Here is a 57,671-nt window from a genome sequence, read left to right on the forward strand (position 1 = left end):
AGCCAGCGCGCTACCTGGTGGGCGGTTTCCGCGGGGACGTCGAGACTGGCACGATAGGTGATCACGTGGGGTCCTGGTTCAGGTCGGGCTTCTTTGGCGAGAACCGACTTACAGCGTCAGGACCCCACGCCAATCACACGACACACCCTGTTCACCACACCGTTGCTCTAGACAACGACATGGCTCAGCCGGCCAGCCCCCGGTGAGAAAACCTCACTGAAGGTCCCGTTCATCGTCACAGCATGAGTTGCGGTCATCACGGCCAATTCACCAAATAGACGGAAGGTGCCTTGATACGTTCCCAGCAAAGCATCCCGGTCGCTCCCAGCCTCGCGAGACCTGATCATCGAAATCGCATTCGCAGCTTAATGAAGAATCAAAGGATGCCGACTGAGCCCAAAGACCAGCTATGCGACTGGAACCATCACGCCGAGCACCATATGCCGTCTTCCGTCAACCGGAATGGATGAGCCGTACCGCGACCTGCACGCGGTCACGATCAGGCTCCTCGCCGAAGCAACGAGCCAAGCCTTCCCTGACCAACTCCTCAATCTCCTCCCGCGACAGACGACTCAGGTCGCCGTTCACGCGATCAGCGATCACAAGCATCTCCCTGACGACATCCCCATACTCGTCAGGATTGTCCGGGTCCACCACAGCGAGGGGATCCGCCTTCTCAAGACTTCTAGTCAGAAGTGAATATGCGACTGGAAATCGACGCTGCATCAATTTTCGAGCAAACAGGATCTCGGCTCTGCTCTCAACCATCCAGAAAGGTTCCCGGTGGGTCATATCACTCATTTCGCATTCAGGATTGTCTTCAGTACAGCGTTGCCATTGGGCTTGATCTGGTACGTCGCGTACGTGTTCCGGACGAACGGCACCAACACCCGGTCCTCACTTGTATCAGGGATTGTCCCCTTCGGGAAGCCATTGGTTTCAATGGAGCGACCGAGTGCCTTCAGTGCGTCGCGCGCCTGGTCTGGGCGCTGGTACCCCGCACGCTCGATCGCCCGCTTCACAGCATGCGGCATGTTCGTATTGACCACCTTCGTCGGGACATCCCCCACACCGGGAAGATCTATCCCGCCACCGGGAAGCCGGATCCCTCCGCGCTCGTCATTCTTGGCCCGTTGATAGGTGGACTTGGCGGTGCCGACTACCTTGTTCGCGGCGGCTTTGCCCTTGCCCGTCGGCTGCTCGGTCGGTGGGCACTTGTACTGGCCACGGAGCTTCGCTGGCAGGTGGGGCTTGATATTGGTTGCGATCCATTTACCGATCCCGGTGTTCTGGAGCGCCTTGCCGCCGGCCTTTCCAAGCCCGCCGAGGGCGAGGGTGGTGCCGGCGCCCCAGGCGAAGTCTTTGCCGGCGTCGCTCCAGCTGTAGTCGTCGCCCCAGATGAGGGAGTTCAGGTAGCCGCCGCCGGCGTTGCCGAGGCCGGCGCAGGCAGACATTGCTGCCAGACCGCCACCGGCGCACAGGCCGGCGGCCCCTCCCGAGAGTCCACCCTGGATCGCGCCCTTGCCGGCGCCTTCCCAGGTTGCGCCCCAGTCGCCGCCGCTGTCCTTGTAGGCGCTGACGCCACCGGAAATTCCCCCGATGATGGCGCCGCCCACGGCTCCGACGGCGCCGCAGACCCAGCAGGCTCCGGAGGGGTCCGTGAAGTTGAGGGGGTTGTTGTAGCCGTAGGAGTAGGTTTGGATGTAGCCGTCGCGCGGCGAGGCTGCGACTGGGTCAGGGCCGGTGAAGCGGCCTTGGGTTGCGTCGTAGTCGCGGAGGCGGACGTCGTAGAGGTTTGTTTTGGTGTCTTGGTACTGGTTGTGGAAGCGCAGGGGGTTGGCCGTCATGGCACCGGTGGGCGCCGTGACCGGGGTGCCGAAGGGGTCCCAGGTGGCCGTGCCGGTGAGGGTGGTGCCGGTACTGGTGGTGTCGGTGATGGAGCCCTGGTAGTCGCCGAGGAGCCAGGTTGGGGCGGTGCCGACGGTGTCGATGAATGCGCCGCCGAGGCCACTGACAGGGTCGTTGGCCCATTGGTGAGTGGTCGCCCCGGCGCCATTGGCTTCTGCGATGCGGATGGGGAGGGATCCGGCGGTGTCCCAGGTCCACTTGGATTGCAGTACGCCGTCGGCGGTGGAGGTTAGGCGGTTGCCGGCTTCGTCGTAGGTGTAGTCGAGGACTGTGCCGGTGGTGGTGGTCGCCTGGGCGAGGTTGCCGTCGAGGCGGTAGGTGAAGGACTCCGTGCCGGCCGGCGAGCCGCGGTTCTTGATGTAGCCGTTGGCGTCGTAGGTGCTGGTGGTGACGCTGGTGCCGGTGGTCTCGGTCTGGATGCGGTCGTCGGCGTCGACGACTGTTGTGGTGACCAGGTCGGCCTGGCCTGGGGTGACCTTGGTGGTTGTCTCGCGGTTGCCGCTGGCGTCGTAGGTGTACTTCGAACCGGGCGCGCCATCACAGGTGACGGTTACTGACGACGGCGTACAGAAGCTCGTCAGCTGTCCAGCGGTGTCATAGCCGTAGAGGCTGCGTTTGACCGTGGTTCCGCGAGTCGTGTCGATGGTCGTGGGTCGGCCTGCGGTGTCGTAGGCGACGGTTTGGGACATTAGGGCGGTGCCTGAGCGGCCGTGTTCGATCTTGGTTAGTTGGCCGGCGTCGTCGTAGGTGCGGTCGGTGACCAGGCCGCCCGCGTCGGTCTTCTTCAGTTGGCCGGCGCTGTCGTAGCTGTAGGTCGTCGCGATCGGCGAGGCGATCGATCCGCCGCTGAGAGTCGAACCGGCGATCAGACCGTCAGTGTCATAGGTGAAGGCCTGCGATCGGCCGTCCGGATAGGTTCGCTTCGAGAGCCGGCCCTGCGCGTCGTGTCCGTATGAGAAGGCGGTGGGCCCGCGGGTGAGGCCGGTGAGTCGTCCGGCCTTGTCATAGCTGTATGCCGTTGACGCCGCGCCCGCCGTCACGGTGCGAGGGCGTCCGGCGGCGTCGTACGTCGAGAGCACATCTGGGGTGCTGTCGGAGTAGTCGACCTTGGTCGTGCGGCCGAGGTTGTCGTAGGTGTAGTTCACCGACCCGGCTGGCAGCGTCGTGGAGGCGACCGCGCCCGACAGCGTGTACGACATCCGGGTCTCGCGTCCGGTCGGTGTGAGGTTGGTGGCGAGGCGACCGGCAGCGTCATACGTGTTGACGTAGGCGCCGTTCCGAGGCGTTGTCGTCTTGGTCAGGTTGCCGGTGTTGTCGTAGTCATAGGCGGTTACGGCGCCGGTGGGTGTCTTGACCGACTTCAGCCGGCCCAGCGAGTCATAGGTGTAGTCGACCTTGCCGCCGGCCGGATCGGTGACCGATGAGACTTGTCCGGCCGGGTCGTAGGCGGTGAGGACGGCACGCCCTAACGGATCGATCTTCTTGGTCTGCCAGCCGTTGGCGTCGTACTCGTAGCTGGTGATCTTGCCCAGCGGATCCGTGGTCGAGACGACCTGACCGTCACCGTCGTATGCCGTGACGGTCGCGCGGCCTGACTGGCTCTGCACCCGGGTTTGCTGGCCGGCCTTGTCGAAGGTGAAGGTGGTTGTGATGCCGGCTTTCGTGGTCGTCACGACCCGGCCGAGCTTGTCGTAGGTCTGGGATGCCTTGATCCCAGTCGGATCGGTCGTCTCCAGGACCTGACCCAGTACGTCGTACGTCGTGCTGGTCGAGGTCATGTCCGGATTGGTGACCTTGACCGGCCGGCCTTGGTCGTCGTACGTCGTTACGGTGGCGAGCTTCTTCGCAAGATTCGAAGGGTCCGACACGAGCGTGTGCGTCAATTGGCCGTCGGCGTCATAGGTGAACCGAGCCGTGTACTTCTCCCGAGTCGCCGCATCAGCGCCCTCGACGTTGCCTTCAGGCCCTGTCGTGGAGGCCAACGAGCCGGTGACTGGGTCGTACGTGTTGGTCGTCTTCGCCCCACCAGGAGCAGTGGTGCTGACGAGTCGCCCAGCGGTGTCGTACTCGCTGCTGGTAACCCGCTCTTCGGCGTCGGTGGTCTTCGTGACCTGGCCGGAGGCGTTGTACTCGTACTTCGTGATGCCCCCGCCCGGATCCGTCACCGTGAGCAGGTTGCCCAGCGCGTCATACGTGTTCGTCGTCACCCGGTCGAGCTGGTCGGTATGGGTGAGGATGTTGCCGAAGGCGTCGTACGTCCAGTGCTCTGTGTTCTGCTCGATGACCCCAGGGGTCGCGCCCGCGACGTTGCCGAGCGGGTTGGTCTGCGACACCCGTCGGTGCTTGGCGTCGAAGGTCGACGTCAGCACCGCGCCTTCGGGACTGACCACCTTGATCGGGTCGCCCTTGGCGTTGTAGGTGAAGGTGGTCACCTTGCCGAGCTGATCGGTGCTAGTGGCAACTTGCCCGAGCGCCGTGTAGGTCTGCGATGTGGTCGACAAGTCCGTGAACGTTGTCTTCAGCAACTGACCGTTCGCGTCGTACTCGTACGTCGTTTCGTTGCCAACAGCATCCTTGTATGACGTGACGCGGTTGCCGGCGTCGTAGGTCCACTGCTCGAAGGCGCCGGCCGCGTCGGTCGTCCCAGTGGGCAGGTACTGCTTCAAAAGGTTGCCGCGGGCGTCGTACTCGCTGCGCGTCAGCTCCTGTCCGGGACTCGTGGACGCCGTGACGTGGTTGTTCGACCCGTAGTACAGGTCCTCCGAGCGTCCATCGCCGCCAACGTGGGAGACCAGGACGTTGCCCTGATAGATGTCCTGCGTCTTCACACCGGCCGGGTCGGTGATCGTCGCGGTCTCGGTCGCAGCATCCCAGCTGAAGGTCCAAGTGCCACCGGCCTCGTCGATCTGGGAGATCGCACGCTTGGTCGCCGGGTCGTACGTCGTCCGCGCACTGACCGCACCGCTCGGATCGGTGATTCCGTTCAGCAAACCAAGATTCACGTCATACGTGTAAGTCGTGGTCTTACCGTCGATGCCCTTGACCGAGGTCAGCTGCCCGGCGGTATATCCGTACTCCGCGACGTCACCCGTGGACGCCGTGATCTTGCTGATCAGCGCGCCGTTCCAGGTGATGGTGAACGTCTGCGTGAGGTCGTCCGTGACGGTTGCGAGCTTCCCGTCGGAGTACGCGAGTGAGACCCCACGCCCCTGCGGATCACGGTCCGAAACAAGCTGCCCGGCCGCGTTGAACGTCATCGTGTCGCCGGCGATGTTGGTCAGCACCCACCCGCCACCCGACTTGTCGGTGAGCGTCGCGGTGACCCCTGGATCAGGCGACACATACGCCGTCCCGGATTTCGTGTACTTCGTGACGCCGCCGGTCCCGTTGCGGATGTCGATCGAGTTGTCCGCGTTCTTGGTGAGCGCAACGTCGTACCCGAAGGTCCAGCCCTTGCCGAATGAGCCGACATGATCGTCCAGGCTGTTATAAGTCCTGGTCGAAGTCAGCGAGCGCCCTGGCCCGGCAACGGCCAGATCGGTGAAGTACTCCGTCAGCGAGCCGGTGGCAGTGTTGACCGGGTCGGCCGCAAGCCGCGTATTGACCATGCCGCGGCCGTCCCAGCACGAGCAGCCCCAGGTACGACGAAGCGGTTGCGGATTCGGCCCGCCGTACCCGCTTTGCGAGATGCTCTTCAGGAAGATCGAGCGCGTCCCGTCGCTCTTGGATGCATCAACACCGTTGCCACCGGTGTAGTCGCGCTCCTCCATGTGCGCCCAGTCGCTGATCGCCGTACCGTCCGCGGTCAGGTGCTTGAACTCACCGCCATCCGATCCGAACCGGTAGAGCTTCGAGCGGTCGGAGTACAGCTGGTAGTCGGTGAACTGTTGCGTCTCGTCGCCGAGTTGCTTGCGCAGGTGGTTGTTGTGGAAGACGTTGTTCTCTCCCGATGAGCCGGACCACTTGACGGCCTTCTTGCCGGCCGCCCACCAGATCGGGTACCAGTCCGAGTCGTCAGGATCAGAGCCGCCTTCGCCGCCACAGTTGGTCTGGCAGTTGGCCGACTTGTGCTCGTAGGGGACGGTGACCTCGTTCAGCTCGAAGAGGTTGTTCCGCTCGAAACCGCCGTGCAGGTTGAGATCGGAGTCGAAGCTGTTGGCGATCGCGACGTTGCCGCTGGACGACCATTGGAAGGTGAAGTGGCGCAGGTCGCGAGTGGTGTTGCCGGCGTACACGGAGTCCCAGACGCGTGACCCGCGGAAGTAGCCGTTACCGCCCTTGCCCTTGTTCCACGAGCCTTCGAGTTTGTTGTCGATCACCGAGATGTTGGCCGCTGCCTCAGTGACGATCGGGTGCGACCCGGTCATTTCCGAGTGCACGTTGCGGATCCAGGAGTTGTTGACCCACTTGAGCACGATGCCGTGCATGGCCGCAGCCGGGTCCATGTTGCCGTAGTTGTGCTTGGCCGACTCCTTGTCCAGACCGGGCATCACCTGGGTGAAGGCGAGGTCCTCGATCCCGACGCCGGTGACCAGGTCGACGATCGGCGACACCTTGGACGGGAAGACCGTGCCGTTGAGCGGGTCCGATCCGTCCGAGGTGGAGTTGACCGGCAGGTCGTACTCGAGCGGCTTGTCCAGCGTGATGGTCGCGGCCAGCGGGTCGCCCGACGCCACCATGAACATCTGCTGGCGCATGTGCAGGTTCTCCAGCGGGAACTCCGTCGGCGTCGCCTGCATGCTGTCGTAGAACTTCTGGGAGTTGGCGGCCATCACGTTGACCATGCCGCCGACCTTGAGGTTGTCGAACGACGAACCCGGGGCAAGCTGGATGACCTTGTCGCCCTTGCGTGCGCTGTAGTTCGAGTCGCCCGCCTTGCCGGCCAGCAGCAGGCCGTTGGTCCAGTGCACGTTGACCGTGCCCTCGAACAGGTCCTTGCGGTTGGGCGCCGCGGCGGCAAACTGCTCGGCGTACTTCGGAGCGACCGCACGCGACTGGACCCGGATCATGCCGCGGCCCGGCCAGATCCAGCCGCCGCCCGCCTCGCCCGACGTCATCGCGTCGAGATCCCAGCGGGTTCCGTCCTTGGTGATCTTGTCGTAGCGGGTGTTGGCGTCAGGAGCGAAGACGAGCTGTGTACCGCCGGTACCGGACCCTGCGCCCCGAAGCAGCATGTAGTCGGCGTCGAGGTGCAGTTCCTTGCTCAGGTTGATCTTGCCGGCGGGCAGCATCACCTTCGCCATCGAGTCGACCCGGCTGGTCGGCGAGCATTCCGTGCGGATGTGGTCGATGACCGACTGCAGGGCGGCGGTGTCGTCCTGGTTGTCGTTCGGGATGACGTCGTACGTCGACTGGACGGTTGCCGCTGTCAGGTTGCAGGCGGCGTCGCTGCGGTAGTTGGACGGTGCCGGGAGCGGAGTACCGCCACCGAATCCGGCCTTGCTCCAGTCGTAGACGCCGGCGATCGGCGTACGCCGGTTGTCAGACGTCGCCCAAAGATTCTTGATCGCCGGGCCGGGCTCCTCGTTGACAGGCGGGGCGACGCGGAACTCCGGCATCGTGCCGACCGTGAAGACCGCCGTGACGTCCTTGGTCGCACCAGTGCTGGTGTTGACCACCCAGCGTGCCTTCAGCTTGTGCTGACCATTGGCCGTCGTCACGGTGAACTGGTGCGGCGGCGCGGTGCTCTTGCCGATGTAGCTGTCGTCCAGCAGCCACGTGATGTCGCCAGTCACGCCGACCGGGTTCGACAACACAGCAGTGAAGGGCGAGGTGACATTGCCCGCATGCAACGGCGTACCGGCTGAGGACAGGAACGGTCCATCCTGGACGGTCGCTGTCGCGATGAGCTGCTTGGCCTGCTGAGTGGCCGGATCGATCCAGGTCGCCTTGATCTGGTGCGATCCAGCGCTCGTGGTGATGTTCGCCTGGAACGGCGACGATGTGTCCTTGATCACCTGGACGCCGTCGAGGAAGAACGTCACGCCACCGGAGATCGAGGTCGGTACGCCAGCCAGCTCTGCGCGGAACGGCGAGTTGACGGTGGCGCCTTGCAGCGGCTCGCTGCCGGACATGAGCGTCGGCTCGGCGGGCGCAGTACCGACCGTGAAATTGGCGAACGTCTCCGCCGTCGCACCCGTGGTGGTGTCGATGACCCAGCGCGCCTTCAACTTGTGCGGGCCGGCCGTGTAGGTCTTGGAGAACGAGTGCGGCGGCGTCGGCGTCTTGGCCGCGAACTTGTCGTCCACCAGCCACGTCACCTCACCGGTCGCAGCCGGTGCGTCGGTGAGATCGGCCTTGAACGTCGTCGGCTGGGTCGAGCCCGCCAACGCGACACCACCCACGGTGAGTGTCGGCGTACCGGCAGCAGACGCCGCCGGTGGAACCTTGACCAGCCCAGCTGCCAGAACCACTACCGCCAACAAGCCCACCAGCAAACGGGCAGGCAGGAACACACGCGATCGACCGAACACAGAGATCCCCCTCAGAGACAAACCCTCAAGCTGCACCCCCGAGGTGCACCACCCCGTGTAGCCGATGGCGCACTCAACGTCCACGACCCCGCGCTCCTTGTCAAGGCAAAATCCGCTCCGCGAGGCAGATTGCAGGAACCTGCAATTCCCCTGGTGAACAAGGCACGTCAAGGAGGTGACCTAACCGTTGCCCCCTTGACCTCCACTCCGCACGTGGCTTACTGCTCGGGGCGGCAAGTTCGTCCGAGGCGCACGAGGCTCCCCCCCACCCCACCCCCACCACCAGGTGATCATTCGCCCCCTTTTCACCCCCCGGGAGTGCTGAGCCCCGAGGGGCCTTCCCGGACCTCCAGGCCATCAAAGGCAGCGATCCCCAGGGCCGGCTGTGCGGGAACCAGGCCATGGTGGGCGCCCATTGATGGCCTGGGAGTCCGGGCAGCCCCGGCCGCGGGGGTGGTGATCACGCGGCCAAGCCCTGGGTAAGGGTGAAAAGGCGGCGAATGATCACCTGGTGGTGGTGGGACAGCCGGGGCTCCCGGTGGCGCACCGGACCGCGGGGTTAGGGGAGCCTTAGTAGTGACGTAAGGTCTGCGGGACTGCTCGTGATGGATTAGGAGAGACTTGTGCGGCGTTCCTGGGTTGGTTCGTTGGTGGTTGTGGCGGCTTTGGTGCTGGCCGGCTGTGGGGGCGGGACCGAGGACGCGGGGTCCGCCGGCGACGGGGCGAGCGACGGGTTCCCGCGGACGATCGAGCATGCGATGGGCAAGACCGAGGTGAAGACGAAGCCGAAGCGGGTGGTTGCGCTCGACACCAGCTTCGTGGATGCCACCTTGGCGCTGGACACGCCGGTCGTCGGGTACACCGACTACCGGACCATCAGCGGCAAGCTGCCCGACTACCTCGGCGACGACCGGACGACGTTCGGGAGTGAGGCGCAGAGCGTCGGCACGCTGGCCGAGCCAAATCTGGAGAAGATCGCGGCGCTGAAGCCCGATCTGATCGTCTCAGCGAAGGTGCGGCACGAGAAGCTGTACGAGCAGCTCAGCAAGATCGCGCCGACGATCATGTCGCAGACGACCGGGCCGACCTGGAAGGACAACCTCCGGCTCGAGGCGAAGGCACTGGGGCAGGAAGCCCTGGCGGACAAGGAGATCTCGGCGTACGAGGCGGCTGCCAAGACCGTCGGTACGGCGATCAACACGAAGGCCGAGAACCCGAAGATCTCGATCGTCCGGTTCATCGACGGCCCGACCCGGCTGTACCAGAACGCGAGCTACTCCGGCATCGTACTGAAGGACGCCGGGCTGGCCCGGCCGAAGTCGCAGGACGTGAACGGGTTCGCGCTGGAGATCAGCGCCGAGCGGATCAAGGACGCCGACGGCGACGCGATCTTCGTCTCCACCTTCAACGACGACAAGGGCGTGAGCAAGAAGACCGCCGGCCAGTTCAAGGCGAACCCGCTCTGGAAGCCGCTGGAACCGCGCGTGCACGAGGTCGACGACCTGACCTGGATGACTGCCGTCGGCCTGCAGGGCGCCTGGGTAATCCTCGACGACCTCGCCAAGACCTTCGGCGTCCCGGCCCCGGTCAAGAGCTAGCCGGTACTCCGCCCGCCGCCGCCCGTACTCCGGACCGCCGCCGACCCGCGCGTGGTCGGCCGGCGGCGGTCGCTGGTCGGCGCGGTGGTTGCCGGCGCGGTGGCTCTGGCGCGGGTGGTTGCCGGCGCGGTGGTTGTCGGCGGCGGTGGGTAAGGTCGGTGGCATGGCGGTGCTGGAGCGGTGGCATGTGGGGCCGTGGACCACTCACGGGACCTTGCCGGGCGAGCCCTTCGAGCCGGGCCAGAAACGGACACCGGACGAGCTGAATTTCGATGTGGTCGGATTGGCGCGGATCCTCGGCCGCCGACTGTCGGGCAGGGAGGAACTCCAGGTCCGGCTCTGGCAGAACGAGCTCAGGCCCACCCACACGAGGATGTGCGGCGTCCACACCCTGAAGGATCCCGCCAACGCCAAGCTCCTCGCGGAGACGGCGCAGGAAGCCCTTGCCTGGCTGAAAGAACGCGTCCCCGACGGGTACGAGTTCATACTGACCGATGCCGTCTACCTCAGGCCGCTCACAGATCTGGATGCCGGAGTCGTCACCGTCGACGCCGTGCTCCAGATCGCGACTGAGCGCGGCGACGCGTTGCCGGCCGACAGACTGGCCGCCTCACACGTACACCAGTCGTCGACCGGCGAGTGGTTCGCCGGAGACGCGATCTGCAACTGGTCCGGCCCCTACCGCACCGCCGAGGAAGCAGCCGACGCGATCCGCGCCGCACGCGTCGAACTGACCAGCCAGCTCACCGAAGCAGGTCACGGCGACCTAGCAGCCACCGCGACCCGCTGGCCCGAAGTACTTACGCTACGACCTTGAAGCCGTGCTGCAGGCCGAGCTTCTTCAGCGACTCCATCCCCGGGACGCCGTCCGCATCAGCACCGGAGAAGCCCAGCTTGCGCTGCCACTGCGCGTAGGCCTTGATCGTCACCGTGCCGTACGAGCCGTCCTTGGCAAAGGTCGACGACAGCAGCCCTTCGGCCATCAGCGCGGCCTCCACGATCCGGACCGCAGCTGGGTGCGAGATCGCACCATCAGGTCCCGGCGGGTCCTTGCGGGCAGCGGCGACGACGGCCGCCAGCGACACCACGGGCATCGCCATCACCCGGCCGGGTCTCGGGGCGGGCGCCGCCTTGTAGTCCGGACGGCCGAAACCGCGGATCATCGTGGCGCCACCGGCCCAGCGCCGGCTGTGCCGGAACACTCCTACGCCCTGCCTGCCGCCGTCCAAATTGGTGTTGCCTTCGATGGTTTTGACGAAGTCGCCCACGACCCTTTCGACGAAGAACACGTGCGCGATCCGGCCCAGCTCCTTGTCGAAGAGGAAGCCGACATCGCCGGCCCGCGGGCTGTTGTGCAACCTGCCGGCGTTCTTGAAGCCGTTCTGCATCGACGGGGTGAACGCGCTGTTCGTCCCCGGCACCAGCGGCACCTTGTTGACCTTCCAGCCGGCGACCAGGAACGTGGCACACCAGGCAAGGCCGTCCGTGTGCCCCGCCTTGGCGGCGTACGGGTTCTTGTTGGACCCGAGCGGCTTCTCCATCGTCCGTACCTGCGCCGCGGCCCAGGTGAGCAGCTCCCGCACCGTGCCGCTCATGAGTCGGACTCCAGCGTCGCACCATCCACCAGGTCTTCGTCGTACTGCGGCAGCCTGGTCTGCACGACCTGGTCCTGCGCGCCGTCCTCCGGTAGCGGGTAGTTCCCCGTCTCCACCGGAGTTTCCTTGTCAGCCATCTCGCTTCCCCCTCGGTTCCGCAGGCTGGTCCGATTCGGACCGGCCCTCACCAACAGAGTCCGCAGGAGGCTTCAGACAGGCTTCAGAAAGCCTTAAAGCGTCCAGCTGGCAACGAAATAGCCGACACCGTACGGCGCTGCGTGGTACGCGAGATGTCCCCGCAACCCAGCGGTAGCGGTGGCGCCGGCGAGCACCTGCCAAGGCGCTCGCCCGGCTGCGTGTAGTTCCGTGGCGATGTCCGGGTCCAGGGCAGCAAGAGTGTCGGTGTCCGCCAGATCCAGGGCAGCGGCGACAGTACTGTCGAAGAGCTCAGCGCGTGGGTGCAGATGCACCGGTGAGTGCTCGCTGCGCCGGGGCGACCCGTCACCCATCACCAGCAACGCCACCCGGTCGTTGCCGTGAGCAATCTCTTGGCCGAGTGCGAGGCAGGCAGCCGGCGTTTCGTCAACGGCTACGGTGATCGAGACGCGCGGGAGCCCGGCCGCTTTGCTCTGCTCGACGAGCCATGCGCCGACCGTGAGCGACAACGGCAGCACGAAGTCGCCGGAGCCCACGCGGACGTCGCGCGCGCCGTACGGGCCGAAGCTGCCACCCGCCGAGGCGTCGTACCGGGTGCCGGTGACAGGACCTGAGCCGACGATCACCAACGCGTCGGCCTCGGCCAACCGGTCGATCGCAGCGAGGCAGGCGGCCCGGAGATCGTCGAGCTCGGCCGCGGCACCGCCCGCGACCTCGGGGACGAGGAGTGGCGGATGCGGGCAGACCGCGGCGGCGACAACCGGCATCAGGCAACCCGCACGGAATGCAGGGCTACGCCGTCGGGGGCGGCCCGGAGGTAGCGCAGGAAGAGGTCGCCGTCGTCGGCGAGCAGCACCGACCGCAGCTCGAACCGTCGAGCGATGGTCGACGGCAGCCCGGCGGTGATCCGACCGGCGCCAGGGCCGGCCAGCAGCGGCGCTAGGGACAAGTCCATCTCGTCGACCAGATCAGCCTCGGTCAGCGCGCCGAGCAGATGCGGCCCGCCTTCCGACAGGATCTGCGGCAGCCCTCGCTCAGCCAGCGCGGCGATCGCCTTGGCGAGATCGACCTCGGCCTCACCACAGCTCAGTACGTCGGCAACCTCGCCGAGGGCCTCGCGGCGGTCGGGCGGCGCGGCGTCATGGGTGATCACCAGCGGCCGCACCGGCGCGTTGGCGAATACCGGGTTGACCGGGTTCAGGTCGAGCCGAGCCGACACGATCGCCAGCGTTGGGTTCTCCGGCAAGCCGCGAGCCTGCCGCCATTCCCGCCGCGCCGCGCCGACCTTCAGCGGGTTGTACCCCTCGGCGCGAACGGTCCCGGCGCCGACCAGGACGACGTCGGACAGCATCCGCAGCTTGCCGAAGATCTCCTGATCCGCCTTGCTGGACAGGGATTTCGACTGGCCGTCGATCTCCACGGCACCGTCGATGCTGGTGACGAAGTTGCTGCGCAGATGCGCCTTCGACCGGTCCTCGACCTGATAGGCCTCGATCACCTCGGCGTCGGTGAGCTGGGACAGCTGACGGATCACGCCAGGCTCCTCCTGGTTCCAGCCGGCAGGGCGACGCCCCGCAGTACGGCGATCAGGTCGAGTGCCTGCCGGGCGGCCGGCACGTCATGGACCCGGAACACGCGAGCACCGAGCCAGGCGGAAACGCTCAGCGCGGCGATGGTCCCGGTACCACGCTGACCCGGTGGGAGGTCGAGTGTCTCCCCGATGAAGTCCTTGTTGGAGACGGCGACCAGGACGGGCCAGCCGGTCGCGGCCAGCTCGTCGAGGCGCCGGGTCAGTTCGAGCGATTGCAGCGTGTTCTTGCCGAAGTCGTGGGTCGGGTCGATCACGATCGCGTCGCGGCTGACGCCCTCCGCGACCGCACGCTCGGCAAGGCCTGTGGTTGTCCGGATCACGTCCGCCACGACATCGTCGTACGCCATCCGGTGCGGGTCGGTCCGTGGGGTGAGGCCGCCGACATGGCTGCAGACGAGTCCGGCGCCGACCTCGGCGGCCGCGGCGGGCATCTGCGGGTCGGAACCGGCCCAGGTGTCGTTGATGAGGTTCGCCCCGGCCGCACCGACCCGGCGCGCGACGCCGCTGCGGTAGGTGTCGACGCTGATCACGAGGTCGGGGTGCCGGTCGCGGATGCCGGCCACGAAGTCCACCGTGCGACGAAGCTCCTCCTCCTCGCTGACGGGTTCGCCGTACCCGGCCTTGACGCCGCCGATGTCGACCAGATCCGCACCGTCGGCGACGGCCCGGTCGATCGCCTCGTACGCCGCGTCGGTGGCGTAGGTCGCGCCCCGATCGAAGAAGGAGTCGGGGGTCCGGTTGACGATCGCCATCACCGCGAACTCCCCCGGAGCAAACGCCCGCCGCCCCAGCCGCAGTACCCCGTCATCCGCCACGCCCCGACTCTATCCACCATCGACCCGCGTCTGTGTCCCGACCGACAGGACATAGTCGGCTCAGCGACGGCTGCCGGGAGTAGCCCAGGCGGGCGGCGGCCTATACGTAGACGTCTATGTCCTGTCGGTCGGGACACAGACCGTGCGCGATGAGCCACATATCCTATAGGATCTACGCGACAGATCGGATCACTGCCAGAAACGGGTCTCCGCATGCCGCGCTTCTCCGAGGTCGAGACGTACGACGTCCGCTTCCCCACGTCGCTGGACCTGGACGGCTCCGACGCGATGAACGCCGACCCGGACTACTCCGCGGCGTACCTGATCCTGCGCACCGACGCCGGTGACGGGCTCGAGGGGCATGGGTTCGCCTTCACCATCGGCCGGGGCAACGACGTCCAGACGGCCGCGATCGAGGCGCTGCGCGACCACGTGGTCGGGCTCGACGTGGACGCGACGCTGAACGACCTCGGCGGGTTCTGGAAGTCGCTCGTGCACGACTCGCAACTGCGCTGGCTCGGCCCGGAGAAGGGCGTCATGCACATGGCGATCGGCGCCGTCGTGAACGCCGTCTGGGACCTGGCCGCCAAGCGCGCCGGCGTACCGCTGTGGAAGCTGTTGTCCGATCTCTCCCCGGAGCAGATCGTCGACCTGGTCGACTTCCGGTACCTCACCGACGCGCTCACCCGCGACGAGGCGCTGGAGATCCTGTACGCCGCTCAACCGGGCCGGGCTGAGCGCGAAAAGCTGCTGCGCGAGCAGGGCTACCCGGCGTACACGACGACGCCTGGCTGGCTCGGGTACGACGACGCCAAGCTGGTCCGGCTGTGCCACGAGGCCGTCGCCGAGGGGTTCACCCAGATCAAGCTCAAGGTCGGCGCGAACCTCGACGACGACATCCGCCGGATGCGGCTCGCGCGCGAGGCGGTCGGCCCGGACATCCGGATCGCGATCGACGCGAACCAGCGCTGGGACGTCGCCGACGCGATCGCCTGGATCGAGGCGCTGAAACCGTTCGACGTTTGGTGGGTCGAGGAGCCGACGAGTCCCGACGACATCCTCGGGCACGCGGCGATCGCGCGCGCCGTCGCGCCCGTCCGGCTCGCGACCGGCGAGCACGTGCAGAACCGGGTGGTCTTCAAGCAGATGCTGCAGGCCGGGTCGCTGTCGTTCCTGCAGATCGACTCGGCCCGCGTGGCCGGGGTGAACGAGAACATCGCGATCTTGTTGCTGGCGGCGAAGTTCGGCGTACCGGTGTGTCCGCATGCCGGTGGGGTAGGACTGTGTGAGCTGGTGCAGCACCTGTCGATGTTCGATCTGGTCGCGGTCAGCGGCAGCACGGAGAACCGGGTGATCGAGTTCGTCGACCACCTGCACGAGCACTTCCTGGACCCGGTGGTGATCGAGAACGGCCACTACGTGGCACCGACAAGGCCCGGTTTCAGTGCTGAGATGGACGGCGAAACGCTGTGCGACTACCGGTACCCGGCTGGCAAGATCTGGACGGACCTGACGAAGGAGAGCGAGAAGTGACGGATTTCGCCGGCCTGAAGGCCGTGGTGACCGGAGGAGCCTCAGGGATCGGACTGGCCGCGGCCTCTTTGCTCGCGGCCCGTGGCGCCCAGGTGGTCGTCTTCGACCTGAAGCCGGAAGTCCCCGCGCCGCTGACCGGGATCACCGCGGACGTGAGCGACGACAGCTCCGTCCGGGACGCGGTGTCGGCGGCGGCGTTGCAGCTCGGCGGCATCGACATCCTGATCAACAACGCGGGCATCGGCGCGCAGGGCACGGTCGCGGGCAACGACGATGAGGAGTGGCACCGCGTCCTCGACGTGAACGTCGTCGGGATCGCCCGGGTCAGCCGCGCCACACTGCCTTACCTGCGACGCTCCTCGGCCGCCGCGATCGTCAACACCTGCTCGATCGCCGCGACGGCGGGGCTGCCTAACCGTGCGTTGTACAGCGCGAGCAAGGGCGCAGTACTGGCTCTGACGATGGCGATGGCTGCTGATCACGTACGCGAAGGCATCCGGGTCAACTGCGTCAACCCCGGTACTGCGGACACGCCGTGGGTCGGGCGACTCCTCGACGTCGCGACCGACCCCGCAGCCGAACGCGCCGCGCTGGAAGCCCGGCAGCCGATGGGCCGGCTGGTCTCGGCGGATGAGGTCGCTGCCGCGATCGCCTATCTCGCCAGCCCGTTGGCCGGCTCGACAACCGGTACTGCGTTGGCCGTCGACGGCGGCATGCAGAATCTGCGGCTCCCGGCGGCTCGGTCATGAAGCTCTTCGGCTCTTCCAGGATCGGTCTGGGTGGAGCTCCGTTGGCCGGGCTCTTCTCGCCTGTCGCCGATGCCGATGCCGTCGCGACCGTCCAGGCTGCTTGGGACGAGGGCTGGCGGTACTTCGATACTGCGCCGCACTACGGTCTTGGGCTTGCGGAGGAGCGTCTTGGCGCTGGGCTGGCGGGGAAGCCGCGGTCGGAGTACGTGCTGTCCTCGAAGGTCGGGCGGGTCATCTACGAGGCGGACAGTCCGGAGCCTGATGGCGAAGGGTTCGCGGTGATGTCGAATCGCCGCCGGAGATGGGATTTCAGCCGCGACGGCGTACTGCAGAGCATCGAGGACTCGCTGCGGCGGCTCGACGTCGACCGGCTGGATGTGGTCTTCGTCCACGACCCCGACGATCACTACGAAGAGGCTGTGGCGACGGCGTTCCCGACGTTGATCGAGCTGCGCGACCAGGGCGTGATCGGCGCGATCGGCTCCGGCATGAACCAGACGGCGATGCTCACCCGCTTCGTCCGCGAGGTCGACATCGACGCCATCATGCTGGCCGGCCGCTACACGTTGCTCGACCCAGACGGCCTCGACGACGTACTGCCCGCCTGCTTGGAGAACAACGTCCAGGTGGTGGCCGTCGGCGTCTTCAACTCAGGCCTGCTCTCCCAGCCCCGCCCGGCCGCCGACGCCACCTTCAACTACGCCCCCGCGCCCCCCGCCCTGATCGAAAAAACCAGCAACCTAGCGGACCTCTGCGAGTCCCACGGCGTAACCCTCCCCGCGGTCGCCCTCAAATTCCCCCTCTTCCACCCCGCCGTAGCCGGCATCGCGGTGGGCTGCCGAACCCCCTCCGAAGTCCACACCAACGCAGCCCTAGCCCGCACCGAAGTACCAGCCCCCCTCTGGCCAGCCCTAAAATCCGCCGGCCTACTCCGCGAGGACGCCCCCACCCCCGGCTAGCCCAGACCTTGCGGACCGCCACCACTCACAAACTTCGAAAGCTCCGCCGCCCTGATACCCGCCCAGGCGTGGGGAGGGGCGCTCACCCCGGCCCGCCGCGCCTTTGTGAGTGGCGGCGGTCCGCAAGCTCGGCTTAGAGCGGGTCGATTTCGGTTAGGTCGTTGTGGTCCAGGTGGAGCCAGCGGGTGATGCCGATTTCTCGGAGGAAGGGGAGGTCGTGGCTGGCGATGACCAGGGCTCCGTTGTAGGAGGCGAGGGCGTCCTGGAGTTGGGCGACGCTGGCCAGGTCGAGGTTGTTGGTGGGTTCGTCGAGCATCAGGAGTTGTGGGGGTGGCTCGGCCAGGAGCAGGGCGGCGAGGGTGGCGCGGAAGCGTTCTCCGCCGGAGAGGGTGCTGACTGGTTGGTCGGCGGCTCGGCCGCGGAAGAGGAAGCGGGCCAGGCGGGCTCGGCGGTCCTGGTTTTCCGCGCTGGGGGCGAGGAGGGCCAGGTTTTCCACCACCGACAAGGACTCCTGCAGCAGATCGAGCCGTTGGGGTAGGAGCCGCCACGGGACCAGCGGCAGTTCGTCCGCGGTGAGGGCGTGCAGCAGCGTGCTCTTACCGGCGCCGTTCGGGCCGGTCAGGGCGATCCGCTCGGGGCCCCGGATCTCCAGGTCGGCGTGCAGCCCGGTACGCAGGACATAGTCCTCCAGTCGCATCACGACGCGGCCCGCCGGGACCGTGGTCTTCGGCAGGTCGACGCGGATCTTGTCGTCGTCGTGGACCTTCTCCTCCGCGTCGGCCAGCGCCTCCTGCGCCGCGTCGAGGCGATCGCTGTGCATGCCGAGATGCTTGCCGGCCGACACCTGCGCCGACCGTTTCAATCCACCGGCGACGATCTTCGGGATGCCGCCCTGTTCGAAGGCACGCTGGCCGGCCGCGCGCCGGCGGTCCATTTTCATCCGCGCTTCGACCAGTTCGCGTTTCTGCTTCTTCAGGTCGGATTCGGCCGACCGGACCATCCGCTCGGCCGCTTCCTGCTCGAGCGCGACGGCTTCCTCGTACGCCGTGAGGTTGCCGCCGTACCAGGTCAGCTCGCCCTTGCGCAGGTCGCCGATCTGGTCGACCCGGTCGAGCAGCTCGCGATCGTGGCTGACGATCAGCAGCGCGCCCCGGAAGGCGTCGACCGCGTCGTACAGGTGTTTGCGGGCGCGCAGGTCGAGGTTGTTGGTCGGTTCGTCGAGCAGCAGGACGTCGGGGCGTTTGAGCAGTTCAGCGGCCAGGCCGAGCAGGATGGTCTCGCCGCCGGACAGTTCGCCGACGCTGCGGTCGAGGCCGATCGAGCCGAGGCCGAGTTTGCCGAGGGTGGCCTCGGCGCGCTCCTCCACGTCCCAGCCGTCGCCGACGATCGCGAAGTTCGCCTCGGACGCGTCACCGGCCTCGATCGCGCTGATCGCGGCGCGGATCCCCGCGATGCCGAGCGCCTGGTCGACGCGCAGCGTGGTGTCGAGGGTGAGGTCCTGCGGCAGGTAGCCGAGTTCGCCGCTGACCCGGATCGACCCGCGTTGCGGGGTGAGTCGTCCGGCGATCAGCCGCAGCAGGGTGGACTTGCCGGCGCCGTTGCGGCCGACCAGCCCGGACCGCACGGGTCCGGCCACGAACGTCAGCCCGTCGAACAGCACGTCACCGTCGGGCCAGGCGAAAAAGAGGTCGGTACAGGTCAGGGAATAGCTCATGGGGTCACTCCGAGATCTCGAACGAGACCGCCCACCGATCGGTGGCGATCAACCGCTACTGAAGAGAGATCTCAGTTCGACAACCCGAACCCCTGACGCCGGCAATGTGACGACGTCAAGGTTAGGCGCTCCCGGCCACAGCTTCAACCAGATATTTCCACCAGTTGCCCCAGGCAACAGCTGGCGCGGTACTACGTACGCGGGGGTGGGGCCCGGAGCTCCATCCCATCAATGGCGCTCGGGAGGCCGGCGCCTGAGCGCGGGGAGTCCGGTCTGCCTGCCCCTCTGATGGGCTGGAGCTCCGCCGCCCGGACGAATGGGCCGGGGGATTGGGGGTCCGGCTGCGTGCGGCGTTTCCAGGTGCGGAGGCGGCGGGGNGGGGGACGTGGGGTGGGGTCAGCGGGCCTTGCGGAGCCAGGTTTCTACGCCGGCTATGTGGGCTGTCATCCAGGCGCGGGCGGCTTCCGAGTCGGCTTGTTCGATGGCGTCGAGGATGGCGGTGTGTTCGGCCAGGGTGCGCTCGACTGCTCCTGCTTCGGTGACGCCGCGCCAGATCCGGGCTCGCTGGGTGGCGCCGGAGATGCCGTCCAGGAGGGAGCAGACGACCGCGTTCCCGCTCGCCTCGGCGATGCCGCGGTGGAAGCGGAGGTCGTTGGCGACCAGCTCGTCGATCGGGGAATCCGCGGTCAGCTCGCTGGTGAGCAGCCGGAGGCCGGCGAGTTGTTCGCGAGAGATCCGGACCGCCGCGAGCGCCGCGACGCCGGGCTCCAGCAACCGGCGTACCTCGAAGAACTGGAGCACCGAGTCGTCCTGGTGCAGATCGACCATGAAGCTCAAGGCGTCGAGCAGGTGCGCGGAGTCGAGCGAGGTCACGTAGGTGCCGTCGCCGTGCCGTACGTCGAGCACGTTGACCAGGGTGAGCGCTTTCACGGCTTCCCGCAGGGAGTTGCGCGACAACCCCAGCCGCGCGGCGAGGTCCGCCTCCTTGGGCAGCCGGTCACCCGGCCCCAACTCCCCCGAGGTGATCATGTCCTTGATCTTGACGATCGCCTCATCCGTCAACGCCATCTGGTCAGTATGCCGCCCGGCCCGCCCTTTGACGCCAGTTGGCTTGAGCAGCGCTGGAGCGGATGATCAGCGGCATGACCATCGGGTACTCCGGAAAGCCGCTTGCCGCGAAGCTGGGGATCAAGCCGGAGCACACCGTCGTGCTCGACAACGCCCCGGCCGGCTTCGTAATCGACGGGCTGCCCGACGGCACCCGGGTGATCGGCCGGGCCGGGCGGGCGCAGTACGACGTGGTGGTTGCCTTCTGCCCGGATCGCGCCCGGCTGGCCGCGAGGTTGCCAGTCCTGCTGCGGCGGACCGCCACCGCTGGGATGATCTGGATCGCCTGGCCGAAGCGGGCGTCCGGCGTACCGACCGATCTGGACGAGAACGGGATTCGCGAGCTCGCCCTGCCGCTCGGGGTGGTGGACGTGAAGGTGTGTGCCATCGATGCCACCTGGTCCGGGCTCAAACTGGTCCGCCGCCTGGCCAATCGGTGAGAACTGGACTGATCCAGTGAGTGACGTTGGCCACATTTCTGCCCACCACTGTCCATCACCACCCGCGAGCGAGCACTTGCATACAGTGGCCAGCCCAGCCTGCCGAGCACCCACTGACAGACCGGGAAGCCCGCTGGAAACCCACCTCTGCAACGAGTCCAGCAGTTCCCCCAGCGTCAGTCCAGTTCCGCGCGACCGGTGCCGGCCGGCCGATCCCTGGAACACCAGCCACGACAGTGTTTCAGCCCTCGATCGGTCAACTGACGGGGCGCGAACCACTCGATCGACTGGTCCGGTGATCCCGGGCTGCGGAACAGTTGCGGCAGCTATTAGCCTTGGCTCGGGAAGTGCCCCATAACTCCCGCAGTCATAACCCGTGGTATCTGACCCGATCGGAAGAGGCGAACTGCCCAGTGGCCACCGAGCCATCAGAAACTAATCCCCTTGCAGCCTTCGGTGCGAACGAATGGCTGGTCGACGAGATGTACGAGAGCTATCTCTCCGATCCCAAGTCGGTCGACCCGGCCTGGTTGACCTACTTCGAGAGCGACGAGTTCAAGGGGCACGCCCCGGGTGACGCGAAGCCTGCCAAGCAGGCCGACGCTCCCCGTCCCGACGCGGTGTCAGACAACAAGACCCCGGAGGCCCCGAGCCGCGGTACTGCGCCCGCCGCTCCGTCCTCCAGCCGGCCCGCAGCCGCGGCCGCCGCAGCCGCGCCCTCCCCGGCAGCGCCGGCTGCAGCAGCCGCAGTGACCCCGGCCCAGCCGGCAGCCGCCAAGCAGCCCCAGACAGCAGCATCCCCTCAGAAGGCAGCCCCCGCCGCAAGCGGCGCCCCGACCGGAGGCACGGTGAACCAGCCGCCCAGCGCGCAAGCCAAGCCCGCTCCCGCGACCAGCACGGACGCGGAGCGGAGGATCCTGCGCGGCGCACCCGCGCGGACCGCGCAGAACATGGAGACCAGCCTCGGGGTCCCGACCGCGACCAGCGTGCGGCAGGTGCCGGTCAAGCTGCTGATCGACAACCGGATCGTCATCAACAACCACCTGCGCCGCGCGCGCGGTGGCAAGATCTCCTTCACCCACCTGGTCGGCTGGGCCCTGGTGAGGGCGCTCAAGACGCTGCCCGAGATGAACGCGTCGTACGACGAGACCGAGGGCAAGCCGACCCTGGTCCAGCCCGAGCACATCAACCTCGGCCTGGCGATCGACATGCAGAAGCCCGACGGCACCCGGCAACTGCTGGTCCCGTCGATCAAGGCGACCGAGTCGATGACGTTCGCCGAGTTCTGGATGGCCTACGAGGACGTCGTCCGGCGGGCCCGGGACAACAAGCTCGCGCTGCCCGACTTCCAGGGCACCACGATCAGCCTGACCAACCCCGGCACGATCGGCACCCAGCACTCGGTACCGCGGCTGATGTCCGGCCAGGGCTGCATCGTCGGCGTCGGCGCGATGGACTACCCGACGGAGTACCAGGGCGCGGCCGAGGAGACGATGGCCAAGCTCGCGGTCAGCAAGGTGATGACGCTGACCTCGACGTACGACCACCGGATCATCCAGGGCGCCCAGTCGGGTGAATTCCTGCGCCGGCTGCACCGGCTGCTGCTCGGCGAGGACGGTTTCTACGACGAGATCTTCCAGTCGCTGCGGATCCCGTACGAGCCGATCCGCTGGGCCGCCGACCTCCCGCACAGCCACGAGGAGGACATCAGCAAGCAGGCCCGCATCCTCGAGCTGATCCACGCCTACCGGGTGCGCGGCCACATCATGGCCGACACGGACCCGCTGGAGTACAAGCAGCGCAGCCACCCCGACCTGGACGTCGCCACCCACGGGCTGACCCTGTGGGACCTGGACCGCGAGTTCGCCACCGGCTCCTTCGGGGCGCAGAGCGACCGCCGGTTCCTGAAGCTGCGCGACATCCTCGGCATCCTGCGCGACTCGTACTGCCGTACCACCGGTATCGAGTACATGCACATCCAGGACCCCGAGCAGCGCAAGTGGATCCAGGAGCGGATCGAGCGGCCGCACACCAAGCCGCCGCGCGAGGAGCAGCTGCGGATCCTGGCCAAGCTGAACGAGGCCGAGGCGTTCGAGACCTTCCTGCAGACCAAGTACGTCGGCCAGAAGCGGTTCTCGCTGGAAGGCGGCGAGACCACCATCCCGCTGCTCGACGAGCTGTGCGAGGAGGCCGCCGGCGCCGGGCTGGACGAGGTCACCATCGGGATGGCGCACCGCGGCCGGCTGAACGTGCTGGCCAACATCGTCGGCAAGTCGTACGGGCAGATCTTCCGCGAGTTCGACGGCAACATCGACCCGCGCACGGTCCAGGGCTCCGGCGACGTGAAGTACCACCTGGGCGCCGAGGGCGAGTTCGTCTCGGAGTTCGGCGACAAGATCAAGGTGTCGGTCGCGGCGAACCCGTCCCACCTGGAGACCGTCGACCCGGTGCTGGAGGGCATCGTCCGGGCCAAGCAGGACATCCTCGACCAGGGCGCGACCTTCCCGGTCCTGCCGGTGCTCGTCCACGGTGACGCGGCCTTCGCAGGCCAGGGTGTCGTGGCCGAGACGCTGAACCTGTCCCAGCTGCGCGGCTACCGCACCGGCGGCACGATCCACGTGATCGTCAACAACCAGGTCGGCTTCACCACCTCGCCGGCCTCGTCGCGTTCGTCGATGTACTGCACCGACGTCGCGCGGATGGTCCAGGCGCCGATCTTCCACGTGAACGGCGACGACCCCGAGGCCTGCATCCGGGTCGCGGACCTGGCCTTCGAGTACCGCCAGGCGTTCAACAAGGACGTCGTCATCGACCTGGTCTGCTACCGCCGCCGCGGTCACAACGAAGGCGACGACCCGAGCTTCACCCAGCCGCTGATGTACGACCTGATCGAGCAGAAGCGGTCCGTCCGCAAGCTCTACACCGAGGCCCTGATCGGCCGTGGCGACATCACGGTCGAAGAGGCCGAGCAGGCGATGCGCGACTTCCAGCAGCGGCTGGAGCGGGTATTCACCGAAGTACGGGAGGCGAAGAGCCAGCCGGACACGCCGGCGCCGTACGTGACCGTCCCGGTCTACCCCGACAAGCCGGAGGGTCCGGACGCGACCGCGACCACCCCCGAGGTGCTGAAGAAGATCGCCGACGCGTACACGACGCTGCCGGAGGGCTTCACCGCGCACCCGAAGGTGATGCCGCAGCTGCAGCGCCGGGCCGGCGCGATCACGCAGGGCCCGGTCGACTGGGCCAGCGCGGAGATCACCGCCTTCGGTTCGCTGCTGCTGGCTGGGCGGCCAGTCCGGCTCGCGGGGCAGGACAGCAGGCGCGGCACGTTCGTCCAGCGGTTCGCCGCGGTCATCGACCGGGTCAACGGCCAGGACTACGTCCCGCTGCAGAACCTGGAGGAGGGACAGGCGAACTTCTACGTCTATGACTCGCTGCTCAGCGAGTACGCCGCGCTCGGCTTCGAGTACGGGTACTCCGTGGCGCGGCCGGACGCGCTGGTGCTCTGGGAGGCGCAGTTCGGCGACTTCGTCAACGGCGCCCAGACCATCATCGACGAGTACATCTCGGCCGGTGAGGCGAAGTGGGGCCAGAAGTCCGGTGTCGTGCTGCTGCTGCCGCACGGGTACGAGGGCCAGGGCCCGGACCACTCGTCGGCCCGGATCGAGCGGTTCATGGCGTTGTGCGCCGAGAACGCGATGACGGTGGCCCAGCCGTCCACGCCGGCGTCGTACTTCCACCTGCTGCGGCGGCACACGCTGCAGGAGGAGCACAACCCGCTGATCGTCTTCACGCCGAAGCAACTGCTCCGGTTGAAGACCGCGGTGTCGCAGCCGGAGGAGCTGACCAGCGGTACGTTCCGCCCGGTGCTGAACGACCCGGAGGCCGAGCAGAACCCGGCGACCGTGGAGCGGCTCATCCTCACCTCGGGCCGGATCAGCTACGACCTGCTGGCCGAGCGCAAGAAGGCCGAGCCGGACAAGATCAGTACGGCGATCCTGCGGGTCGAGCAGCTCTACCCGCTGGCGTCGGAGGAGATCAAGGCCGAGTTGGCGAAGTACCCGAATCTGCAGGAGATCCGCTGGGTGCAGGACGAGCCGGCGAACCAGGGCCCGTGGCCGTTCATGGCGCTGAACCTGACCGAGCACCTGGGCGGCAAGCCGTTCTACCGGGTCTCCCGGCCGGCCATGTCCGCGCCGTCGGTCGGCTCGATGGGCGTGCACACCGGCGAGAACGCGACGCTGATGAAGCAGGCTTTCAGCTGACGTGTACTTCACCGACAGAGGGATCGAGGAGCTCGAGGGCCGGCGGGGCGAGGAAGAAGTCCCGTTGGCCTGGGTCGCGGAACGGCTGCGCGAGTTCGTCGACCTGAACCCCGACTTCGAAACCCCGATCGAACGCTTCGCCACCTGGCTGGCCAGGCTGGACGACGAGGACGACTAGCCCCATGCCCTTCGCCGATCACCCGGTACGCCGGGTTGCCGCGGCGGAGGGCATCAGCGTTTCCCAGACCTGGCCGCACACCATCCCGGCCGTGCGGCAACTGCTGACCGACGGTATGGACCTGGGCCCCGGCGTCACCTTCCTGGTCGGCGAGAACGGCGCGGGCAAGTCCACCCTGGTCGAGGCGATCGCGATTGCCTTCGGCATGTCACCCGAGGGCGGCTCGACGGGTGCACGGCTGACCACTCGCGAGACGGAGTCGTCACTGGCCACCCAGATCCGGCTCACCCGCGGCGTCGGCGCCGCCCGCTGGGGCTTCTTCCTTCGCGCGGAGACCATGCACGGCTACTACACCTATCTCGAGCAGAACCCGGGCCCACGCAGCGACCCGAACTTCCACGAACTGAGCCACGGCGAAGGCTTCCTGGAAGTGCTCCGCAGCCGGTTCGACAGCCCCGGCCTCTATTGCCTCGACGAACCCGAGTCCGCCTTGTCGTTCTCCTCCAGCCTCGCCCTGGTCGGCGTGCTGAACGAACTCGCCGTCGGCGGCGCCCAGGTCATCTGCGCGACCCACTCCCCCGTGGTCTGCTCACTCCCCGGCGCCGCGATCCTCGAGGTCGGCGACTGGGGCATCCGCTCAACCACCTGGGCAGAGCTCGAGCTCGTCCAGAACTGGCGCGCCTACCTGGAAGCTCCCGAGCGCTACCTACGCCACGTACTCGACTGAGGCACACGCTGACTGGCGGGTTGTGGGACCGATGCGGGTTGCAGGGCCTGTTGCGGATTGGCTCGGCAGCGACCGGTTGACTGTCCCGACCGACAGGACATAGTCGGCCACTCGGCCGGGCGCTACGCTCACGCAGGCGCCGGCCGGCCGCAGTACAGGCACTATGTCCTGTCGGTCGGGACACTGCACCTAGTCCGTGTGCGGCGGGCGGCGGCGTAGTGGCGGGTCGGGGGCCAGGGAGCCGTCGGGGGCGATGTGCTCGAAGATCTGGTCGACCAGGTTAAGTACGTGCGGGTCGTCGACGGTGTAGATGTGCCGGCGGCCGTCGCGGCGGGCCGTGATGATGCCAGCCAGCCGGAGCTTGCCGAGGTGCTGGCTGGCGGTGGCGATGCTCACGCCGACGCGCTCGGCCAGGGTGCCGACGTCGTACTCGCCCTGGGCGGCGAGGGAGACCAGGTGCAGCCGGACGGGCGCCGAGAGCATCGCGAAGGTGCTGGCGGCGGAGTCGAGCTGTGCTCGCGTCGGTTCCGGGGGTGTCGTCATTGCGCAGTCATTGTGACCGCTGAGGAGGTCCCGTGGAACGCGGCAGGCCGTGGGTGAGGACGGTCTCATACTTGCGCAATTGCGAAAGTATCGAAATGGTGAGATTCTTGACCCTGTGATCAGAGCCCTCCGCCCCGTGTTTCTCTGCCTGCTGGCGGCAGTCCCGGCTGTCGCGCTCAGGCTCGGCGGGGTGCATCCGGCGGCTCCGGTGGCCATCGTCATCTTCGGTTTCGGAGTGGTCGCCGCATCGTTCGTGCTGGCCTGGGCGGCCGAGGCGGCCGAGGTCGACATCTCCGGTGGCCTGGCGATCGCGCTGCTCGCGGTGATCGCCGTCCTGCCGGAGTACGCGGTGGATCTGTACTTCGCCCACACGGCCGGCAGCCAGCCGGAGTACGTCGCCTACGCCGCCGCGAACATGACCGGCTCCAACCGCTTGCTGCTCGGCCTCGGCTGGTCCAGCGTCGTCCTGATCAGCCTGTACGTCGCCAGCAAGCGCAGCGGGCAGACCATCAAGGCCCTGGTGCTCGAGTCGGGCTACCGTCGCGAGTTGGGCTTCCTGGCGATCGCCAGCGTGGTCGCGTTCATCATCCCGATGACCGGGCAGATCCACCTGCTGCTGGGCATCGCCCTGCTGGCCTTCTTCGGGTACTACCTCTGGCGAGCTGCCGCATCGGACCACACCGACGAGCCGAAGCTGATCGGACCGGCTGCGCGGATCGGTGGGCTCGGCAAGGTCCAGCGGCGGGTCGCTGTGATCTCGATGTTCCTGGTGGCGGCCGGGGTGATCCTGTTGTCGGCAGAGCCGTTCGCTGACTCCCTGGTCGACGGCGGGCGCACGCTGGGCATCGACCAGTTCCTGCTTGTGCAGTGGCTGGCTCCACTGGCGTCTGAGGCGCCGGAGTTCATCGTGGCGATCCTGTTCGCATGGCGCGGCAAGGGAGCCGCTGCTCTCGGCCTGCTGATCTCCGCGAAGGTCAACCAGTGGACCCTGCTGATCGGCAGCCTCCCGATCGCCTACGGCATCGGCGGCGGCCCTGCTGCTCTGCCACTGGACGGGCGGCAGGTTGAGGAGTTCCTGCTGACCGCGACTCAGACAGTGCTGGGCCTGGCCGTCCTGCTGAGCCTGCGCTTCCCCCGCTGGGCCGCCTGGACGTTGCTGGGCTTGTTCGCCTTGCAGTTCGCAGTACCGGGGCAGACCGGCCGCTACGTCCTGTCGGGCATCTACATGGCCATGGCGATCGCAGCACTCATCTACAACCGGCAGTACGTCGTAGCGACCGTAACGTCACCGTTCCGCCGCACCCCGAAGGTTGCAGCGGAACGGCAGAAGGAACTGGCCGGGGTCTAGCTCGCCTGCTGCTCCGCCACCAGAGGAGTCGGGGTGCGGCGCTCCTGCGGACCGGGGCGGCCACGGCGGCGGCCGGAGAGGAACTTCTCCCCGGCGGCGGTGCCGGTGAACTTGGTCCGGCGGGCCCACTCACGGCACTCCTCGATCACCGGGCACGCGGTCAGGCAGACCGCCTGCGCCTTGCGCTGCTCCCAGCCACTCGCGCTCTCGTCGTACGCCGGCGCCTGGCCGATACAGGCCGCGCGCATCATCCAGCGGTCGGCGGGGTCGGCGATCACCGTCAAGGTCGGCCTCATGGGCCCTCCTGCTCAATCATCGATCAGGCGGATCGAACCTGTGGGGGTTTCCCGCGGTGAGACCAGCCTGCGGCACCCTCGTTGCCCCGGTGCGACGGAAATGTTTCAGGGAGGAAACGTCAGCGCCACGCACTGTCACATCAGTGCCGCTGTCACCAGCTCACGCTCACTGGGCCGGCCGGACCATCCTGATTTCCGGTACGCCGAAGAACGGCTCGTCCAGCCGGGAACCGTCCTCGGCGAATCCATGCCGCCGGTAGAACGCCATCGCCCGCTCGTTCCCGGCCAGCACCCACAAGCTGGCCGCTTCCTTGCCGATGGCAACATCCAGCAGCCGGTCCCCGAGCCCACTCCCCCACCACTTCGCCCGCACGTAGATCGCGTACAGCTCCAGTGGCGCCGGCGCATCTTCATCCCGCGACGGTCCAGGCGAGGAGAACCCGATCACCCGGTCCCGGACCGCGGCAGCCGGATCCGGGTTCACCGCGATCCAGCGCAGTACGCCGGCCTCCAGCCTGCTCGCCCACCGCTCGGTCCGCAGGTCGAGGTCGCTCGTCTTCTCGGCCAGTCGCTCCGGATCCACCAGTCCGGCGTACGCCTCCTGCCAGCAGGTCAGGTGACACCAGGCGCTGGCCTCGGCATCCGCGACCTCGGCGCGGCGAATCTCGATCTCCACTCAGACAGTGAAGACGATCTTGCCGAAGACGTCACCTTCATTCATCTTCGCGAACCCCTTGCGGGCGTCGCCCAGCGCGAAGGTGCTGTCGATGTGCGGCTTGATCCCCGCGTTCGCCATGAACCGCACGAGCTCGGCCAGCTCGGTCCGGGTGCCCATCGTGGAGCCCTGGATGCGCAACTGCAGGAAGAAGATCCGGTTGAGCTCGGCGGACTTCGGCGCCTGGCCACTGGTCGCGCCGGAGATCACCAGGGTGCCGCCCTGCTTGAGTGACTTCAGCGAGTGCGACCAGGTCGCCTGGCCGACGGTCTCCATCACGGCATCGACGCGCTCGGGCAGCCGGGCGCCGGACTCGAACGCGTCGTGCGCGCCGATCTCGACGGCCTTCGCCCGCTTGCCCTCGTCGCGGCTGGTCGCCCAGACGCGGATGCCGGCAGCACGCGCGAGCGTGATCAGCGAGCTCGCGACACCACCACCCGCACCCTGCACGAGCACGGTGTCGCCCGGCTTCAGCCCGGACTGCGTGAACAACATCCGGTACGCCGTCAGCCAGGCGGTCGGCAGGCACGCAGCCTCTTCAAAACTCAACCCAGCCGGCTTCGGTACGACGTTGTGCGCCGGTACGACGACCTTCTCCGCCAGCGTGCCCTGATGGCGCTCGCTCAGCAGCGACCGCTTCGGGTCGAGCGTCTCGTCACCCTTCCACGCCGGATCCGAGATGACCGCATGCACGACCACCTCGTTGCCGTCGGGGTCGACCCCGGCCGCGTCGCAGCCCAAGATCATCGGCAGACTCTGCTCCGCCAGCCCGACTCCCTTGAGCGACCACAGGTCGTGATGGTTGAGCGCCGCCGCCTTCACGTCGATCGTCACCCACCCCTCAGGCGCCACCGGCTCAGGCCGCTCCCCCACCTCCAACGCGGAGATCGGGTCATCCGAACTGAACCTGGCGGCATAAGCAGCAAGCATGCCGCCCACCCTAGGCCGACCCCACCAACCAGTCAGTAATCGACATCACCGCATCACCTTCAGCCGCGGGCTACGCCGTCTCGGTGGGCGGCGTTGGCTACTGCGGTTGCTACGGCGGGGGCTACTCGGGGGTCGAAGGGGGACGGGATGATGTAGTCGGGGCGGAGGTCGGACGGGGAGATCAGGTTGGCGAGGGCCTCGGCGGCGGCGAGTTTCATGCCTTCGGTGATTCGGGAGGCGTTGACGTCGAAGGCGCCGCGGAAGATGCCGGGGAAGGCCAGCACGTTGTTGATCTGGTTCGGGAAGTCCGAGCGGCCCGTCGCGACCACGGCCGCGTGGCGGTGGGCGATGTCGGGGTGGACCTCCGGGTTCGGGTTGGCCAGGGCGAAGATCATCGCGCCCGGCGCCATCCGCGCGACGGCTTCCTCCGGCACCGTGCCGCCGGACAGCCCCAGGAAGACGTCCGCGCCGTCGAGCGCGTCCACCAGCCGGCCCGAGCGTCCGCCGGTGTTGGTGTCCTTGGCCAGCGACAACTTCACCGGGTTCAGATCTGAGCGGTCCTCGTGCAGCACACCCTTGCTGTCGACAACGGCCAGGTCGCCGACGCCCGCCTGCAACAGGATCCGGGCACACGCGACGCCGGCCGCTCCCGCCCCCGAGATCACCACGCGGATGTCCTCGATCGCCTTGCCGGTCAGCAGCAACGCATTGCGCAACGCGGCCAGTACGACGACCGCAGTACCGTGCTGGTCGTCGTGGAAGACCGGGATGTCGAGGCGTTCTTTCAGCCGGCGTTCGATCTCGAAGCAGCGCGGTGCCGAGATGTCTTCCAGATTGATACCGCCGAAGCTCGGCGCCATCCGGACGACGGTCTCGACGAAGTCGTCCACGTCGGTGCAGTCCAGCGCGATCGGCACCGAGTCCACACCGCCGAACTCCTTGAACAGCAGTGCTTTGCCCTCCATCACCGGCAGCGACGCGGACGGTCCGATGTCACCGAGTCCGAGGACCGCGGTGCCGTCGGTGATGACGGCGACCACGTTGGACTTCCAGGTGTACTTGCGGACCAGCGAAGGATCGTCGGCGATCGCGGTGCAGACCCGGGCGACGCCGGGGCTGTAGGCACGCGAGAGCTCGTCGGTGGTGTTCACCTTGACCGATGACGTCACCTCGATCTTGCCGCCGAGATGCAGGTCGAAGACCGGATCACCGGCGTACGGATCGGGATCGGGCACAGGGGTGGACGGAAATACTTCGGCGACCATGAAGGGACCCTTCACTTCAGATTGCAGGCAAGTGGATACGGAGAGTGGGCGTTCGATGAGGGTGCGTCGAACGGCGCCGTTGCCAGGGGGTCACCCGTCGCTACGAGTAAACCACAGCACGCACTGGTCCTATCTGTGAGGGTCCCCACATGGCCGCAGCACGGTGACGATCGAGTCTCTTCGGGGGTTAGCAGCCGACACACGCCGCCGTGCTGTGTCAGGATGCGGAGAATCCGGCCCGGTACCGTCCAGACCGGCGTTCCAGAACCAGTGTCGAGGAGTACTAGCGATGAACATCGTCCCCACCCTCCGCAAGAGTCGCCGCACGGTCACCGTCGCCTCGGTCGCCGTGCTAGCGCTCGTCCTGTCCTCCTGTGGCAGTGACGACTCGGGTACCGGAGGAGGAACCGAGGACAAGGCCAAGGCGGCCGGCATCACGCTGGTCAAGCCCGGCAAGCTGACGGTCTGCACTCACCTCCCGTACAAGCCGTTCCAGTACAAGGACGGCACCAAGGTCGTCGGCTTCGACGTCGACCTGCTCGACCTGGTCGCCAAGGACCTGGGCCTCGAGCAGGACGTGGTCAACATCGAGTGGGCCCAGGTCACCTCCGGTGCCGCCTTCCAGGCCAAGAAGTGCGACATGGGCATGGGCGCGATGACGATCACGCCGGCCCGGCAGGCCGCGATCAGCATCACCGCGCCGTACATGGACGCCACCCAGGTACTGCTGGTGAAGAAGGATTCGCCGTACAAGTCGCTCGAGGACCTGAAGGGCAAGAAGGTCGGCGTCCAGGCCGACACCACCGGTAAGGACTTCGCCGACAAGAAGGCGAAGGAGATCGGCTTCAGCGTGCTGGTCTTCAACGACCTCGCGCTGCAGGAGAACAACGTCAAGTCCGGTCGCGTCGACGCCGCCATCAACGACAACGGCGTGCTCTACGACTTCGTCAAGGAGAACCCGGACACCGCGGTGGTGGCCGAGTTCAACACCGGTGAGCAGTACGGCTTCGCCGCCCTCAAGGACGGCAGCGGGCCCAAGCTGGTGGAGAAGTTCAACACCCTGCTGACCACGGCCAAGACCGACGGCAAGTACAACGAGATCTACAAGAAGTGGTTCGGGGTTGAGCCGAAGAAGTGAGCCGGCCAACCGACATCGTTGAGCGGAAGGGGCTGAGCCCGCGGCAGCGGGCCCAGCGCTCCCGCTGGATCCAGTACGGGATCCTCGTAGCGCTGCTGATCGTTGCCGGTGTCTCCGCCGACTGGGGACAGATCGGCAGCGTCTTCTTCAAGCCGGAGTACATCAAGTCCGCCTTCGAGGACGGTCTGCTGCAAGCCCTGGTGAAGACGCTGGAGTACACCGCCGGCGCCTTCGTGATCGGCCTGCTCGGCGGCACGCTGCTGGCGCTGATGCGGTTGTCCATCGTCGGGCCGTACCGCTGGATCGCGACCGCCTACATCGAGTTCTTCCGCGGTCTGCCGGCGATCGTGGTCTTCATCGCGTTCAGCCTGCTGCCGCTGGCGTTCGAGGGCATGACGATCCCGTTCGACCCGTACGGCACGGTCTGGCTCGCGCTGGGCATCGTGGCGGCGGCGTACATGGCCGAGGTGATCCGGGCAGGCATCCAGGCGGTGCCGAAGGGCCAGCTCGAGGCGGCCCGATCGCTCGGTATGCCGGCGGGCCTGGCGACTCGCAAGATCGTGCTTCCGCAGGCGTTCCGGATCGTGTTGCCGCCGCTGACGAACGACCTGATCCTGTTGGTGAAGGACTCGTCGCTGGTGTTCATCATCGGTACTACGGCCTCGGCCTACGAGCTGACCGGATTCGGCCGGGATCTGGCGAACACCTACGCGAACCTGACCCCGCTGGTCACGGCCGGCTTCTGCTACCTGATCATCACCCTGCCGCTGGGCATCCTGGTCCGCCGGCTCGAGGCGAAGGCTGCGAGGGCGCGCTGATGGCACTGGTGGAGATCAAGAACCTGCACAAGTCGTTCGGCAGCAACCATGTCCTGCGCGGTATCGACTTCACCGTCGAGCAGGGCGAGGTGGTCTGCGTGATCGGGCCGTCCGGCTCGGGCAAGTCGACGCTGCTGCGCTGCGTCAATCTGCTGGAGATCCCGCAGGAGGGCCAGGTGATCGTCCGTGGTGAGGACATCTGCGACCGGGACTGCCACCTGGACGCCGCCCGGTCGCAGATCGGGATGGTGTTCCAGCAGTTCAACCTGTTCCCGCACCTGTCCGTGCTGGCCAACTGCACGGTGGCGCAGACCACCGTACTGAAGCGCGGTTCGGCCGAGGCCGAGAAGATCGCCCGGGCCAACCTGGACCGGGTCGGCCTGAACGACAAGGTGAAAGCGTTCCCGATGCAGCTGTCCGGTGGGCAGCAGCAGCGGGTGGCGATCGCCCGGGCACTGTCGATGGACCCGGCCCTGATGCTCTTCGACGAGCCCACTTCGGCGCTCGACCCCGAGCTGGTCGGCGACGTCCTGACCGTGATGCGCAAGCTCGCGCTGGACGGTATGACGATGCTCGTCGTCACCCACGAGATGGCCTTCGCCCGCGAGGTCGCGGACCGGGTGGTCTTCATGGACGGCGGCGTGATCGTCGAACAGGGCCCACCCGCCGAGGTGATCGGGAACCCGCAACAGGAGCGTACGCAGAACTTCCTGCGCCGGGTGCTCAACCCCACCCACGTCGAACCGACGTAAACTGCCGTTCGCGCGAGGCCGGCTCCCATCCGGGAACCGGCCTCGCGTTCGGCCGTCGGTCCTGCCGCGGATCAGGCGATGGCGACGCCGAACACGTGCAGGCCGCCGTTGGCCGGGAGCGTGATCAGCTCGACGGTCTTGGCCGGGTCCAGCGGGATCGAGTTCGCGAACACCCGGTACTGGTACTCCGCGTTCGCGTAGCCGGCCGGGGTGTTGCGCCCGGTCGTCGAGATCACCAAGGTCGCGCCGTGCGCCCCGGCGTCCTGGAACGACCAGTTCGGGAACCCGATCGACCCGCTCGTGGAGGTGCCGTCGGAGTACCAGACCTTCACCAGTCCGGCAGCGGCATAACCGGCGCCCGAGCCGAGCAGGGCCAGCTTCGCGCCCTTGCCAGAGTAGGCGAAGGTCTGGCCGGCGGCGACCGCGTTGTCCTTGGTGCCGACCGGTCCGGGCCAGGTGAAGGTGGCGCCGAGTGCGGTCACCGTGCTGCCCGGTGTCACGTCCTTCTCCGCCAGGCGCTGGGCGGAGAAGCTGTTGCCGCTATTGTCGAAGTTGCCCTTGGTGGGGTCGGACTCGTTGCTCACGGCCACGTTGTTGAAGGCTGCGGCCAGGTTCGGCAACGGCGTACCGGACTTCTGGGTGCGGGTGCCGACAACCTCTCCGCCCGAGTAGGCGGCGGTCGCGGTGAAGGTGCGAATGGTGAAGCCGGGCCGTTGCTCGGGCACCCGGATCTGGAAGGCGACGGTGACCGATTCGCCTGGTTTCACGGCGTCTTTGACCGTCCGGGTCTCCGGATAGACGGTCCAGCCGACCGGTCCGGCAAATGTCACCGCGAGCTTCGAAAGCCTGGCCGCGGACTTGTTGGTGACCGTGACGTCGACCGACGCGATCACCGGTCCGGCGAGATCGACCTCGGAGATGGTCACCTCGACGGGCTCCGCGGCCGCGGCCGGGACCTGGGGAACGAGCAGGGCGGCCGTGAGAGCCACCACGACAGCGAGCTTCTTCATCAGCGGTGGCCTTTCAGCTCGTCGGAGGCATGTCGGTCTCGCGGGAGTCCAGACCGAGCCGGAGCTCGGCCCAGCGACCGCGGGTGAAGTCGGGGACGTCGACCGGGCGGCCGTCGTTCTTCAGCGACTGCACGCTCAGCGGCACCGGAGCACACCAGGCGGCGGAATCGTAGACGTCGATGTCGGGCACCAGGCCGGCCCGCATCTGCTGAACGATCCGCCACTGCAGGACGTAGTCCATCCCGCCGTGGCCGCCGTTGTTCGCCGCGTCGTCGCCGATCTTCTTCCACAGCCAGTGGTCGTACTCCTTCCGGTACGGCGCGAAGTCGCGCCAGGAGTGACCGCCGTGATCGGGCTCGAGGTAGACCCGTCCACCGGTGGTGCCGACCGGGACGTAGTCCTCGAAGATGCCGCGGCTGCCCGCCAGGCTGTTGATCCGGCTGTACGGCCGGGGTGAGCTGACATCGTGCTCGGCTCGGAGGATGCGCCCTTTCGCGGTCCCGATCAGGCAGGTGACCAGGTCACCGTTGATGTACTTCTCGTTCCACGACGGGTGCGTCTTCGGAATGTTCCGCTCGCGGTAGTCGGCCAGCCCGCGCGGCTCGGTGGCGGTCGCCCGCAGGGTCATGAACCGGTCACCGCGGTTGATGTCCATCGCCGCGGCGATCGGCGCCAGGCCGTGCATCGGGTAGAAGCTCGCGATGCTGCGGGCGTGCCACTTCCGGCGCCAGGCATCGGTGTAGTAGGTGTCGCTGAACAGCAGCGCCCGCAGGTCGTGCAGGTAGCCGCCGTGCCCGTTGGTGATCTCGCCGAACAACCCTTCGTGGGCCATCTTCAGCATCGCCAGCTCGTTCCGGCCGTAGCTGCAGTTCTCCATCAGCCACAGATGCTTGCGGGTCCGCTCGGAGGTGTCCACCAGATCCCAGAGCTGCTTGAGCTCCGTAGCGATCGGCAGTTCCACACCGACATGCTTCCCGCCGAGCAGAGCTGCCTTGCCCTGCTCGTGGTGGAACTCCCAGGGCGTGGCGATGTAGACGAGGTCCACGTCGCTGCTGCGGACCAGCTCCTGGTAGGAGGACGCGGAGCCGCCGTACTCGGTCGGGCGTGGTTTGCCGAGCCGGACCAGGCGGTCGGCGGCTGCCTTGGCCCGGTCAGCCCGGATATCGCAGACGGCGGTGACGACCGCCCCGGGGACGGCGGCCCAGCCGCCGAGCATCCCGGCGCCGCGGTTGCCCAGCCCGATCACCCCGATCCGGACGGTCTCATGGGCAGTGAACGGGACGTCGACCATCGAGCGCTGCCCGCTGCGGCGAGCGGGTGCGGCCGCGGTCTGGTCGGTAGTGGCGGCGGTAGTGGAGGCGGCGGTCGTGGCGGCGGCGGTCGTGGCTGACGCGGTACCGGTCGCGGCGGCGCCGAGCACGCCGGCCAGACCGGCTCCGAGCACCGTACGGCGTGAACTGGTCGGATTCACGGGGAACTCCTGGGGTCGTCGGGCGGATGAACATCAGAAGTGCGCACTTGTGCTCGATATCTGAGCATGGCCTGCAGTTACACGCAAGTGGTCAGAATGACTCCGAACGGGGAAGATGTACGCGGTGGGCCGTGCGCCCAAGAGTTCAGCCCGCCTGGGAGGCAGAAAACTGTGAGCAGCACCGGACGATCCGCCGAGGTCCGCCTCAGCATTCCCGCGGACAGCGCCTACATCGCCGTCCCGCGATCGGTGGTCGGTAATCTCGCCGCCCGCAACGACTTCACCGTGGACGCGATCGACGACCTGCGGATCGCGGTGGACGAGGCCTGCGCGCTGCTGCTTCCCCAGGCCTCCGACGGCGTCCTGGACCTGATCTTCGAGATCGCCCCGCCGTACCTGACGGTCGCGACGACGGCCACCGTGCCGAACGGCTGGAAGCCGGACACCTCCTCGTTCGGCTGGACCGTGCTGACCGCGCTGGTGGAGTCCGCCGCGGCGGAGACCGTCGACGGGCGGCTGACCATCACGGTGTCGGCGTCGGCGACCACGTCGGAGAAGGCGTGATCGAGGATCGATCCCTGGGCGGCGAGCCCCAGGAACCCGACCTACGCACCCGTACCGCCACCCTCTTCGCCGCGATGGCGGGCTCGACCCCGGGCGACCCGGCCCACACCCTGGCCCGCGACGGCCTGGTCTCGCTGCACATGCCGCTGGTCGAGCACCTGGCCCGGCGCTTCCGCAACCGCGGTGAGCCGTACGACGACCTGGTGCAGGTGGCCACGATCGGCCTGATCAAGGCGATCGACCGGTTCGACTCCGACCGCGGGGTGGAGTTCTCGACGTACGCGACACCGACCATTCTCGGCGAGATCAAGCGGTACTTCCGGGACAAGGGCTGGGCGATCCGGGTCCCGCGCCGGCTCCAGGAGTTGCGGCTCTCGCTGACCGCCGCGACGGCCGAGCTGACCCAGGAGCAGGGACGTGCCCCCACGGTCGCCGAACTGTCCGAGCGGCTGGGCCTGTCCCCTGACCTGGTGATCGAGGGACTGGAGTCCGCGAACGCCTACAACACGCTCTCGCTGGACGCCCCGGACCAGAACGAGGCGGACGCCACGACGGTCCTGGACGGCCTGGGAGGCGAGGACGAGGCGCTGGAGAGCGTCGAGTACCGCGAGTCGCTCAAACCGCTCCTGGCCCAGCTGGACACCAGGGAGAAGCGCATCCTGACGCTGCGGTTCTTCCGTGGCATGACCCAGTCCCAGATCGCCGACGAGATCGGCATCTCCCAGATGCACGTCTCCCGCCTGCTGGCCCGCACGCTTACCGAACTGCGCGCCGGCCTCCTGAAGGAGTAGTTACAAGACCGGGTGATCCTTGGTCGGATCATCGGTCAGTGCCTCCATCGACACCTTCTGGAAGATCGACACCAGTACTGCGATCGCCGCGACCGCCAGGATCACCGAGACGGGCTTCGTGCCGCCACCCCAGAAGCTGTAGGCCATGAACAGTTGGATCAGCTGCGCGAAGACGGCCGGCCCGCGGCTCCAGGACGACGTCCGGTAGAGCCCACGGGCCACGAAGAGCAGCCCACCGCCGTACATCAGCAGGAACGCGGCAGTGGACACGCCCAGAAGCAGGCGGTCGCTGTCGACAGTAATTGCTTCGACAATTCCCAGAACCGCGAGCACCAGCCCTTCCCCAGCGACCACGGCCGCGGCTAGCTTGAGCGGGCGCGGAGCGGTGGACGGCGTCGTTTCAGTCGGCACGTCGTCCAGCGTAGTGCTCGGCTCGGGCAGCACAGAGCCGGGCCGGGAGCCACCTTGGGACGACGACCTCTTCCCCACCGGCTCATCGGAGTCGGAGAACTTCAGCCCCACCGGGATTCGAGGTTTTGCGTAACCCCAGGGCAGTTGGATCGGTTACTTGCAGTGAACGGGTGATCGCACCAAGGTTCATCCGTCCGGTTTCCGGACGGGGTAAACCGCTGTGCACCGGTTCGTAGTGTTAAGGAAGTGTTGTGATCGGATCGACAAGTCCAGAACCCTTGTTTCGGTCACCCGAGATTGGGAACATGGAGTCGTTCGTGAAAACGTTCACAACGCTTCGCACCAACCCCCGTGCGAGTACAGGCGCGCTGACTAGGCACAGACCAGCCTTCAGCGTAGACAAACTACTGAGAGAGATGGGATCCGCCATGGATTGGCGCCACCGGGCCGTTTGCCTCGATGAGGACCCGGAACTGTTCTTCCCCATCGGCAACACCGGGCCCGCGATCATGCAGATCGAGGAGGCCAAGCAGGTGTGCCGTCGCTGCGACGTGCGTGAGCAGTGCCTCGCCTGGGCACTGGAAGCCGGACAGGACCACGGTGTCTGGGGTGGCCTGAGCGAGGACGAGCGACGCGCTCTCAAGCGCCGCAACGCCCGCGCTCGCATCCGCACCGCCTGACCTGACTGCGACGCAGGCCCCGCGGGATCCGCGGGGCCTTTTAGATTCCAGACAGCCGATTCCCCAGGCAGTACTGCGAAGTGTTGTCTCTGAAGAGAAGCGTTGTATCTGAAGAACTGTGGACAAGGACCCACGGCTGTTCAGGGATAGCGAGCTACTCCTTGACCGGAAAGTCGAGGACGACCGTAGTGCCGGGGCCGTCGTGGCGCGGGTGGAACTCGAGCACTCCGTCGAGTTCGCCGATCACCAGCGTGCGCACGATCGACAACCCCAGGTTCCCGGACGTCTCGGAATCGAAGTTCGCAGGCAGCCCTTTGCCGTCATCGGTGACCACCACCCGCAGTCGCCCCACCGACCGTTGGGCGGCCAGTTCGATGCTGCCCGTGACTTCTTCGGTCGACCGGCTGCTGAAGGCGTGCTCCACTGAGTTCTGCATCAGCTCGGTCAGCACCATCGCCAACGGTGTCGCGACCTCGGAGTCCAGTACGCCGAAACTGCCGGTGCGGCTGATCCGGACCTCGGTGGACACCGTCGACACGTCGGCGACCATCGCGGCGACCCGGTCGGCGACGTCGTCGAAGTCCACGTGCTCGTCGAACGACTCCGAGAGCGTCTCGTGCACGATCGCGATCGATCCCACTCTGCGGACGGCTTCGGCCAGCGCAGACTGGGCTTCCGGCACAGTGATGCGCCTTCCCTGCATTCGCAGTAACGCGGCGACGGTCTGCAAGTTGTTCTTGACGCGATGATGAATCTCCCGGATGGTCGCCTCCTTGGTGACCAGCTCCCGCTCCCGGCTCCGCAGCTCCGTCACATCGCGGAGCAGGATCAGCGCGCCCACATGCTCGCCCTCGGCGCGCAGCGGGATCGCTCGCAGGAACAGGGTCGCGTCGGAGTTCTCGATCTCGATCTCCTGGGCGGCCCGGCCGGTGAGCACCGACGCGAGGACCTCGTCCACCTTCTGGCCACTGTGAATCAGCTCACCGGTGACGTCCTTCAGCCGGCTGCCGACCAGGTCGGTGACGAGCCCCATCCGGCGATAGGCGGACAACGCATTCGGGCTCGCGAACGTCACCATGCCGTGACGATCGACCCGGATACACCCGTCCCCGACCCGTGGCGTCGTCGAGAGCAGCCGCTCCCCGCCGTACGGGAAGATGCCGTCGGTGATCATCCGGGCCAGATCCGTCGCGCTCTGCAGGTAGGCGATCTCCAGCCTCGACGGGGTCCGGACGCCGAGCAGGTTGGTGTTGCGCGCGATCACGGCGATCACCCGGCTGTCCCGGCGTACCGGGATCGTCTCGACCCGGACCGGTACGTCGTCGCGCCACTCCGGGTCGCCCTCGCGGCAGATCCGGCCGCCGTCGTAGGCCTGGTCGAGCAGCGGCCGGCGGTCGCGCGGGATGAAGCTGCCGACGATGTCGTCCAGGTACGCCGTCGGCCCGGTGGTCGGCCGCATCTGCGCACCGGCCCAGAACCCGAGCCCCTCGGTATCGGGCAGCCAGAGCACCAGGTCGGCGAAGGACAGGTCGGCAAGCATCTGCCAGTCGGACACCAGCAGCTGCAGCCGGTCCAGGTCCGCCTGGTCCAGCGTCGTGTGGTTCCGCGCCACATCGGTCAAGGACGGCACGGTCCTGAGCCTAGGTGATTGGCCTGTTGTGAGTTGGACAGGCTCGACAGAAGGCGGTGGATGGGTGTTGATTGAGCAAGGCCAAGTGAAAGGATGCATCGGTGGAGTCGACGTACTGGCAGGACGTGATGGCCGCGGACTACGCGGTACCCCGCGACCGTGCGCTGAACGACCTCACCGAGGAGCTGGTCCGCGGCCTGGCCAGTACCAACCCGCAGGTGCGGGACGCGCTGGCCTATCCCACTCTCGCCACCTGGCTCGAGCGCGGGGTCTACGACGATCTGCTGCCCGGTTTCGGTGACGGTCTCTGCGCCGGACTCGCCTACGGGCTCGGGGAGGACGGCACCGACACGGTGTTCCGGCGCTCCTTCACCGCGCTGACCCTCGCGGAGGTGATCCACCGCGACAACGCCGAGTTCCTGGTGCACGACGAGGTGGTGATGCGCTGGGGCGACCGGCTGGCCACCTGGCTGCTCCGCGAACGCGACCTGCGCGGGTACGTCGCCGACTGCGGCTGGGCGCATGCCGTTGCCCACGGCGCCGACGCGATCGGCGCGCTGGCCCGCTCCCGGCACTGCGACCCCGGCGTACTGCGGGCGCTGCTCGACGTACTCGCCGACCGGATCGTGAAGGACACGCAGTACCGGTGGGTGCATGAGGAGCACGACCGGGTCGCCCACGCGGTGATGACAATCCTGCACCGCAACATGCTGACCAGCGACGAACTAGAGCGCTGGCTGAAGCCGGTCGCGGCGACGGCAGCCCAGCAGCCGCTGATGCACGAGACGCTGCCCGAGTGGCCGACGCCGAATGTCTTCAACGCCCGCGGCGTACTGCACGTGCTGCTCAGCCAGTTGGCGATCGGCGTGAAGGGCTTCCCGATCCCGGGCGATGACGAGCTGTTCGGGCGGCCGATCGAGGCGCGCGCAGACATGTTGCTGATGCTGACCGAGGCGGTCCGCTCGTCGCAGCCGTATATCTACCGGCCGGCCGCGAGCGGTAGCTGAAGTAGCTCCCCCACGCCTGCTCCGCTTGGTGAAGGCGTATGCGTGGCGAGCCGGCGCCGAGGGGAGGCTCTAGTTGGCGTTCTGGTGGCAGGCGGGCTGCCGCACCGAGCCGACATGATCCGGCATACGCGAGCACCCACTAGCCCCGATGGCGACCTTGAGCACCCGCCAGCCACTCCACGCCCCCGATCAACCCCTGACCGGTGCCCAAAGTCGAGCACCCACCCCAGCACCAGACCACCTTGAGCACCGACCAGGCACCCGATCGCCGAACCGGCACCTGGCCGGTGCCCAACGTCGCCACCCCGTACGCCGGGCCGCCCGGCAACCAGGGCAGCTAACCGAGACGGACCGCCACCTATCGCCTTCACCGAGCGGGCGACGCAGGAGCCCGTGCACCGGGTGGGCGGGAGCAAGCGAACGCGGACGCGACGCGGGAGCGGACCGCGGAGCAGGCGTGGGGAGTACCTTCAGCTCTTCGGTACGGCGACCGTGGCGATCACCGCGCGATGATCCGTCCCCTCGATCTCGTAAGTCTTGAACTTGCCCGGCGCCAGCCCGGCGGAGACAACAACATGGTCGATCTGAGTCCGGAACAACGCCGGCCGATCCGCCGGCCACGTGCCCTGCAGGCCGGCCCCCGACGACGGCGCCACGCTCTTGCAGTTCCGGCCGAGTGCCGCCCGGAAGTCGGCATGGTCAGTCGTCGCGTTGAAGTCGCCGGCCAGGATGGTCTCCAGCCCGGATGAGCACCAGCCCTTCACCACGTGCAGGTCCTGCTTCCAGGTCGTCACGGCCGACGGCAGCGGCGGGTAGCCGTGGTACGCGATCAGCCGGAGCTTGCCGAGGTTGCCGCCCGTGATGATGATGTGGCCGAACTGCGTGGTGGTCTGCTGGACCGGGCCGATCGTCTCGGCGCCCGGGTCGCCCGCGCCCGGCTTCGGCGTACCGGGTTGTTGGGAGCTGACCTTGCCGGTGTCGAGCTTGTCCGAGTCGAACTGGACGTTGCCGAGGGCGGCTGAGACCAGCACGCTGGTGGCGCTCTCGACGGCCGCGTTGGCCTGCTGGGTGTAGCCGTAGTAGCTCATGCCCTGCAGATGGGCCTCGATCTCCTGCCGTACGTCGACCTGGGCCTCAGGCAACGACACGATGTCCGGCTGGTTGGTGTGGATCAGCTTGGCCACCTCCCCCGCGTCGGCGCCGCCGCCCAGCACGTTGGCGACCATCACGGTCAGTACGCGGGTGCCGGGCGGTGGCAGGTCGGGGTCGGACAGGTCCCGCGGAGCGATCAGGGCGCCGCCCGTCAGCGCCAGCAGGATCACCAGCCCGGCCGCGATCCGCCAGTTCCAGCGCAGCAGCATCGCGACGCCGAGGATCAGGACCAGTACCAGCAGCTGCGGCCGGAAGGACACCAGCTGGGTGAACGGGGTGACCTCGTCGAGGCCGTAGAGCTCGGGATAGAGCGGCAGGGCAACGATCAGCAGGAACAGCACCGACAGCACCACCCGTCGTACGTTCCACGCTGCGTCCGTATCCATACCCCACCCTGAAGGTCTAGTCGCTGTGCGTCAGCGAACGGTAACCTTCACCGCGCGCCGTGTCCCGAGGAGGTTGCTGTGTCCAAGCTTGCCGCGGTCAGACCCGCGTACTGGATCGCCGGCATACTGCTGGTGCTGTCAGTGATCGTTCCGCTTTTAGTCTCCACTTATGCCAAGGACGAACCCCGGTTATGGGGTTTTCCGTTCTTCTACTGGTACCAGCTCCTCTGGGTCCTCTTCTCCGCGATCACAGTGAGCATCTCCTACCAGCTGGTGATGCGCGAGGAGCGTAGGCGACGGGCCGCATCGGGCCTCGACGCCGGGTCCAGCAAGAAGGAGGGCAACCGGTGAACGACGTCGACTGGGTTCAGCTGACCATCGTCATCGCGATCTTCTTCGGTGTCACGGTGATGGGGTTCATGGCCGCGCGCTGGCGGCGTACCGGTGAGCTCGACAGCTTGGACGAATGGGGTCTGGGCGGCCGTGGCTTCGGCACGTTCATCACCTGGTTCCTGCTCGGTGGAGATCTCTACACGGCGTACACGTTCATCGCCGTCCCCGCCGCGATGTACGCGACCGGCGCGATCAGCGGTTTCTTCGCGGTGCCGTACACGATCATCGTTTACCCGATCATCTTCATCTTCATGTCCCGGCTCTGGTCGGTCTCGCATCGCAACGGCTACGTGACCCCGGCGGACTTCGTCGGCGGCCGGTACGGCAGCCGCGGCCTGTCGCTGGCGGTGGCCGTCACCGGCATCCTCGCGACGATGCCGTACATCGCGTTGCAGCTGGTCGGCATGCAGGCGGTCTTCGAGACGATGGGTCTGGGCGGCGACAACGTGCTCGCCAAGGACCTTCCGCTGCTGATCGCGTTCGCCGTACTCGCGGCGTACACCTACTCGTCCGGGCTACGGGCGCCGGCGATGATCGCGTTCGTCAAGGACGGCCTGATCTACCTGGTGATCGGCGCCGCGATCCTGTACCTGCCGGGCCAGCTCGGCGGCTGGGAGTCGATCTTCGACGCCGCGAAAACGAAGATGGAAACCCAGAACCCGACCACCGGAAAGCCGACCGGCGCATTCATCCCGGGCGAATCGGGTTACTCCGCGTATTGGACCCTGGCGCTCGGCTCCGCGCTCGCTCTGTTCATGTATCCACATTCGGTGACGGCCGTCTTGTCCACCAAGAACCGGAACGTCGTCCGGCGGAATGCCGCGATCCTGCCGGCCTATTCGTTGTTGCTCGGCCTGCTCGCACTGCTCGGGTTCATGGCGATCAAAGCCAATGTCAATGTGAAGGGCCTGGACGGGCTGGCGAACCCGCAGCTGGCGATTCCGCGGCTGTTCGACCAGGAATTCCCGGCCTGGTTCGCCGGAATCGCCTTCGCCGCCATCGCGGTCGGCGCCCTGGTCCCGGCGGCGATCATGTCGATCGCGGCGGCCAACCTGTTCACCCGCAACATCTACCGCGACTTCCTGAAGAAGGACGCCACCCCGGCCCAGGAGGCCAAGGTGTCCAAGCTCGCGTCACTGCTGGTGAAGTTCGGCGCGCTGGTCTTCGTGCTCGGGATGGACAAGACGGTCTCGCTCAACCTGCAACTGCTGGGCGGCATCTGGATCCTGCAGACGTTCCCGGCGATCGTGGTCGGCCTGTTCACCCGCTGGTTCCACAAGTGGGCGCTGTTGACCGGCTGGGCGGTGGCGATGATCTGGGGCACGATCACGGCGTACAACGTGGTCAACCCGGCGACCAAGAAGCACTTCGGTGGCTCGCTGGCGAACATCCCGTTCACCGACACGATGGTCTACATCGGGCTCACCGCGTTCGGCATCAACCTGATCATCACGATCGCGCTGACGCTGCTGCTGCGGGCGTTGAGGGTCGCCGACGGCAAGGACACCACCCACCCGTCGGACTACCTCGCGGACGCGGGCGACCCCGGCGTGAAGGACCTGCCCGAGTTGCTGGACGAGGGCGGACCGTCGCCTGCCAAGGCGTAGTACCGGCACAGGTAGTGGTTGCTCCGACACGCTAAGGAGCCGGGTACGGCGATTTGACGGGCCATGGCGGGCAGAATCACACGGATGTTGCTGGTTCTGCTCGTCATGCTGCTCGCCGCGGGGGCGGCACTGCTGACGGGCGGGCGCCTCACGGACCTGGCCGACAACGCCCTCACTGGGCTGCACTGGCTCGCTGCGGCCGCCACTGGGCAGATCCTGGGCTCTCTGACGGGCGGTATCGCCTACCCCGTCGGCCTGGTCGGCTCCGCCGCCTGCATCGGCGTCTTCCTCCGGCTCAATCTGCGGCGGCCCGGAGTGGCTCTACTGGCGGCCGGCTTCGCCTGCAACGCCTTCGTGGTCGCACTGAACGGCGCAATGCCCGTCTCCCTGGCAACACTCGCCCGGGCGGGCATCGAGGCATACACCGAGGACCCGCGCCACGAACTCGCCGACGCCTCGACCCGGCTCCCCTGGCTCGGAGACGTCGTACCGGTCGCCCTACCCGGCATGGGTCAGGCGGTCAGCCCCGGCGATGTCCTGATCGCCGCCGGCGCCGGCCTTCTCCTGTACGCCGGAATGGGCGGCACCGGACGAATCCCGGTCGAGCCGATACCCAGCTGGGAAGATCTAGAACCGGAAGCCGCGCCCGACCACCCGGCGAAGTGACTCCACCACGACCGGGTCGTACTCCGCGCCGATCCCCAGCCCGATACTCTCCATCGCCTTGCCCGGCGTCTGGCCGTTGCCCTCACCCACCAACTGCTCGTAGGCCAGCGCAACGTTGACGATGCCACTCTCCACCGGGATGTCGGAGTTGTTCGCACGCCCATGCCGGTACGGGTCGTTGGAGTGCCGGACGATCTCCGCGACGTGATCCAGTACGCCGGACCGCTCGATGATCGAGGCGCCGATCTCGGCCGCCTGCTGCCGTTCCTCCCGGCTCCGCAACAAGGAAGCCCCACCCGGACTCGGATCCGCCAACGCCAACTGCCCGACCCCGGACAGCAAGGCGGCGTACTCCAACGCCTCCATCCGCGCCGGCGTCAGCCCCAGATCATTCCCGATCGCCACCGCCAGACTCGCCGTCCGCGCATTCTGCCCCGGACTACTGAACCCCGCGATCTCCGTACTCCGAGCCATCGACCGCACCGTCGTCCGATACGTCCGCTGAGCCGACGCGAACCGCCTGAACGCAAACTGAGTCAACAACAACGGCACCACCACCAACGGCGGCGCCCACAACCCGACGAGCGACGTACTGGCCGCCAGCAGGACACCACCGACCCCCATCGCCATGCCTATCCGGCCCATCACCACGAGTTCGTCACGCAGCGCCGCGGGGAATGGCTTGTTGAGGCGCTCCGTGACCTGCCCGGCCCCGATCAGGGCGTCGACCAGACCGGCCGTGAGAACGCCGGCCAGCATCGCCAGGACCACCGGCAGGGACGTCCCCCAGGTGCGGTCCCAGCTGTGGTCGTCAGGAATGAGAGCGGAGAAAGCTGCCGCTGCGCACGCCACGGACAACACCCGCCGGGTGGATACGACGATGTCCCAGCGAAGACCGGCTATCGCCCTCGGAACGACTCCAAGGATCGTGGCGAAGCCCACCACGGTGATGATCTGGGCCAGCTCCGGAGGGATGCCCAGGGCCGGACCGCGCAGCATCGCATAGCCGAGCGCCGCGCTGGTCGCGATCGGAGCGCGGTTGCGATCGCGGTCCACACTGAACTGCACCATCTCGCCGATGGCGATCAGGATTCCGAAGGTGATGGCGAAGGACCACTCGGTGATGCCATGGCGCAAGGTCACCAGGAACGCCGCCAGCCCGAGCGCCGCGCCGGCGAACAGGATGATCAGGCCACTGCCCGGGCCGCGCGTGCCGAACCGGTCGATGTCCATGGAACTCATCATCGGGGCCCGGCCGCGGAGCCGGACGCGCCGCCCCCCTTGCCAAGGCTCAGATCATCGTGGTCGATGCTGAACTGAACCGTCTCGTCCGGTGCGGGCTGGTCCACGGCGGCAGCATGCCAGCCGTTGGCACGGATGACCCGGACGAAGGCGTCCACGAGCTGGGGATCGAAGTGCGAGTACTTGTCCTGCTCCAGGATGGCCAGGGTCTCTTCGACGCCGCGAGCGGGACGGTAGGACCGCGTCGACGTCAGGCAGTCGAAGGCATCGACGATGCCGATGATGCGCGCGAAGTACGGGATGTTCGTCCCATTGAGGCCGGCCGGGTATCCCGTCCCGTCGTACTTCTCATGGTGATGCAGGACTGCGGACTTGACCTCTTCCAGAAACGGGATGTTCCCGATCAGTTCGACGCCCCGGGCCGGATGAAGCCTGATCGCGTCCATCTCGGAGTCATCCAGGCGGCCAGGCTTCTGGATGATGCTGGTGGGCACCCCGACCTTGCCCACGTCGTGCAGGAGGCCGGCATGCTCCAGGGCGTTCTGCCGGTCCTCGCTGAGCTTGAGGTGCCTGCCGAGCATGCCGACGCCTTCACTCACCCGTTCGGAATGACCACGGGTATAGAGATCCTTCACCTCGATCAACTGGATGAAGGCACGCAGAGCCGAGGCCTGCGCCCGCCGCTCGGCTTCGTACTGCGAGAGCGCCCACCTGGCCACCACGAGAGGGCCGAGGATCAGAAACGCGGCGAAGATGTTCAATCCGCCCAGCCAGATCACGGCCATCGACAGACCCAGCAGGCCGTATCCGAGCAGGGGCGCCGCGGTGGTACGGACAACATGGCGAAGAAACTCGGCCACCGCGTGACGACCGCGCTCAAGCACCAGCACCATCGCCACCAGGACCGCGTTCACCACCAGCAGCGCGAAGGTGGCGGCGGTGATCGCGATCATTGCATCCGGCACCCGGTGGAAGACCTCGTCCCCTACCGGCCCGCCGAGGGCCGTGTAGACAACGGCAGCACCGGCTGCCGAAAGAACTCGTTGCGCGCTGTTGAAGATCCTTTTGATCAGTGGGGCTCGGGCCTGCGCGAAAGACCCGGCGGCGGCGACCACGACGGCCGCGGCAGGTCCGGCCACGACATACACAGCTGCCAGTACGACCGAGACCAACTCGACCTGGCGCTGGGTGTGCGCCGAGCGGAGCGCACTCGCTACCAGCGCGAGCAGGCAGAAGCCTGCAACGACAAGAGGCTCTTGGGTGCGTGTGATAGCCAGCACCAGTGAGCCGGCAGCAGCCAATGCCGTGGCTGCGACAACAAGCGGCAGGATCCTCATCCGAGGGCGCGACGGCATTCAGCCCTCCATGTCAGAAGGATCACCAGTCCCAGGCGTCACCGGACATAATACGTCACCTCCGATCAGCGGTCGCGGTCTTGCGCCAGTCGGGGAACGGGCACAGGGGGCAGACAGCACATCGCTGACTGATCAATATTTTGCTCATCAGACCTGCGCGCGAAACACTGTAAGCCAGCAGGCGACTCGCTGCACTGTTCGAGCGAACCGTCGTGGTATGAGAGACTGTGACTCTTTGCAGTTGTTACAAGGAGGCTTTCAAATGGGCAAGACCGGCCGCAAGCGTCGCGCACGCAAGAAGAAGGGCGCGAACCACGGCAAGCGCCCTAACGCCTGACTCAGGCGACTACGGACAGCGAGGACCCCGGTGAAAACCGGGGTCTTTGCAATTTGGTCACATGTCACAACAAGACCACTGACCGAACTGGTTTCGTGTACTCAGTGTCCCATCCCGGATACTCCCCGCTATTGTGTCGGAATAGTTTTGTCACCAATGCTGCACCGATTGTTATGAACCGCTTTTGTCGAAACCATTGACGGGGCCTCTTCTGCGGCCTCCGGACACCCAGAACGGTGTCGACGGCACCGATCGGCAGGGCCCGCTCATCCCAACTGTGGATAACCGCGAGCACACTGTCGGCGAACTTCCCTACAGTTAGCGAGCGGATGCTTCGCTTGCGTTCGCGAAGTCCGGTCACGGGGAGGTGGTTCGCATGGCGGTCGCATTCGGCGAACTGCTGCGACGCCACCGGCTCGCCGCCTCGCTGACCCAGGCCGGTCTGGCCGAGCTCGCGGGCATCAGCGAGCAGGCGGTCAGCCTGCTGGAGCGTGGCTCCCGGCGACGCCCGCGCGCCGAGACCATCCACGCACTCAGTACGGCGCTGATGCTCGACCCCGGCGCTGAGCAGGAACTCGTTGCCGCGGCCCGGACATCAAGCGCCTCCCCGCCGCAGTCGCCCCCACGCTCCACCCTCGCGCCGTGGGAGCTGCCGCAGTCCGTTGCCGACTTCACCGCCCGCGAAGGTGAACTGGACAAGGTGCTCGGTGCTCTCGAACAAGCCGGGGCCTCGAGTGTCCGCCTCGTCATCACCGGCATGGGAGGCATCGGCAAAACGGCATTGGCCGTTCAAGCCGGGCAGCTCACCGAGGATCGCTTCCCCGACGGTCAGCTCTATGTCGCGCTTCGCGGCTACGACCCCGGCGCCGCGTTGACCAGCACCGAGGCGTTGGGGCAACTGCTCCGCTCTCTCGGCGTTCGGCACGACGCGATCCCGGACGGGCTGGACGAGATGGCGAGGCTGTACCGATCCAGGATGGCGGGGCGACGGATGCTGGTTCTGCTGGACGACGCCAGCTCGGTAGATCAGGTGGTTCCGCTGCTTCCCGGTGGCAACGGGTCGGCGGCCATCATCACCAGCCGCCGTTTCCTGGCGACATTGCCAGGCAGCCGGATTGTCCGGCTGTCGACATTCACAACGTCCGAATCGCTGAGGCTGCTGGCGAGTGTTGCCGGCGAACAGCGGGTGACCTCCGAGGAAGCCTCTGCCCGGGAACTGTCGGAGCTGACGGGTGGGCTGCCGCTGGCGTTGAGGCTGGTCGGTGCCCGGATGAATGCGCGGCCCAATTGGTTGCTGCGGCACTTCGTCGACCAACTCCAGGACGAACACCGTCGCCTGGACGAGCTCGGACTCGATCATTCCGGCGTCCGGGCAACCTTCGCGTCCTCGCTGAACGAGCTCCGCACGAGTTCCCGTGCGGCGGATCGCGACGCCGCTGTCGCGTTCGATCTGTTGAGCCTGGCGGACGGCCCGGAGATCTCGGCGCCCTTGGTAGCCCGGCTGCTGGACAGGGATGTGCGGACCACGGAGGAACTGCTCGAACGCCTCGTCGACCTGCATCTGCTGGATTCGATCGGCCCACAGCGCTACCAGATGCACGACCTGCTCCGGACCTACGCCGGCGAGCGCCTCTCAGTCAGGGAACGCGACGCCGAGCGCGCAGCCGCCATCGAGCGCGGACTGCAGTACTACGTCGCGGCCGCCTGGCAGGCGCAACGCGTCACCCATCCTTGGAGCGTGCGGCAACCGACCGAGGAGCTCGATCTCACCGGTGTGCCGCTCTTCACCAACCATGCCGAGGCGCTGGTCTGGTTCGATGCCGAGTACGACTCGATCCTCGACCTCTACAAGAAGGCTTCGGCATTGCCGGGGCAGGCGCAACGATTCGGTCCGTCGCTGGCACTCGGACTGTTCGGTTACCTGGAGATCCGCGCGTATTGGCTGCGGATGCGGTCTCTCTTCGATCTCGCGCTGGCCTCGGGCCGTCCGGAGGACGACCCGGTCACGTGGGGTTGGCTCGAGCACGATCGCGCCATCCCCGACGTTGAGCAAGGGCATCTGGAACAGGCTCGCGTTCGGATACTGCGTTCTCTGGACCTCTTCCAAACCGCCCACTACACCGGTGGGCTTGCGCGCAGCTGCTCATCGCTGAGCCACGTCTGCGAGCGTCTCGATCACTTGGACGAAGCCATCGAGTGGGGTGAGCGCGGCCTTAAGCTGGCGCAGCAGGAAGGCGACCTAGCTGCGCTCGGCACCAGCCACCTGGCACTCGGGGTCCTTTACAACCGAGTAGGACGTAGTACTGACGCTACGGCCGCTTTCCAGGCCTGCTTCGAACTGGCCGAGGTGGCTGGCAACGATCGATCGATGGCGCGGCGCCACCGGGTCGCAGCAACCAGCTACCTGGCCTCCGGCTTCTATGACCAATACATCGAGCACCTCAACGCGGCGCTCAGCCTGTTCAGTAGAGTCGAGGATCCTGTCGGCCTGGCCGAATCCCTCCAGAATCGGGGTCAAGCCGAGCTCGACCGCGCGAACTATGGCGTGGCGGAGCGGAACGTCCGCGAGGGTCTGCGGCTGACAGAGCTCCACGCTGACAGCCATCGTCAAGCCTGGCTGCTCGCCACTTTGGCGGCTATCCAAGACGCCACCGCCAAGCCAGCAGCCGCCAAGCGGACCCGTCTGCAGGCGATCGAGATCTTCGAAGCGGAAGGCATGATTGCTGCGGCCGACGATCTGCGCAAAGAACAGCTTGCCCGGGCGAAGGGCGCGGGGTGCTGACTGTGGAGGCGTTAGGCGATCTGCTGCGGAGGTACCGGATCGACGCCGGCCTGACTCAGGCGAGTCTGGCTGAGAAGGCTGGGTTGAGTGAGCAGGCGATCAGCCTGCTGGAGCGGGGCACTCGCCGGCGGCCTCGGGTCGAGACGATCGAGGCGTTGGCCGGGGCTCTCGACCTCGGCGCTGACGCCGTCGGCCAACTGCTACTGGCCGCGAAGGTCCCGCGGCGACCGGTCCAGAAGGCCCCACCGCCTCCCGAACCGCCCAGGGTGCTGCCCCGGCAGCTCCCTCCGGCGCTCTCGGACTTCACGGGCCGCGCCGTCGAGGTAGCGGATCTCGTCCAGGTCTTCCAGGCGAGCGACGATCGGCCGGGGACGGTCCAGCTGGCCGCGGTCACTGGCATGGGCGGCGTGGGTAAGACCGCGCTGGCCGTGCATGTCGCCCACCTCGTCGGCGACGATTTCCCGGACGGCCAGCTGTACCTCGACCTCCGTGGCTACGGCCCTGGTACGCCGCTGAGCCCGGTCGAGGCACTCAGCCAGCTGATCCGTTCGCTCGGCCTCGACGACGACCGGACAGTTCCCACGGGTATGAACGAGCTCGCCGGGCTGTACCGATCGCGGCTGGCCGGTCAACGGGTGCTCATCGTGCTGGACAACGCCAACAGCGCGGCTCAGGTGCTGCCCTTGTTGCCGGGGGCTCCTGGCTCGGCCGTCATCGCGACGAGCCGACGGGCGCTGACCACCTTGCCAGGGTTCCGGCAGATCGCCTTGACCCCGTTGTCGGAGGCCGATTCCGTCGAGCTGCTGGCCACGATCGCCGGTCGTGACCGGGTCGCCGCCGAGAGTGCTGCGGCCCGATCCATCGCAGAGCTGACCGGCTGGCTGCCGTTGGCGGTCCGACTGATCGGTGCCCGGCTCGCCGCCCGGCCGACCTGGCCGATTCACCACATGGTGCGCCAGTTGCGCGATGAGCACCGGCGGCTGGACGAGTTCGGTACCGGCGAATCCGGCGTACGGGCCAACATCGCCGGTACGGCGGAATTCCTTGCCAACAGCAACCAGAAGCTCGATCGCGAGGCCGCTGCCGCGTTGGCCCTGCTCGGTCTGCCCGACGGATCGGACCTGAGCACGCTCACCGCCGCGCACCTGCTCGACGTCTCCGAGGCCGCCGCCGAGCAGATCCTGGAGCGCCTGGTCGACCTCAACCTGCTCTCGTCCGGGCTGCCCGGGCAGTACCGGATGCACGACCTGATCCGTACCTACGCGCGAGAACAGGGCGTACAGAGCCTGTCCGAAGGTGCCCGCACCGACGCGTTGACCCGGGTGTTGCAGCACTACACCGCGGTGGCCTGGCACGGTCAGCAGCTCACTCATCCAGAGAGCCGCCGGCTCCCGCTGGCCAGCCCTCCCGTGCGCCCGCTCCCGGTGATGCCCGATGCCCCGGCAGTGCTGGCCCGGCTCGACCACGAACGGGACAACATCCTCGGACTCGTCCAGCAGGCAAGTGAATCGGCCGTACTGCGGAGCTTCGTCCCCGAACTCGCGCTCGCGCTCTTCGGCTATGTCGAGGTGCGCTCCCGGTGGATCGAGATGCGGGCGATCGATCGCCTCGGCCGGGAGATCGCCGCCGACCTCGGCTACGACCGGCTGGCCGCCTGGCTCGAGCACGACCTCGCCATTCCCGACGCCGAGCGAGGCGACCTCACCCCCTCGCTCGAGCACCTGCGCGAGAGCCTGACGATGTTCCAGGCGATCTCCGACCTACCCGGCCAGGCTCGCTGCTGCACCTCGTTGAGCTATGTCGTCGAGCTGATGGGCCAGTTGGACGAGGCGCTCGAGTGGGCCGAGGAGGCGCTGGCCATCAGCCTTCGGATCGGCGACCAGAGTGTCGTCGGCATCAGCCACCTTGCACTGGGCAGGCTGCACAGCCGGCGCGGTGACCACGACCTCGCCCGGGAGTCGTTCGACCTGAGCGTCACGCTGGCGGAGAAGTTGGGCAACCCGCGGTCCCTGGCCAAACGCCACCAGATCAGCGGCCAGGCCTACATGGAGGCCGGCCACCACACGGCGGCCTCCGAGATGCTGCTCAAAAGCATCGACGGCTTCGCGCACCTCAAGGACGGCAACGCACAGGCGGAAGGTCTGCAGTACCTGGCGACCACCTACCTGGCCATCGGCGACCACACCGCTGCCACCGAACAGGCCGAAGCCGGACTGCGCCTGGCCCGTGCCTACGGCAACCAGCAGCGCGAGGGCCAACTGCTGATCGAGCTGGGCAAGATCCGGGCCGCCACCGGCGACCTCACCGGCGCCACCACTGCCTGGCACCAGGCCGTGAGCACCCTTCACCCACTCTTCCCCAACGACGAGTCCACCGCCCAGGCCCTCCTCGGCGAACACAACCCGTCTTAGACCACCGGACGGAGTTCCACCGTGTCGCCGGGCGAGATGAACTGAGCCGCGATCTCCTCAGCGCGCTGCTGGGTTGCGCAGTCAAGGAGGAAGAACCCGGCCAACTGCTCCTTCGCTTCGGCGTACGGGCCGTCGGTGGTGACCGGCCCGCTGGGGCCGGCCGTGTAGAGACGGGACTGAGCCGGATCCCCCAGGGCTTCGGCGCAGAGGAACTCCCCGGACGCGCGGAGCTCCGTCATCAAGACCTCGAAGTCCCGGTCCATTTTCTCTCGCTGGTCCGCCGGCAACTGCCGGCCCTCGGCGGTGTACGCCGTCGTCGGGTGACCCCACGGCTCCGGGCTGGAGTGGATCAAAACCACGTACTTCACCTGAATACCTCCACCTGATCGGTACGCCGGCGGCGCACCTTCTGCCGGGGACGTCGGAACGCTGTCGCCATTCTCGACATCCGCGCAGCAGGCAAAGAAAGAGGCCCGGCGTGGGCCGGGCCTTTCGGGGGTCAGTCTGTGAGGGTGGTGGTCTCGATGCGCATCTGGGTGAGGCGCAGGAGGATCTTCTGGCGGAGGGCGTCGGGGGCGTGTTCGTCGCCGCAGGAGCGGTGGACGAGTTTCTTCACGCAGCGCTCGATGTCGTACTCGTCGAGGCAGGGGGCGCACTCTTCGAGGTGCTGGCGGATCTCGTCGGTGCTGGCGCCTTCGAGCTCGTTGTCGATGAAGACGTAGACCCGTTCCAGGATCTCGCTGCAGTTCACATCGTGGTTCTCGCCGCAGCTCACGACTTCTCCTTCTGGGCCGACGCCGCGGAACCGTCCGCCGGCGCATCGTCTGACGCGGGGATCAGGCCCCGCTCCCGGGCGTAGTCGGCCAGCAGCTCGCGCAGCTGGCGCCGGCCACGGTGCAACCGCGACATCACGGTACCGACCGGCGTCCCCATGATGTCGGCGATCTCCTTGTAGGCAAACCCCTCGACATCGGCCAGATACACGGCCAGCCGGAAGTCCTCCGGGATCGCCTGCAGGGCCGACTTCACGTCGGAGTCGGGCAGGTGCTCGAGAGCCACCGCCTCGGCCGACTTCAGACCACCGGGAGTGTGCGACTCGGCAGCGGTGAGCTGCCAGTCCTCGATCTCCTCGGTCGGCGACTGCAGGGGCTGCCGCTGCCGCTTCCGGTATCCGTTGATGAAGGTGTTCGTCAGGATCCGGTACAGCCACGCCTTCAGGTTGGTGCCCGGCGTGAACTGATGGAAGGAGCTGTACGCCTTCGCGAAGGTGTCCTGGACCAGGTCTTCGGCGTCGGCCGGGTTGCGGGTCATCCGCATCGCCGCGGCGTACATCTGATCGAGGAAGGGCAGGGCCTCACGCTCGAAGCGCTCGGTCCGCTGCTCGGGTGTCTCGGTGGTCGTGGGAGTCGGCATCACTACTGAGAATACCGGGGTTTTCGCGCTCTTCCGCGCAGGAGCCAGACTCGTCACCGTCATGCTCATCACAACAAGACCCGCCACCAGGTCATTCCCGGGCCCGGCGGGCTGGTTCAGCCGGAGATCTCCCGGGTCACCCATTCGAACACAGCTTCGACCAGCAGCTCGAAGCTCTCGTCCTGGGTGAGCTCCGCGCGCTTGGGGACCTTGAACGAGTGGTCACCGTCCGGCACCACGGCCATCTCGGTCAGCGGCGGGAACTCCTCCGGCGTACCGAACGGGTCCCGCTCCCCCTGTACTACGAACGTCGGCAGCCGCGAGCTCTGCAGCTCGTCGACCCGTGACTTGTCCGGCTTGCCCGGCGGATGCAGCGGGAAGGACAGCGCCAGTACTCCGGACGCGCCCAGCCCCGCGGCCGTCCGGCAGGCGACGCGCGCTCCCGCACTGCGCCCGCCCAGCACCAGCGGGGTCCTGATCCGGAGCTGCCCGATGATCGCGATCCAGGCCTCGTCGAGGATCTTCGGCGCCGGCGCGACCTTCTTCCCGGCGCGTCGCCAGGGCTGCTCGATCAGGAACACGTTCACGTCCAGCTTCGGCAACCGTGCGGCCAGCGCGGCCAGATCCCCGGCCTCGATCCCACCACCGGCCCCATGACCAAGCGCCAGCGTCGCCACCGGCCGCCGAGCCCGATGCGCCACGATCCGAGCCTCACCGTGCGGCGTCCCCACAATCCGTTCATCGGTCACGGCCCCATCCTGTCATTCCCAGGCCGTCTGACACGCCGCCACCACGCACGAGTGACGCCGCGCGGTCGCCAAGGGCGGCTACTGCCGCTGCGGTTCCACCTGCGGCTAACCCCAGTCCGCCACCCTCCTCATCACCGAGGTCGCCTCCGTCAACCAACTGCCGAAGTGTCAGCACTTTGACAGTTCGTTCGTCACCGACGTCAACGACGCCACGATTCTGCCGCCCCACCATCGAGTCATCCGCTTTTCCCACTGAGGAGGACCCGATGAACACCACCAAGAACACCCGACTCTTCCGAGCGTTCGCAGCCGGCGTGCTCGGCCTGGCCGGACTGGTCGGCGCCGCACTGCCCGCGTCGGCCTTCGACGGCGGTCCGCCACCGCCTCCCATCGACGACGATCCAGCCGGGACGTACCTGGACCTGGCCGGCACCAGCGCCAAGGTGACGCCGTACGGAACCTCGGAGTGGCAGGTCGACGTGACCGTGCAGAACTTCGGGAACACCTACACCGCGCCGTTCACCAACACCTTCCGCGTTGACGGCACCACGGTGGTCGCCACCAGGTCGATGGGCAGCATCGCGTACCACGGATCCCGGACGGACTCGTTCCGGATCCCCCGCACCGGCTGTTTCGTCCAGTTGAAGCTGAGCGTTGACTCGGGCAACGTAGTGACCGAGCGGTTGGAGACCAACAACATGACATGGATGGTCCGTCAGGCGACGAACCCGTGCTCGATCGCACCCAAGTACACGATCAAGGCCGAGACGTTCAGGGCGGCCGACGAGAGCAGCTACAACCTAGGCTCGGACGAACCGTTCTGGAACTTCAGCTCGGTCGGTACCGCCGGCACCGCCAGGACGACCCAGACCAAGGTCTTCTCCGGCGTCGACACCGGTGAGACCCACCCCTTCGCCTCGACCGAGGGCTGCCTGTGGCGCAACTGCGGCGTGGGCGACTACGCGCCCAACGGCGTCGGAATGTCCGTGCAGTTGTGGGAGAAGGACCAGGGCGACATGACCGCGAACCAGGCCAAGGCTGCGGAGTACTTCGGTTATGCCGGCTTTATCGCCTCGGCGGCCGGCGCACCGCCGTGGGTGACCAAGGCGATCCCGTACGTCGCTGAAGGCGTCAAGTGGGCAATGGAGTACCTCGAGGACGACCTGATGAAGACCGACACTTTCGCGTTCTCGCCGGCCGATCTGGCCGCCAAGGCTCCGCTCAAGGGTCAGTCGACCATCTCCACCCGCTACCTGGAGGGCGGGGGTGGCATCTACTACCTCAACCTGCGCGCCACCCGCGTGAGCTGAGCTGCCGAAACCCCTCTCCGCCGTAGCGGAGAGGGGTTTCGCCATGTCAGCGGGCGGTCTTGGCCAGACTCAACGCGTCGAGCACAGTGACCCGGCCGCGAGCCACGACCAGCACCCCGTCGCGTTCGAACTCACCCAGCACCCGGTTGACGGTCGCCCGCGAGGTGCCTGCCAGGTTGGCGAGATCCTCCTGGGTGAGCGGGATCTCGGGCTCGTCGCCGTAGGTACCGGCCAGGTCGAGGAGGCGGCGAGCCACTCGTTTGTCCGCGGGCAGATAGAGAGCCTCGACGAGATGCTCGGACAGCCGGCGTACATAGTCGGCGAGCAGGTCGATCAGGACCTGGTCGATGGCAGCTCCTTCGGCGCGGAGGCGGTTGAACTGGGCCCGGTTCAGCGTCCAGGTCTCGGTCCGCTCCAGCGCGACGGCGGTCGCGGAACGAGTAGCCGCGTCGTCGAGCAGCGCCAGCTCACCGAACCCCTCGCCGGGACCGACGATGGTGAGGGTGGCCACCTCACCTAGCGGAGTGGTGATGCGGATGGCGACATGACCGCGCTTGACCAGATGAAGGGAGTCGCCCGGATCGCCCTCGTGGAAGATCACCTCGCGGCGTGCGAACCGGCGGTGTCTGCCGCTCGCGAGCAGCTGACGGCGGGCTTCCGGAGTGAGCGATGCGAGCAGTGGCCAGTCAGC

The 57,671-nt window shown here is 67.3% G+C and carries 51 protein-coding genes (1 of these 51 running past the window's edge); 25 read left to right on the forward strand and 26 right to left on the reverse strand.

Translation table 11 applies throughout. The features are described 5' to 3' along the window. Nucleotides 1-453: 453 nt before the first annotated feature. On the reverse strand, nt 454-801 hold the full coding sequence (locus tag A3ES_RS54240; RefSeq protein ID WP_157630725.1) for a hypothetical protein: 348 nt from the start codon (nt 799-801) through the stop codon (nt 454-456). Then, on the reverse strand, nt 798-8,321 hold the full coding sequence (locus A3ES_RS51485) for an RHS repeat-associated core domain-containing protein (RefSeq protein ID WP_237745043.1): 7,524 nt from the start codon (nt 8,319-8,321) through the stop codon (nt 798-800). Before A3ES_RS51485 ends, A3ES_RS54240 begins: the two co-directional genes overlap by 4 nt. A gap of 683 nt (nt 8,322-9,004) precedes the next feature. Here A3ES_RS51485 and A3ES_RS0124275 point away from each other — a divergent pair. Further along, nucleotides 9,005-9,979 carry an ABC transporter substrate-binding protein gene (locus tag A3ES_RS0124275; protein ID WP_020389442.1) on the forward strand — a complete coding sequence of 325 codons (975 nt, stop codon included), beginning with the start codon at nt 9,005-9,007 and terminating at the stop codon, nt 9,977-9,979. A gap of 163 nt (nt 9,980-10,142) precedes the next feature. Continuing rightward, the gene (locus tag A3ES_RS0124285; protein WP_020389444.1) at nt 10,143-10,796 is read left to right on the forward strand and encodes a hypothetical protein; all 654 of its coding nucleotides are present in this window, start codon (nt 10,143-10,145) and stop codon (nt 10,794-10,796) included. Here A3ES_RS0124285 and A3ES_RS51490 read toward each other — a convergent pair. From A3ES_RS51490 to folP, 5 genes are all read right to left on the reverse strand, one after another. Then, nucleotides 10,780-11,574, reverse strand: a complete 795-nt coding sequence (locus tag A3ES_RS51490) for a peptidoglycan-binding protein (RefSeq protein WP_020389445.1) — start codon at nt 11,572-11,574, stop codon at nt 10,780-10,782. The two genes, A3ES_RS0124285 and A3ES_RS51490, sit on opposite strands and share 17 nt — an antisense overlap. Further along, nucleotides 11,571-11,711, reverse strand: a complete 141-nt coding sequence (locus A3ES_RS54245; RefSeq protein WP_020389446.1) for a hypothetical protein — start codon at nt 11,709-11,711, stop codon at nt 11,571-11,573. Before A3ES_RS54245 ends, A3ES_RS51490 begins: the two co-directional genes overlap by 4 nt. A 93-nt stretch (nt 11,712-11,804) precedes the next feature. Continuing rightward, complete coding sequence (locus A3ES_RS0124300) at nt 11,805-12,497, reverse strand: class III extradiol dioxygenase subunit B-like domain-containing protein (protein WP_020389447.1); 693 nt, start codon at nt 12,495-12,497, stop codon at nt 11,805-11,807. Continuing rightward, nucleotides 12,497-13,264 carry a pyrimidine reductase family protein gene (locus tag A3ES_RS0124305; protein WP_020389448.1) on the reverse strand — a complete coding sequence of 256 codons (768 nt, stop codon included), beginning with the start codon at nt 13,262-13,264 and terminating at the stop codon, nt 12,497-12,499. Before A3ES_RS0124305 ends, A3ES_RS0124300 begins: the two co-directional genes overlap by 1 nt. Then, a complete protein-coding gene (folP, locus tag A3ES_RS0124310) occupies nt 13,261-14,136 on the reverse strand; it encodes a dihydropteroate synthase (protein ID WP_020389449.1) in 876 nt (291 codons plus the stop codon). Before folP ends, A3ES_RS0124305 begins: the two co-directional genes overlap by 4 nt. A gap of 213 nt (nt 14,137-14,349) precedes the next feature. On the opposite strand from folP, the gene A3ES_RS0124315 reads away from it, so the two are divergent. Genes A3ES_RS0124315 through A3ES_RS0124325 form a run of 3 tightly spaced genes read left to right on the forward strand, consistent with a single transcriptional unit; the run spans nt 14,350 to nt 17,377 of the window. Further along, a complete protein-coding gene (locus A3ES_RS0124315; protein WP_020389450.1) occupies nt 14,350-15,669 on the forward strand; it encodes an L-fuconate dehydratase in 1,320 nt (439 codons plus the stop codon). Continuing rightward, nucleotides 15,666-16,418, forward strand: coding sequence for an SDR family NAD(P)-dependent oxidoreductase (locus tag A3ES_RS0124320; RefSeq protein WP_020389451.1), 753 nt, complete (start codon nt 15,666-15,668; stop codon nt 16,416-16,418). Before A3ES_RS0124315 ends, A3ES_RS0124320 begins: the two co-directional genes overlap by 4 nt. Continuing rightward, nucleotides 16,415-17,377 (forward strand): aldo/keto reductase, encoded by a 963-nt coding sequence (locus tag A3ES_RS0124325; RefSeq protein ID WP_020389452.1) that lies wholly within the window; start codon nt 16,415-16,417, stop codon nt 17,375-17,377. The genes A3ES_RS0124320 and A3ES_RS0124325 overlap by 4 nt, the downstream gene beginning before the upstream one ends. A gap of 133 nt (nt 17,378-17,510) precedes the next feature. On the opposite strand, the gene A3ES_RS0124330 is transcribed toward A3ES_RS0124325, so the two are convergent. Both A3ES_RS0124330 and A3ES_RS0124335 read right to left on the reverse strand, forming a co-directional pair. Continuing rightward, nucleotides 17,511-19,091, reverse strand: coding sequence for an ABC-F family ATP-binding cassette domain-containing protein (locus tag A3ES_RS0124330; protein ID WP_020389453.1), 1,581 nt, complete (start codon nt 19,089-19,091; stop codon nt 17,511-17,513). Nucleotides 19,092-19,487: 396 nt separating this feature from the next. After that, nucleotides 19,488-20,159, reverse strand: a complete 672-nt coding sequence (locus A3ES_RS0124335; protein ID WP_020389454.1) for a FadR/GntR family transcriptional regulator — start codon at nt 20,157-20,159, stop codon at nt 19,488-19,490. A gap of 74 nt (nt 20,160-20,233) precedes the next feature. Between A3ES_RS0124335 and A3ES_RS0124340 the strand changes: the two genes are divergently transcribed. The 4 genes from A3ES_RS0124340 to A3ES_RS0124355 all read left to right on the forward strand — a co-directional run bounded on the left by A3ES_RS0124340 (nt 20,234) and on the right by A3ES_RS0124355 (nt 25,808). After that, entirely contained in the window at nt 20,234-20,638 is a 405-nt protein-coding gene (locus A3ES_RS0124340) for a DUF3052 domain-containing protein (protein ID WP_157630727.1), read from the forward strand. A 413-nt stretch (nt 20,639-21,051) separates the two neighbouring features. Next, nucleotides 21,052-24,903 (forward strand): multifunctional oxoglutarate decarboxylase/oxoglutarate dehydrogenase thiamine pyrophosphate-binding subunit/dihydrolipoyllysine-residue succinyltransferase subunit, encoded by a 3,852-nt coding sequence (locus A3ES_RS0124345; protein WP_020389456.1) that lies wholly within the window; start codon nt 21,052-21,054, stop codon nt 24,901-24,903. 1 nt (nt 24,904) lies between these two features. Next, the gene (locus tag A3ES_RS55105; RefSeq protein ID WP_020389457.1) at nt 24,905-25,081 is read left to right on the forward strand and encodes a DUF6104 family protein; all 177 of its coding nucleotides are present in this window, start codon (nt 24,905-24,907) and stop codon (nt 25,079-25,081) included. A 4-nt stretch (nt 25,082-25,085) separates the two neighbouring features. Next, nucleotides 25,086-25,808: an AAA family ATPase gene (locus A3ES_RS0124355; RefSeq protein WP_020389458.1), complete on the forward strand. Its 723-nt coding sequence runs from the start codon at nt 25,086-25,088 to the stop codon at nt 25,806-25,808. A 189-nt stretch (nt 25,809-25,997) separates the two neighbouring features. On the opposite strand, the gene A3ES_RS0124360 is transcribed toward A3ES_RS0124355, so the two are convergent. Next, entirely contained in the window at nt 25,998-26,351 is a 354-nt protein-coding gene (locus A3ES_RS0124360; RefSeq protein WP_020389459.1) for an ArsR/SmtB family transcription factor, read from the reverse strand. A gap of 115 nt (nt 26,352-26,466) precedes the next feature. Between A3ES_RS0124360 and A3ES_RS0124365 the strand changes: the two genes are divergently transcribed. Beyond that, entirely contained in the window at nt 26,467-27,699 is a 1,233-nt protein-coding gene (locus A3ES_RS0124365) for a sodium:proton exchanger (protein WP_051084790.1), read from the forward strand. On the opposite strand, the gene A3ES_RS0124370 is transcribed toward A3ES_RS0124365, so the two are convergent. The 4 genes from A3ES_RS0124370 to A3ES_RS0124385 form a co-directional block, all read right to left on the reverse strand. Further along, nucleotides 27,696-27,995: a WhiB family transcriptional regulator gene (locus A3ES_RS0124370; RefSeq protein WP_020389461.1), complete on the reverse strand. Its 300-nt coding sequence runs from the start codon at nt 27,993-27,995 to the stop codon at nt 27,696-27,698. The genes A3ES_RS0124365 and A3ES_RS0124370 overlap by 4 nt on opposite strands. Before the next feature lie 166 nt (nt 27,996-28,161). Further along, nucleotides 28,162-28,671 (reverse strand): GNAT family N-acetyltransferase, encoded by a 510-nt coding sequence (locus A3ES_RS0124375; RefSeq protein ID WP_020389462.1) that lies wholly within the window; start codon nt 28,669-28,671, stop codon nt 28,162-28,164. Then, the gene (locus tag A3ES_RS0124380) at nt 28,672-29,640 is read right to left on the reverse strand and encodes a zinc-binding dehydrogenase (protein ID WP_026163162.1); all 969 of its coding nucleotides are present in this window, start codon (nt 29,638-29,640) and stop codon (nt 28,672-28,674) included. It lies immediately after the preceding gene. A gap of 59 nt (nt 29,641-29,699) precedes the next feature. After that, nucleotides 29,700-30,905 (reverse strand): NAD(P)-dependent malic enzyme, encoded by a 1,206-nt coding sequence (locus A3ES_RS0124385; protein ID WP_020389464.1) that lies wholly within the window; start codon nt 30,903-30,905, stop codon nt 29,700-29,702. 289 nt (nt 30,906-31,194) lie between these two features. On the opposite strand from A3ES_RS0124385, the gene A3ES_RS0124390 reads away from it, so the two are divergent. From A3ES_RS0124390 to A3ES_RS0124400, 3 genes are read left to right on the forward strand one after another with little or no spacing between them, the layout of a single operon-like run. Beyond that, on the forward strand, nt 31,195-32,043 hold the full coding sequence (locus A3ES_RS0124390) for a transporter substrate-binding domain-containing protein (protein ID WP_020389465.1): 849 nt from the start codon (nt 31,195-31,197) through the stop codon (nt 32,041-32,043). Next, nucleotides 32,040-32,861 carry an amino acid ABC transporter permease gene (locus tag A3ES_RS0124395; protein WP_020389466.1) on the forward strand — a complete coding sequence of 274 codons (822 nt, stop codon included), beginning with the start codon at nt 32,040-32,042 and terminating at the stop codon, nt 32,859-32,861. Before A3ES_RS0124390 ends, A3ES_RS0124395 begins: the two co-directional genes overlap by 4 nt. Next, nucleotides 32,861-33,613 carry an amino acid ABC transporter ATP-binding protein gene (locus tag A3ES_RS0124400; protein WP_020389467.1) on the forward strand — a complete coding sequence of 251 codons (753 nt, stop codon included), beginning with the start codon at nt 32,861-32,863 and terminating at the stop codon, nt 33,611-33,613. Before A3ES_RS0124395 ends, A3ES_RS0124400 begins: the two co-directional genes overlap by 1 nt. 71 nt (nt 33,614-33,684) lie before the next feature. Here the strand turns inward: A3ES_RS0124400 and A3ES_RS0124405 are convergent, their stop codons facing one another. After that, nucleotides 33,685-34,623: an NEW3 domain-containing protein gene (locus A3ES_RS0124405; RefSeq protein ID WP_020389468.1), complete on the reverse strand. Its 939-nt coding sequence runs from the start codon at nt 34,621-34,623 to the stop codon at nt 33,685-33,687. A gap of 13 nt (nt 34,624-34,636) precedes the next feature. Further along, entirely contained in the window at nt 34,637-36,094 is a 1,458-nt protein-coding gene (locus A3ES_RS0124410; protein WP_020389469.1) for a Gfo/Idh/MocA family protein, read from the reverse strand. 171 nt (nt 36,095-36,265) lie between these two features. Between A3ES_RS0124410 and A3ES_RS0124415 the strand changes: the two genes are divergently transcribed. Both A3ES_RS0124415 and A3ES_RS0124420 read left to right on the forward strand, forming a co-directional pair. Next, nucleotides 36,266-36,658, forward strand: a complete 393-nt coding sequence (locus A3ES_RS0124415) for an ATP-binding protein (protein ID WP_020389470.1) — start codon at nt 36,266-36,268, stop codon at nt 36,656-36,658. Next, complete coding sequence (locus tag A3ES_RS0124420) at nt 36,655-37,449, forward strand: RNA polymerase sigma factor SigF (RefSeq protein ID WP_020389471.1); 795 nt, start codon at nt 36,655-36,657, stop codon at nt 37,447-37,449. Before A3ES_RS0124415 ends, A3ES_RS0124420 begins: the two co-directional genes overlap by 4 nt. Here A3ES_RS0124420 and A3ES_RS51495 read toward each other — a convergent pair whose 3' ends face one another. Then, nucleotides 37,450-37,860, reverse strand: a complete 411-nt coding sequence (locus tag A3ES_RS51495) for a hypothetical protein (RefSeq protein WP_157630728.1) — start codon at nt 37,858-37,860, stop codon at nt 37,450-37,452. Between the two features lie 428 nt (nt 37,861-38,288). Here A3ES_RS51495 and A3ES_RS0124430 point away from each other — a divergent pair, with 428 nt between their 5' ends. Then, entirely contained in the window at nt 38,289-38,540 is a 252-nt protein-coding gene (locus A3ES_RS0124430; RefSeq protein WP_012922773.1) for a WhiB family transcriptional regulator, read from the forward strand. A 154-nt stretch (nt 38,541-38,694) separates the two neighbouring features. Here A3ES_RS0124430 and A3ES_RS0124435 read toward each other — a convergent pair whose 3' ends face one another. After that, nucleotides 38,695-40,170, reverse strand: coding sequence for a sensor histidine kinase (locus tag A3ES_RS0124435; protein WP_020389474.1), 1,476 nt, complete (start codon nt 40,168-40,170; stop codon nt 38,695-38,697). Nucleotides 40,171-40,271: 101 nt separating this feature from the next. Between A3ES_RS0124435 and A3ES_RS0124440 the strand changes: the two genes are divergently transcribed. Both A3ES_RS0124440 and A3ES_RS54250 read left to right on the forward strand, forming a co-directional pair. Next, on the forward strand, nt 40,272-41,177 hold the full coding sequence (locus A3ES_RS0124440; RefSeq protein WP_020389475.1) for a DUF2785 domain-containing protein: 906 nt from the start codon (nt 40,272-40,274) through the stop codon (nt 41,175-41,177). A 203-nt stretch (nt 41,178-41,380) separates the two neighbouring features. Next, entirely contained in the window at nt 41,381-41,518 is a 138-nt protein-coding gene (locus A3ES_RS54250; protein WP_020389476.1) for a hypothetical protein, read from the forward strand. A 129-nt stretch (nt 41,519-41,647) separates the two neighbouring features. Here the strand turns inward: A3ES_RS54250 and A3ES_RS0124450 are convergent, their stop codons facing one another. Beyond that, nucleotides 41,648-42,715: an endonuclease/exonuclease/phosphatase family protein gene (locus A3ES_RS0124450; protein ID WP_040455390.1), complete on the reverse strand. Its 1,068-nt coding sequence runs from the start codon at nt 42,713-42,715 to the stop codon at nt 41,648-41,650. 78 nt (nt 42,716-42,793) lie between these two features. Here A3ES_RS0124450 and A3ES_RS0124455 point away from each other — a divergent pair, with 78 nt between their 5' ends. The 3 genes from A3ES_RS0124455 to A3ES_RS0124465 all read left to right on the forward strand — a co-directional run bounded on the left by A3ES_RS0124455 (nt 42,794) and on the right by A3ES_RS0124465 (nt 45,381). Next, nucleotides 42,794-43,066 carry a DUF3311 domain-containing protein gene (locus A3ES_RS0124455; protein ID WP_020389478.1) on the forward strand — a complete coding sequence of 91 codons (273 nt, stop codon included), beginning with the start codon at nt 42,794-42,796 and terminating at the stop codon, nt 43,064-43,066. Then, nucleotides 43,063-44,715, forward strand: coding sequence for a monocarboxylate uptake permease MctP (gene mctP, locus A3ES_RS0124460; protein ID WP_020389479.1), 1,653 nt, complete (start codon nt 43,063-43,065; stop codon nt 44,713-44,715). The genes A3ES_RS0124455 and mctP overlap by 4 nt, the downstream gene beginning before the upstream one ends. An 84-nt stretch (nt 44,716-44,799) precedes the next feature. After that, nucleotides 44,800-45,381: a DUF5317 domain-containing protein gene (locus A3ES_RS0124465; RefSeq protein ID WP_237745041.1), complete on the forward strand. Its 582-nt coding sequence runs from the start codon at nt 44,800-44,802 to the stop codon at nt 45,379-45,381. Here the strand turns inward: A3ES_RS0124465 and A3ES_RS0124470 are convergent. Continuing rightward, nucleotides 45,343-46,614: an HD-GYP domain-containing protein gene (locus tag A3ES_RS0124470; protein WP_020389481.1), complete on the reverse strand. Its 1,272-nt coding sequence runs from the start codon at nt 46,612-46,614 to the stop codon at nt 45,343-45,345. The two genes, A3ES_RS0124465 and A3ES_RS0124470, sit on opposite strands and share 39 nt — an antisense overlap. Nucleotides 46,615-46,622: 8 nt before the next feature. Further along, entirely contained in the window at nt 46,623-47,978 is a 1,356-nt protein-coding gene (locus A3ES_RS0124475; RefSeq protein WP_237745042.1) for an HD-GYP domain-containing protein, read from the reverse strand. Between the two features lie 262 nt (nt 47,979-48,240). On the opposite strand from A3ES_RS0124475, the gene A3ES_RS57145 reads away from it, so the two are divergent. The 3 genes from A3ES_RS57145 (at nt 48,241) to A3ES_RS0124485 (ending at nt 53,508) form a co-directional block, all read left to right on the forward strand. Further along, nucleotides 48,241-48,315 carry a 50S ribosomal protein bL37 gene (locus tag A3ES_RS57145; RefSeq protein ID WP_369759046.1) on the forward strand — a complete coding sequence of 25 codons (75 nt, stop codon included), beginning with the start codon at nt 48,241-48,243 and terminating at the stop codon, nt 48,313-48,315. 376 nt (nt 48,316-48,691) lie between these two features. Next, nucleotides 48,692-51,097: a helix-turn-helix domain-containing protein gene (locus A3ES_RS48245; RefSeq protein ID WP_020389483.1), complete on the forward strand. Its 2,406-nt coding sequence runs from the start codon at nt 48,692-48,694 to the stop codon at nt 51,095-51,097. Continuing rightward, entirely contained in the window at nt 51,091-53,508 is a 2,418-nt protein-coding gene (locus A3ES_RS0124485) for an ATP-binding protein (RefSeq protein ID WP_020389484.1), read from the forward strand. Before A3ES_RS48245 ends, A3ES_RS0124485 begins: the two co-directional genes overlap by 7 nt. On the opposite strand, the gene A3ES_RS0124490 is transcribed toward A3ES_RS0124485, so the two are convergent. From A3ES_RS0124490 to A3ES_RS0124505, 4 genes are all read right to left on the reverse strand, one after another. After that, a complete protein-coding gene (locus A3ES_RS0124490) occupies nt 53,505-53,876 on the reverse strand; it encodes a YciI family protein (protein WP_020389485.1) in 372 nt (123 codons plus the stop codon). The two genes, A3ES_RS0124485 and A3ES_RS0124490, sit on opposite strands and share 4 nt — an antisense overlap. 131 nt (nt 53,877-54,007) lie before the next feature. Next, nucleotides 54,008-54,283 (reverse strand): mycothiol system anti-sigma-R factor, encoded by a 276-nt coding sequence (gene rsrA, locus A3ES_RS0124495; RefSeq protein WP_020389486.1) that lies wholly within the window; start codon nt 54,281-54,283, stop codon nt 54,008-54,010. Beyond that, entirely contained in the window at nt 54,280-54,921 is a 642-nt protein-coding gene (locus A3ES_RS0124500; RefSeq protein ID WP_020389487.1) for a sigma-70 family RNA polymerase sigma factor, read from the reverse strand. Before A3ES_RS0124500 ends, rsrA begins: the two co-directional genes overlap by 4 nt. A 116-nt stretch (nt 54,922-55,037) precedes the next feature. After that, nucleotides 55,038-55,670, reverse strand: coding sequence for an alpha/beta hydrolase family protein (locus A3ES_RS0124505; RefSeq protein ID WP_020389488.1), 633 nt, complete (start codon nt 55,668-55,670; stop codon nt 55,038-55,040). A 266-nt stretch (nt 55,671-55,936) separates the two neighbouring features. On the opposite strand from A3ES_RS0124505, the gene A3ES_RS0124510 reads away from it, so the two are divergent. Continuing rightward, complete coding sequence (locus A3ES_RS0124510) at nt 55,937-56,980, forward strand: CARDB domain-containing protein (protein WP_020389489.1); 1,044 nt, start codon at nt 55,937-55,939, stop codon at nt 56,978-56,980. Between the two features lie 46 nt (nt 56,981-57,026). Here A3ES_RS0124510 and A3ES_RS0124515 read toward each other — a convergent pair whose 3' ends face one another. Continuing rightward, nucleotides 57,027-57,671 carry the 3' portion of a Crp/Fnr family transcriptional regulator gene (locus A3ES_RS0124515; protein WP_020389490.1) on the reverse strand. It continues 3 nt past the right edge of the window, so the window shows 645 of its 648 coding nt (coding positions 4-648); its start codon lies beyond the right edge, outside the window; the stop codon is at nt 57,027-57,029.

The organism is Kribbella catacumbae DSM 19601 (genome assembly GCF_000372465.1).
GTDB lineage: Bacteria > Actinomycetota > Actinomycetes > Propionibacteriales > Kribbellaceae > Kribbella > Kribbella catacumbae.

What these genes read in the sequence shown, in the direction of transcription:
- A3ES_RS54240 (WP_157630725.1), bottom strand. Translation starts at nt 801, where the DNA reads ATGAGTGATATGACCCACCGGGAACCTTTCTGGATGGTTGAGAGCAGA.
- A3ES_RS0124285 (WP_020389444.1), top strand. Translation starts at nt 10,143, where the DNA reads ATGGCGGTGCTGGAGCGGTGGCATGTGGGGCCGTGGACCACTCACGGG.
- A3ES_RS51490 (WP_020389445.1), bottom strand. Translation starts at nt 11,574, where the DNA reads ATGAGCGGCACGGTGCGGGAGCTGCTCACCTGGGCCGCGGCGCAGGTA.
- A3ES_RS54245 (WP_020389446.1), bottom strand. Translation starts at nt 11,711, where the DNA reads ATGGCTGACAAGGAAACTCCGGTGGAGACGGGGAACTACCCGCTACCG.
- A3ES_RS0124300 (WP_020389447.1), bottom strand. Translation starts at nt 12,497, where the DNA reads ATGCCGGTTGTCGCCGCCGCGGTCTGCCCGCATCCGCCACTCCTCGTC.
- A3ES_RS0124315 (WP_020389450.1), top strand. Translation starts at nt 14,350, where the DNA reads ATGCCGCGCTTCTCCGAGGTCGAGACGTACGACGTCCGCTTCCCCACG.
- A3ES_RS0124325 (WP_020389452.1), top strand. Translation starts at nt 16,415, where the DNA reads ATGAAGCTCTTCGGCTCTTCCAGGATCGGTCTGGGTGGAGCTCCGTTG.
- A3ES_RS0124330 (WP_020389453.1), bottom strand. Translation starts at nt 19,091, where the DNA reads ATGAGCTATTCCCTGACCTGTACCGACCTCTTTTTCGCCTGGCCCGAC.
- A3ES_RS0124335 (WP_020389454.1), bottom strand. Translation starts at nt 20,159, where the DNA reads ATGGCGTTGACGGATGAGGCGATCGTCAAGATCAAGGACATGATCACC.
- A3ES_RS0124340 (WP_157630727.1), top strand. Translation starts at nt 20,234, where the DNA reads ATGACCATCGGGTACTCCGGAAAGCCGCTTGCCGCGAAGCTGGGGATC.
- A3ES_RS0124355 (WP_020389458.1), top strand. Translation starts at nt 25,086, where the DNA reads ATGCCCTTCGCCGATCACCCGGTACGCCGGGTTGCCGCGGCGGAGGGC.
- A3ES_RS0124360 (WP_020389459.1), bottom strand. Translation starts at nt 26,351, where the DNA reads ATGACGACACCCCCGGAACCGACGCGAGCACAGCTCGACTCCGCCGCC.
- A3ES_RS0124370 (WP_020389461.1), bottom strand. Translation starts at nt 27,995, where the DNA reads ATGAGGCCGACCTTGACGGTGATCGCCGACCCCGCCGACCGCTGGATG.
- A3ES_RS0124380 (WP_026163162.1), bottom strand. Translation starts at nt 29,640, where the DNA reads ATGCTTGCTGCTTATGCCGCCAGGTTCAGTTCGGATGACCCGATCTCC.
- A3ES_RS0124385 (WP_020389464.1), bottom strand. Translation starts at nt 30,905, where the DNA reads ATGGTCGCCGAAGTATTTCCGTCCACCCCTGTGCCCGATCCCGATCCG.
- A3ES_RS0124390 (WP_020389465.1), top strand. Translation starts at nt 31,195, where the DNA reads ATGAACATCGTCCCCACCCTCCGCAAGAGTCGCCGCACGGTCACCGTC.
- A3ES_RS0124400 (WP_020389467.1), top strand. Translation starts at nt 32,861, where the DNA reads ATGGCACTGGTGGAGATCAAGAACCTGCACAAGTCGTTCGGCAGCAAC.
- A3ES_RS0124405 (WP_020389468.1), bottom strand. Translation starts at nt 34,623, where the DNA reads ATGAAGAAGCTCGCTGTCGTGGTGGCTCTCACGGCCGCCCTGCTCGTT.
- A3ES_RS0124430 (WP_012922773.1), top strand. Translation starts at nt 38,289, where the DNA reads ATGGATTGGCGCCACCGGGCCGTTTGCCTCGATGAGGACCCGGAACTG.
- A3ES_RS0124450 (WP_040455390.1), bottom strand. Translation starts at nt 42,715, where the DNA reads ATGGATACGGACGCAGCGTGGAACGTACGACGGGTGGTGCTGTCGGTG.
- A3ES_RS0124465 (WP_237745041.1), top strand. Translation starts at nt 44,800, where the DNA reads ATGTTGCTGGTTCTGCTCGTCATGCTGCTCGCCGCGGGGGCGGCACTG.
- A3ES_RS0124470 (WP_020389481.1), bottom strand. Translation starts at nt 46,614, where the DNA reads ATGGACATCGACCGGTTCGGCACGCGCGGCCCGGGCAGTGGCCTGATC.
- A3ES_RS0124475 (WP_237745042.1), bottom strand. Translation starts at nt 47,978, where the DNA reads ATGCCGTCGCGCCCTCGGATGAGGATCCTGCCGCTTGTTGTCGCAGCC.
- A3ES_RS48245 (WP_020389483.1), top strand. Translation starts at nt 48,692, where the DNA reads ATGGCGGTCGCATTCGGCGAACTGCTGCGACGCCACCGGCTCGCCGCC.
- A3ES_RS0124500 (WP_020389487.1), bottom strand. Translation starts at nt 54,921, where the DNA reads ATGCCGACTCCCACGACCACCGAGACACCCGAGCAGCGGACCGAGCGC.
- A3ES_RS0124510 (WP_020389489.1), top strand. Translation starts at nt 55,937, where the DNA reads ATGAACACCACCAAGAACACCCGACTCTTCCGAGCGTTCGCAGCCGGC.